This is a genomic window from Streptomyces sp. NPDC002838 (genome assembly GCF_040295365.1).
In the GTDB taxonomy this organism is placed as follows: Bacteria; Actinomycetota; Actinomycetes; order Streptomycetales; family Streptomycetaceae; genus Streptomyces.
In genome coordinates this window covers 57,672-111,960 of sequence record NZ_JBEOVF010000002.1, presented here as the reverse complement: position 1 = coordinate 111,960, position 54,289 = coordinate 57,672, and the positions used below count along the sequence as shown (strand labels likewise).

Below are 54,289 nucleotides of genomic sequence, written 5' to 3'. Positions count from 1 at the left end.
CTACTCCCGTCGGCTCGCTCAGCCCTTCTTGGGGCGGGGGGTCGGCGGCGAAAGCAGCAGCTTGGTGTCGGCGGAGAGGAGCGCCAGCGCGGCGCATTCCCGGCTGTCGCGGTAGACGCCGTCAGGTTCGGCGGGGTCGAGTGCCGCTTCGACGTCGACGCTCCGGATGCCGGTGAGTTCCTCGATCGTCTTGTCCGTGGAAGGCATACGACCATCTCCTCGGGGTTTGCCAACAGCCTTCGACTTCAGATCATCACATCGGCACAGAACGCGCAAACTGCCACATGGATCACAATAGGTAACTTGTTCAACATTCAGGATATTTGCTGCGTGATGCGAGTTCCACAACTCCCGTCTCACTGACATGAATTGCCATCAGTTCTCGCAGTCGCGAGCGCCCGTGCTCGACGCTCAGGAGGAACGCCCCGGACTTAAGGACCGGGGCGTTCCTCTGACTCACTGGATGGGGGAGTCGGGCGGGGGGAGCCGGATGGTGCGCTCCCGGTCGACGGAGTCGACGCCGTCCACCGCCTCCAGGGCCGGTATCCGGTCCTCCGCGACGGTGCCGGAGAGCGTGCCGACGATCGGCTGCTCGCCCGTGACCGTCAGCCCGGCCCGCCGCAAGGCCTCGACCACCTCCGCGAACCGGTCGGGGTCGACCGCGAGGACGACCCCGACCGGCGCGGACCGGGACGGCTCGCTCACGGCGCCTGAAGCAGGCCCGCGCCTACGTCCCTGACGGGCTGCGGCAGCGGGAAGGCACTGGCCTTCAGACTGGCCATGAGATCGGCCGCGGAAGCGTTGGGGTTCGCCTGGGCGAGCAGTGCGAGGACACCCGCGACGTGCGGCGTGGCCATACTGGTGCCGCTCAGGTTCTGGTACCCGCCGCCAGGGGCAGCCGAGCGCACGTCCCTGCCGGGCGCGGCGACGTTGATCTCGCCGCCCTGGCCGTTGATGCCGCCGTTGGAGAAGACCGACGTCGTGATCGCCCTGTCGAGCGCGGCCACCGCGAGGATGGAGGGGCAGTTGGCGGGCCTGCCGACGGGCTCGATGAGCGGGGGCCGGCGGCTGTCGTTGCCCGCCGCAGCGACGATCACCGTGCCGCGCTCGAGCGCGCGCTGGGCCAGAATCTCGTACGTCTGCGGGAAGAGCTCGCCCGGTCGGACCCGCCCGCCGAGCGACATGGAGATCACCCGAGCGCCGCGGGCGACGGCCCAGGCCATGCCCGCCAGGATCTGGCCGTCGCTGCCGACGCCCGCGTTGCTGAGCACCTTCGCCGCGAGGATCCGGGCGTCGCAGGCCACGCCGTAGCGGGGTCCCTGCTGAGGGTTGGCCGGACCGGCGGCGGTGCCGATGCAGTGCGTGCCGTGGCCGTTGCCGTCCTCGACGGTCTCGCCGGGCACGAAGGAGACCGTTGCCTCGATGCGCCCGACCAGGTCCGGGTGGTCGGTGTCCACGCCGGTGTCCAGGACGGCGATCTTCACATCGCGTCCGGTCAGGCTGGACAGGTTGGCCCGGATCGCCTGCAGGCCCCAGGTCCACTTCTGCTCGTCCGCGGCCGGGCCCTGGGCGGCGGCGATCTCGGCCCTGGTGTGGCGGTCGACCACGTCCTCGTCGCTGCGGTAGGCCGGGTAGAACTCGGTCGGCGCCTGCTGGGGGGCGGTGATCGGCGAGGCGTAGACCAGGCGCTCAGGCTCGGCCGCGATGATCGAGTTCTCCGTCTCCGCCGTGGTCACCAGCGAGTGGCGCTGCTCGGGCCGTACCTCCACGATGGCGGCGGCGAGGTCTTCGAAGAGCACCGAGACATCGGGGCGCTCAAGGAGCTCGGAGACGTTCGCGGCCTCGGTTCCGCGGACACGTTCCATGGGCGCGATGTCGGCGGCGGAACGCAGTGCGTTCAGTCCGCTCTCCTGGTTACTCGGGTCGAGCAGCACCACGTACCGACCGGTGTACTCCGTACCCTGGCCTGTTACGGCGCCATTGGGCCGAAAGGGCTGCTCGCCGAAGGCGCGCCTGTCCATGGGTCCGTTCGCCATTGAATTTCCCGCTTTCTTTTGCGCTTTCCCCGGGTGCGTGGACGCGCGTCGATGCATGGCGTGTCAGCCGCCAAGGGTGGTGGGGCGCGGTTCAGCCGTGTATCGACGCGTGGTGCCGCCGCCTGGCAAGGCTGTTCCCTGCCAGGCCGTTCGGCATTGCTCCCTCACTCACCGTCGCACTGGGCCCGGAGGCCCGCAACACAGCGCCGCTACCCGTGGGAGGAGCTCCGACCTCCGCAGGCGGGGAAGACCGCAGTGCCTCTGCGTGCCGGTGACGCTCCGTCACCCGGGCGCCCGCTCCCCGGAGCAGGCTCGCCTGAATGCGGCGGCCGCGGCGATGCCACCGCTGCCGGGCGCGACGCTGGAGGCCGTGTGCGACCTGTGGCGCGTCACCCAGATCCTGTCCCGATGGCCCTCGGCCCCTGCGGACGGCGGCGGCCGAGCGGTGAGTGACGGTTACGCGGCGAACCGGCCCGCGTATGCGGCCAGGCAGTAGTCCCAGCCCCGCGGGGACTCCACACCGCCGCGCACCGCGGGCGCTCCGGCGCCGTGGCGCTCGAAGTGGCGGTGTTCGAGCTCGACACGGGTACGTCCCTCGCCCTCGGCGACGAAGCGCACCTCCACCTCGCTGGCGTGCACCGGGTCCGGGTCGTACTGCCACTCGCCGTCCAGGTGCCAGGCCAGCACGAGACGGTTGGGCGGCTCGTACGCGAGCAGCCGTCCGGTGTCGCACTCGGAGCCGTCGACCCCGACCTCGTACCAGCGTCCGCCGGCCCTGGGCTCGACGACGAAGTCGGCCATGTCGACCTTGCCGATGTGGTACTCCTTCGGCCACCAGCCGCCGAACTGCTCGGTGAACACCTTGAACGCACGCTCCGGCGTGGCGGCGATGGTGATCGTCTTGCGTACCGCGTCCTGCGCCTGTGCGGGCTCGCTCATGATTTCGGTCCTTCCGCCGGCTTTGCCGGTTGTGTCGCGTCCTGCTCCGTATCCGCTTCGGCGTCCTGTTCCACGGCCGCCGCGAATGCGGCCGGCGCGTGGTCCCACATCCGGTCCAGGTACTCGCGCAGCGCGGCGATCGCGGCAGGCTGGACGCGGTACACCCGCCGGGTGCCCTCCGGTTGATCGGCCACCAGCCCGGCCTCCTTGAGCACCTTCAGATGCTGGGAGACCGCCGGGCGGCTGACGGGCAGCAGTTCGGCCAGCTCGCGCACCGGCTTCGGGGCCGCCACGAGGCTCTCGAAGATCGCGCGCCGGGTCCGGTCGCCCAAGGCTTCCAGCGCGCGCCCGCCAACCATTCGGTAAGTCGCCGCTAACGGTAAGCCACCACTTACCAATGCGGCCGTCGCCGGTTCTGACGAGGGATTCCGGCGCGGGGCCCTAGCGGCTCGCCCGATCGATGGCGCGCAGTCGCGCGATCACCGTTTCGAGGCCGGCCTGGATCGCGCCCAACTGAGTGGCGGGCATGTCCCCGAACAGCTCCCTGGCCAGGGTGTCGCGACCGCTGCGGAGCCCGGCGGTCAGCGTGCGGCCCTGATCGGTGAGGGACACCAACGTGGCGCGCCGGTCGGCCGGATGGGCTGCGCGGGCCACCAGGCCGTCGGCCTCCAGGGCGTCCAGCAGACCGGTGACATTGCGCGGGGTGACGCCGAGCTGTGCGGCCAGCGCCCGCTGGGTCATGGGCCCGTCGTGGAACAGCGCCCACAGCAGCCCGGCCCGCGCCCGGGTCAGGCCGTGTTCGGCGACCCCGCGCCGCATCATCGCGCCGAGCACCTCGGCGAGCTCGAAGAGCCGGTCCAGTGAGACGCTGTCGGAAGGGGCCTCCTCGGGCATATCGTGAAGTGACTTCACTGTGTACGACCTCCGCAAAGCATCGTAGCCCTCAGGGACTCGCTGTCGAAGAGGACGGTGACCAGCCATGACCACTCGGACCAGGCCGCCTGTCCGGTCCCATCCGCTCTTCGCCCGCTTCTACACCAAGGTCGCCGGCCCCGCCCTCGACAAGGCCGGCATCACGGAACACCGCAGGCGCCTGCTGTCCGGTCTGACCGGCGAGGTCATCGAGATCGGGGCGGGCAACGGCCTGAACTTTCCGCACTACCCGCCGGAGGTGACGCGGGTGCTGGCCGTCGAACCGGAGCCGCGCCTGCGCGCGCTGGCCGAGCAGGCCGCCGTCACGGCCCCGGTGCCGGTGGAGGTGACCGACGGAGTCGCTGAGCAACTGCCGGTCGAGGACGCCTCGTTCGACGCGGCCGTCGTCTGCCTGACCCTGTGCTCGGTGGCCGACGCACATGCCGCCCTCACCGAGACTCACCGGGTCCTGCGGGCCGGCGGACAGCTCCGCTTCTTCGAGCACGTACGCGCCGACTCACCCGCCATGCGCCGCGTCCAGCGCGCCCTGGACGCCACCGTCTGGCCCCTGCTGATGGGCGGGTGCCACACCGGCCGTGACACCCGATCCGCCATCGCCGCAGCCGGGTTCACCATCACCTCGATGGAGAAGTTCGCCTTCCCCGAGACCCGCCTGCCCTCCCCGGCGGCCACCCACATCCTCGGCACAGCCGAGCGCCGCCACCCGGAGGGCACACGATGACCACTCCCGAGCACGAGGCTGCGACCTCATCTGGGCAGCGCCGCGGCCGAGGCCGCTGCGACCGTGCTGTGTGCATCTCGCAGCGTTGCCGTCGACCGCCCGGCGGCGTCGCGCATCACTCCGTACGGACTATTCCCCGCTCTGCGTCGGCGCGGCCGCGTCCTCTCGCGGCCCGTCGGGGACGGTATAGAACACGGATGTGCCCTGCTTGGTGCGCTGCGCCTGGTTCCTGGCGACCAGCCCTTCAAGGGTGGTGCGCACCACGGTTGTCTTGACGCTGCGTTCGGGATGGGCCTGGCCGAGGGCTGTGGCGATCTCCGCCGCCGAGCGCGGTTCGCTCTGCTCGGTGAGGTGACGGCGGACCAGGTCGACCAGTGTGGGCTGTGCCGGCTTCGCTGCCTCGGCCTTGCCCGTGCCCTTCTCGCCGGCCGACTTCCCGGACGTGGCTCGATGGGGCTGCGAAGCGGTCTTCTTCGTCCGGGTCCGTTTGCCTGTACCGGACTTGGTGGTCGTCTCCTTGCGGGGAGCGGGCACCGCGATGTTGTCCGACGGGGCCGTGGGCCCCGCGGGAGCCGGAGTTGCCTCGATCGCTCGCTGGATGTTGACCAGCACCGTGTGGTCACGCTGGAGGGCCGCCAACTGGTCCTGCAACGCGGCGATTTCCGCACCGAGGCGTTCTTGTTCCTTGGCGTTGCGTTCGAGGTCGGCGTTGACTTGAGCGCTGTACTGCGATGTCAGTTCGGTGGTGGAGATGTTCTCGGACATGGGGCGCACAACCTTTCCTTGGTTGAGGGCGAAGGGTCTGTCACACATGTGTGCTGTCCCGGGTCGATGCCTGTAGGGCAGCAGCAATATCCCATGCACAGTGCCCTGCCACAGCGATAGTACGGACAACCGGAGCAGGTTGTTTCCTCGAGCATGTCCATGGCCCAGGTCATGCCTCAATGGCCGCCGGTCGAGCGGGCGTCCCGGGCTCTGGCACAAAGGGGCAGTCGGTCGGGGTCAATTCGGCGGTACGACGGTGATGACGACGTTGCCGATCTTCTGCCCGGTCTCGACATACCGATAGGCGTCGACGATCCGCTCCAACGGGTACCGTCGGTCGATGACCGGCCTGAACTCCCCTGACTCGATCAGGTCCCGGAAGTACCGCACCATCTCCTGGTCCTGCCTCGGAAAGGGAAACTTCACCTTCCTGCCGCGGAAGAGGGGCGTGACGAGCGGCAGAAGCAGGTTCTGCCACCCGGGGCCCAGCTCCGAGGACAAGTACAGCCCGCCGGGTTTCAACAGCCGCCTGCAGCGCCCGAACGTGCTCTTGCCGACCGTGTCGAACACCGCGTCGTAGCTCTGCTCGTCCCTGGTGAAGTCCTGGGCCGTGTAGTCGACGACCCGGTCCGCGCCCAGACCCTTCACCAGCTCCAGGTGCGCCGTGCCGCACACCGCGGTCACGGTGGCCCCGCAGTGCTTCAGGAGTTGCACGGCCGCCGAGCCGATGGCGCCGGTCGCGCCGTGGACGAGGACGTCCTGCCCCGCCCGGACGCCTGCCTTCCTGACGAACGCCGGAGCGTAGTGCGCGCCTTCGGTACCGGGAGCGGCCTCCTCGAAGGTCACGCCCGTCGGTACGGTCGCGATGGCGCCGTCCTGCGGAACCGACAGGTACTCGGCGTGGGTGCCGAATGCGCCCTCGTTGTACCCGAAGACCCGTTCGCCGACCGTGAAGGACGTGACGCCGCTGCCGACCGCTTCCACCACTCCCGCGTATTCGGTTCCAAGCACGGTACGCCGTGGTCGGGCAAGCCCGGTGAACGTGCGCATGAAGAAGGGTCGGGCCGCCCGGTAGCACAGTCCGTCCGGTTGACCGTCGTCGCGTGCACCTTGACGAGAACGTCGCGGTTCCCGATCGAGGGCTGGTCCACTTCGACGATGTGGACCACGTCCGGAGGTCCGTACCGGTTGCGCACCGTTGCTTTCATGGGCGAAGCCTAGCGGCGGTGTTCACTTCCACTCCGCAGGTGCTTCGGCGGCCGGAAAGCGGCGCTGAACCTGTGAGGATCATGAGAATTTGTGTGATCTCTGCGGTGCCTGGGCAGACGCCGCCGTTATGAGCACCCCCCATCGGAGCACGGTAGACGAGGCCACGGAGCAGCAGAGCCTGGGCGGGCGAGCGGCGCCGCCACTCGCCCCCTCGCAGGCGGAACGGCTCAGAGGCGGCGGGCGGGGCTTTTCGTCGGCACTGCGTGGTGGGCGGGTGGCGGGGCTGGACGGATTGCGGACGGTCGCCGTGGCGTTGGTGATCGTGTATCACGTGGAGCCGGACCTGGTGCCCGGAGGCTCGGTGGCCGTGGACGTCTTCTTCACGCTCAGCGGTTTTGTCATCACCCGGCTGCTGGTCGCCGAGTACGCCCGTACCGGTCGCATCGGCCTGTGGTCGTTCTACCGGCGGCGGTGGCTACGGCTGGTGCCGGCCATGCTGGTGATGTGCGCGGTCACCGCTTTGCTGGCCGTGGCGTTCCCGCTGCCGCTGTTCGACGGGGCGTGGGTGGCGGCGGTGCTGGCCGCGGCATCGGTGGTCAATCTCGTACGGGCTGGGGAGTCCGGACCGTACTCGGATCTCACCGCGCCGCTCAGCCACACATGGTCCTTGGGGGTGGAGGAGCAGTTCTATCTGGCCTGGCCGCTCCTGCTGTTGGTGCTGCTACGGCACGCGACGGCGCGGACGGTGCTGGGCTGGGTCGCCGCGCTGTGCATCCTGCCGATGCTCTGGCGGATGATGCTCTGGGACCCCACGGCGGCGCACCGCATCTACAACGGCCCCGACACCCGCGCCGACCAGCTCCTCATCGGGGCTCTGCTGGCCGTCGTCCTGGCCCGGCTGCGCGCCGACGACCCCCGGCTGGCGCTGCTGCGCCGATGGGCGGGACGGCTCTGCTGGCCCGCGCTCGCGCTGCTGGGACTGATCGCCTGGCAGATCCCGATCACCGAAGCGAGCGGGTGGACTTCTGTGTGGTACACGGTCGGATTCCTGGCCGCCGCCGTTCTGTCGGCCACGGTGGTGGCCGCTTTGGACCTGTGCCCGCAGTCGTGGCCTGCCCGGCTGCTGTCGGTGTCCGCGCTGGCATGGGTGGGACGCAACCTCAGCTACGGGATGTACCTGTGGCACTACCCCGTCATCCGGCTGCTCTCCGACATCGGTGTGGACGGCGGCCGGCTTCTCCCCGCGGGCGTCGCGGCGACGGTCGCGGTGGCCCTCGCCTCGTACGTCCTCGTCGAACGGCCCCTGCTGCGACGCGACCGGTTCCGCGTGCGCCGGCTGGAGCCCGTTGTCGCTGCGGCTCGCTCCCCAGCCCAGTGACCAGCGCCCTCCAGATGGAACTTCCTCAATGCCGGCCCATGGTCGGAGGCCGGTTCCTCGACCTGCGGGTGTCGGGCCGGGCCGACACCGCGGGCGTCGCGGCGACGGTCGCGGCGCCGGCCCAGCGCGCGGCGGCGCATCCGGCACATCATGAACCCCTGCCACTCAGTCAGCCGCCCAGCTCGGACGCGGGCTCGGCTGTGCGGCGCCTCGGGGCGGATATGGGTACTCCCGCTGTCGTACGCGCTCGGGCATGCCCGCTCATACGGTGGGGGGTGACGTCCTTCGATCGCCTGACCGCCTGGCTGCGGGGCCTTTTGTTGAGGTCCGTGGATCTGCTCGGGTGGCCGTGGTCGCGTGGTTCACCGGGCTGGACGCGGCGTCGAACGAACCGGAGTACCGGCAGGCGGACTGGTTCGCCTGGCTGCTGCTGGCGGTCTCGCTGTCGGCGCTCGTGTGGCGGCGGCGGTGGGGCCGATGCCCGTTGCGGTGGTGCGGGGGCGGCGTGCGCGGGCTGGGTGCTGCAGGTGAGGCATGCGCCGACTTGCTGGCGTTGCTGGCGTACGGCGTCAACCTCCGCTCCCGCGCCGGAGCGGACGCACGCGACCTGGACAGAACGGTGACCGCTGCCCTCGCCTCGCTCGGTGGCCCGACGGCACCCTGACGGCTCTCGCCCTTCAGCGCCGGGCCCTGCGCTCTGCCTCCTCCTTGACCGAGGCGAGCGATCCGGCGACGGTCGCCTCCCAGCGGGCGGCCACCTTCTCACCCCACCAGGCTCCGGCCCGCCACAGGTCGGTGCCCAGCTCCCCTTCGTACAACAGGCGGGTTCCAGTGGGCAGTTCGGTCAGGGTGAACGACTCGACGACGTAGGGGACCGGACCGCGCACGAGGCGGAAGTCGACGCGCTCGGGGCGGCTGAACCGTACGGTCTCCACCGTGACCGCCGTCCAGCGCCCGCCTGTTGGCGTGACGTGGGCCGCCAGCACCATGTCGCTGCCGCGCTCCAGAACTCGCACCTTCTCCCGCATGGCCCGGGTGGCGCGCCCCAGGTACGGCTGGGCGATCACGTCGAAGACCATGTCCCGGGGCGCCGCGATGTCCAGGGTCTGCGGCCCGAGCGGTCTGACACGTCGGCCCACGCCCAGGTCGACCGGCAGTGCCCCGCTGACCAGCCCGGCGTATCCGCCGACGGTCATGGCCGCCGCGGTCGCCGTCCATGCTGCCGTCCGGACCAGCCGGCGGCCGCTCACGACGTGCCCTCCGGCTCGCCCTCAACCGTCACGCCCTGCCAGAACGCGACGTGGTTCCTGATCCTGCGGGCGAGCGGGCTCGGGTGCGGGTAGTACCAGGCCGCGTTCCGGTTGGTCCGCCCGTCGACCGTGACGGTGTAGTAGCGGGCGAGCCCCTTCCAGAAGCACAGCGACCGGCTGCGGGTCTCGGTGAAGTACTCGCGGTGCAGCGCTTCGGGCGGGAAATAGTGGTTGCCCTCGACGATCACGGTGCGCGGGGCTTCCGCGATCACGGTGCCGTTCCATACTGCGCGCAGCATTGCCGTGCTCCTCGTCATGCGCGGTGGAGGTCCTCAACGAAACGCCATGCCCGGGCGAAGGCGCGGCTCAGTAATGGCGCTCACTGTGCGTCCCGACCAGGATGCGGCAGATGTGGGCGTCCGTGCACTCGGCCGGGTCGGTTGCGGCCGCCCGTTCGGTAAGCGCGCGCAGCGCGGCGCGGGTCTGGCGCAGTTCGGTCAGGCGCCGGTCGATGTCGGCGAGGTGCTGGTCGATGAGCGCCGTGACGTGTGTGCAGGGGGAGGCTCCGGCGTCGCGCAGCGCCAGGACGGAGCGGATCTCGGCGAGGGTGAGCCCGGCGCCCTGGGCGTCGCGGATGAACGCCAGCCGCCGCGTGGTCCGCTCCGGGTAGTCGCGGTAGCCGCCCGGGGTACGGGGTGGCTCCGGCAGCAGCCCGGCCTGCTCGTAGAAGCGGATGGCCTTCGTGGTCAGCCCACTGGTGGCGGCGAGGTCGCCGATGCGCATACCCCCAGGCTAGCCCTTGACCTTCCAGTGCGCTGGAAGGTCTACGGTCCCCACAAGGAGCCAGGAGGTGTCGCCATGAACGCGAGGGATGCCGGGGTACGGATCACAGTGCTGGCGGTTCCGGACTGCCCGAACGCGCCGGTGGTGCGCGAGCGGATCGCGGCCGCAATCGAAGGCCACGCCGCGTCGGTGGAGTTCGTCGAGGTGTCCGACGAGGCCACAGCCGCATGGTGGCACATGACGGGCTCGCCCACCCTCCTCCTCGGGGGCGTCGATCCGTTCGCCCTCCCGGGCGCCGACCCGAGCCTGTCGTGCCGCCTCTACCGCCACGCCGACGGCACCACGGACGGCGCACCGAGCGTGGCGGACCTGCGCCGGGTGCTGGCGGCGTCCGGCCGTGATCCGTATCTGATCAGTGCCCCGTAGTACCCCTCTGACCAGGTGATTCACGAGAGCGCGGGCGGGGGCGAGTGCGCAGGCGTTGTACCTGCCGGGCACCGCCGGTGTGCTCGGTGGCCGGGCAGCGGCCGAGCTCGAACACTGGCTTGTGCCTTGGTCGTACGACCCTCCGGCCTCGGTCGAGTTCGGCGCCGGGGTGTTGGGCGGGATCGGGGACGCGGCCGGAACCGACGGCTCCCGCTACCTCGAGCTGTACGCGACCGCATCGCAGATCCGGTTCGGCGCGGTTTTCGCCTTCTTCGTGCCCGGGGCTCTGCTTCTGACCGGGAATGGCTGGGGGCGGCTGTTGCCCGGCCGGCGCCGTTGCCGGTGTGGTGGGCCCCCAAGGCGAACCGCCACTGAGCGAGATCATCGAGGACCTCGGCACCTGACGAGACCCTGGATCGCCGATCCCGGCACATTGCGAGAGCTGATGTCCGAGTTACTACTCGTCGAAGACGTGGCCGGCTCCAGTTGGCACGGACACGGTGAGATCGACGGTGCCGTGGGTGATTTGGGCGTCCGGACGAGTTCGCCCTGGCCGACTGGGTGTCCTCCAGGTGGTGCTGGCGGCTCTTCCGCAGTGGTTCCGGGGCCAGCAGGAAGGAACCGCCGCGGCCCACCAGTACGCAGCCGCGACCGTCATCGATCAGGCCGTGGTTCGGTCGGCAGAAACCCCTCCGCCGGCACGGGCGGCCGTTCGCTCATCTCTCGACCTGTACCGGCTACGAGCGGAGCGGATCACTCGGCGGGCTGCAGGGGGCGCGAGGGCCAGTTGAGGAGGCGGGCGCCGAGCGCGGCGGTTTGCAGGATGTAGCGCTGGTCGGGATCGGTGGGGTCGTGACCGGTGAGTTGCCGGATGCGGGTGAGCCGGTAGGTGACCGTGCGCACGCTCACCCCGAGTCGGCGCGCCGTGGTGGTGTTCAGGCAGCCGCTGGCGAAGTACGCGGTCAGGGTGTCCAGGAGGGCCTTGGGCCCGCCGCGTGCCCCTTCGAGGTCGCCGAGGACGGTGGCCACCAGGTCGGTGATGGCTGCGCGGTCCCTGCCGAGGACCTGGAAGACCAGAAGGTCCGAGGCGTGGACGACCGGGGCGGTTCGGCCGAGCAGGGCGGCGAGGTCGAGGGTGCTGCGTGCCTCCTGGTAGGAGCGGACGATGCCGCTGGGACCGGGCCGGGGCCGGCTGACGGCGATCCGGTACGGCTCGTCGACAGCGGTGCCCACCTTGGCGGCGAAGACGTCCGGAACCTCCGGTGCCGCACCGGGCGAAACGCACACGAGCAGGCCGTCCTTGGTGGTGATGAGTACGTCCCGTGTATGGAACCGGGTAGTCAGTGCTTCCTCGACATAGCGGGTGGTGTCATCGCCCGCCTCGAACGCTCTCTCGGCACGGGCGACGGTCACCCGGTGCGGCCCGACCAGCCGCAGCCCGAACCGTTCGGCTCGCTCGGCGAGACGGCCGAGGTCGGTGTGGCCTTCGAGGAGGTCGCCGACGAATTCCCGCCGCGTCGCCTCCTCGCCCCGGATGGCTGCCCGGTGGGCGGTTTCGTAGCCCTCGGTCAGCGCCACCGTCGCGTCACCGATCGCCCTGATCACGGCGGAGGCGACTTCCTTCAGGTCCTGAGGGTCCGTAGTCTGCCGGGAACCCGGCAGGTCGGTCCAGGCGCGGCAGACGGATTCCAGGTATTCGGCGACCAGGAACCGCAGCGCCGTGCCGCGGTCGGCCGCGGCGGCGGCGAGCAGTCGTAGGCCCTCGAGTTCGTCCTTGGGCAGACGCCGTTTACTGAGGGAGATCCCTGCGAGCTGCTCCCAGTGGCGGCTCATGTCCGCCGTTGAGGTTGAGGGCTTGCTCGCGGCGACGGGCGCGGTATTCGGTGCGCGCGCCGTGGGACCTGAGGTCGCCGCATGCGGTTCCTGGCGGTGTTTTCGCGTCGGCATGCCCCCATTTTGCCGAACAGCGGCAAAGCAGGGGGCCCTGAGACGTCCTTGTTCGGTCGAGCTCGGCAGGCGTTCGGCTGAGCCGCAAGGGTAATCCGTGAGTAAAGCGCCTGAGGGAGACCCACGCCAAGGGGGTACTGCGCTGTGCCCCGAAGCCGCCTCACCTGTTTGTTCCAGAGGATTGCCGGGATCCTCCTGGTGACGCTGGGCTGCCTGCTCGCGGTCCCCGCGGTGAGCGCGGCGCAGTCGCCGACCGTGCTCATGGTGCGCATCGACGACACCATCACGCCGGTCGTCGCCGATCACCTTGACGAAGGGCTGCGCACCGCCGAGCGGGAGGGTCATGAGGCGCTCCTGGTCGAGATGGACACTCCGGGCGGGCTGCTGCAGTCGACCAGGGAGATCGTCAAGGATGTCCTTGCCTCCGACGTGCCCGTCGTCGTCTACGTCACCCCTTCCGGTGCACGTGCGGCATCTGCGGGCGCGTACATCGCGCTGTCCGCACACGTGGCCGCCATGGCGCCCGGTACGCATATCGGGGCCGGCACGCCGGTGACCGGGCAGGGCGAGGAGGCAAGCGAGAAGGTCGTCAACGACGCGGTCGCCTTCGCCGTCTCGATCGCCGAGCAGCGAGGGCGAAGCACTGATTTCGCCCGGGACATGGTCCGCGACGGCAGGGCGGTGTCCGACCAGGAAGCCCTGCGGATCAACGTCGTCGATCTCGTGGCGCCGTCCCGAGACGCTCTGCTCACGCAGCTGGATGGCCGCCTTGTCATGGTCGGTCCGGAGGGTGCGGAGCACGAGGTCGTTCTGCAGACGGCCGGAGCACAGGTCGTGGAGCACGAACTCGGCTTCTTCGGCGAGCTGCGGCAGATGCTGGCCAGTCCGGAGCTGGCGTACCTGTTCCTGTCGATCGGCACGCTGGCCGTGATCTATGAGTTGGCCAGCCCTGGCATGGGGGTCGGCGGTGTCCTCGGTGTCGTCCTGCTTGTCCTGGGGTTTGTCGCGCTGAGCGTGCTGCCCTTCAACGTCGGCGGGCTGCTCCTCCTCGCGCTGGCAGCCGCTCTGTTCGTCGCGGAGGTGCTCACGCCGGGGGTCGGGGTCTTCGCCGCCGGGGGAACGGTGTCCCTGCTGTTCGCGGGAGTGCTGATGTTCCGCGGTGAGGTCGGGGTGGATCCGGCGGTGCTGTGGCCGACCGCCCTGGTGGTGGGAGGCGGCTCGGTCCTTGCGGGCCGGCTGGCCTGGCGTGCCCGCAGGGCGCCGGCGACGACCGGGCACCAGGCGCTGCTGGGCCGCGACGCCGTCGTACGGCACGCCGAGGGTGGCACCGGTCAGGTGCTGCTCGAAGGGGCCTGGTGGACCGTCCGCGGCCGCGATGCCCCGGTCGCCGAAGGACAGCACGTCCGTGTGGTCGACCACGACGGCCTGGAGCTGGTCGTCGAACACGCCGAACCCGCACAGGGCCAAGGCACCGAACAGGAGGACGGACCATGAACTCAGCACTGCTCGGCATCATCCTCGGCGCGGCCGTCCTGCTTCTGCTGCTCATGGCCGCCGTGAAGATCGTTCCCGAGTACGAGCGCGGGGTGATCTTCCGCCTCGGCCGGATCATCGGAGCAAAGGGGCCGGGGCTGTTCGTCATCATCCCCGTGGTGGACCGCATGGTCCGCGTCTCGCTGCGCACCATCACGATGGACATCCCACCCCAGGACGTCATCACCAAGGACAACGTCACCGTACGGGTCAACGCCGTCACCTACTTCAACGTCGTCGACCCCAACCGCTCCGTCGTGGCCATCGAGGACCACATCAAAGGCACCTCGCAGATCGCCCAGACGACGCTGCGCAGCATCCTCGGCCAGGTCGACCTGGACGAGCTGCTGATCAACCGGGACGAGATCAACCAGCGCCTCCAGCAGATCATCGACGACGTCACCAACCCGTGGGGAGTCAAGGTCACCCTGGTCGAGGTCAAGGACGTCGAGCTGCCCGAGGCCATGCGACGCGCCATGGCCCGCCAGGCCGAGGCCGAGCGCGACCGGCGGGCCAAGGTCATTCACGCCAAGGGCGAGTTCGAGGCCGCCCAGACCCTGGCGGACGCCGCCGAACGGCTTGAGGGCCACCCCGCGGCCATGCACCTGCGGATTCTCTCGACCATGGCCGAGATCTCCAGCGAGCGGAACTCCACCCTCATCTTCCCCCTCCCGATGGAGGTGCTGCGCCTGGTCGACATGCTTCGGCCGCCCGACGCCACGCAGAGCAGTGCCCGCACCGCATAGCCGAGACCCCGCCGAACGGTCGCGCTCGCGTGGTGTCCGCAGCCCCAATCCGCAGCCCGAAAAGGACCCAGGTGATCGGTATGAACCCCTCGATGGACGACCGGCGCATCCTCGCCGAGATCGAGCGTCGGCTCGCCCGGGACGATCCCGAGCTGGCCTCGCTGTTGGACGCGCTGAACCACCAGTTCCCTCAGGAACCGGACGACGCCGACGACCACGGCGGAGGGCACGGCCTACGCCGGAAGGTCATCGTGGCACTGCTCATCGTCGCGCTGGCGGGCCTGATCCTCACGGCGCTCCTTGCCAAGCCACCCCCGGCCGACGACAACCAGGGACCACCGGCGAAGGGGCTCGCTCCGGCCGTGGCTGTCCACACCCGGCGTCGTGGCCCTCGGTCTCGGACAGGCACCGCGCCGACACCGCCCGCGCAGCGGGCGTCAGCAACCGGACTCGAACTCCCAAGGAGGGGGATTCATGCGTGCACGTGACCTGGCGCAGCCGTATGTCTCGGTCAGCACGGACACCGATGCCGTAGAAGCGGTGAGACTGCTCGTCGAGCAGGGGCTGCCGGGTCTTCTGGTCGTCGGCCGGGCCGGGCAACCGTTCGCGATGCTGCCCGCCAGCGATGTGGTCAGGACGCTGCTCCCCGGCTACATTCAGGAGGACCCGGTGCTCGCCGCCGTGATCGACGAGCCGCATGCCGATCGCCTGTGCCGCGCACTGGCGGGACGCACACTCGCCGACCGTCTCCCGACGGGACGGCCCTTCCTTCCCGCTGCCGCTCCCGATCGCACGGTCATGGAGCTGGCGGAACTGATGGCCCGCACCCGAAGTCCGCTCATCGCCGTCGTCGAGCGGGATGCAGGGGGCTCTCGCCGCCTCCTCGGCGTCGTCACGGCCTCCCACCTGCTGGAACGGCTCCTTCAGGCGTGAGCAGCCCTGTCGGCTCGAAGCACCATGACCCCGTTCCGGGGCACCGAAAGGTCAGCCGCATGCGTGAAGGCAACCGCAAGAACCGCACCTTCCTCGGCCGTCTCCCGCTGCCCGAGCGCACGTTCGTTACGGACGCCCTGCGCACGGAGACCGTCGGTGGCGTGGTGCTGCTCGCGGCGGCCGCCGTGGCGCTGGTGTGGGCCAACACTCCGCTGAGCAGCGCATACGAGTCCGTACGGGACTTGCACTTCGGCATCGATGCGCTGGGGCTGGACCTCTCCGTGGCCCACTGGACAGCCGATGGGCTGCTGGCGATCTTCTTCTTCGTCGCCGGCGCCGAACTCAAACGTGAGCTGGTGGTCGGCGAACTGCGCCACCCCGGAACAGCGGTCCTGCCCGTGGTCGCAGCCGTCTGCGGCATGGTCGTACCGGCCCTGGTCTACGGACTCGTCGCCACGTCCGTGGGAGGAACATGGAACGGCTGGGCCGTCCCCATGGCCACCGACATCGCCTTCGCGCTGGGCGTCCTCGCGGTGATCGACACCCATCTGCCCTCCGCGCTGCGCGCCTTCCTGCTGACGCTCGCGGTCGTCGACGACCTGGGAGCCATCTTCGTCATCGCCCTCTTCTACACCTCGACGATCAACATTGCCGCTCTCATCGGCGCCGTCCTCGGGCTGGGGCTGTTCTTCCACCTGCACGACCGACGGCGCGTGCACGGCTGGTACTGGTACCTGCCGCTCGCCCTGGTGATCTGGGGCCTGACGTACGCCAGCGGCGTCCATGCCACCGTGGCGGGAGTCGCCATGGGACTGCTGCTGCGGGTGGCGCCGGACGGCGAACGAGGCCGACGGCCGGCCGAGCACATCGCGCACCTGGTGCGGCCGGTCTCCGCCGGGGTGGCCGTCCCGCTGTTCGCCCTGTTCGCGGCCGGCGTCAGCGTGTCCGGCGACACGCTGGGGATCGTGGTGAGCAGTCCGGAACCGCTGGGCGTGGCCCTGGGCCTGGCCGCCGGCAAGGTGCTGGGTATCTTCGGCGGCTCCTACCTCGCCGTCCGCTTCACCCGGGCACGCCTCAGCCCGGATCTCGCCTGGGCGGACGTGATCGCCGTGGCGATGCTGGCCGGTATCGGCTTCACCGTCTCACTGCTGATCGGCGAACTCACCTACACCGACCCCACAGAACTCGAGCACATCAAGGCCGCCGTCCTCCTCGGCTCTCTGACCTCTGCCGTCCTGGCCTGCGTGCTGCTGAGACTGCGCAACAACAGATACCGGAGGCTTTATGAGGAGGAGAACCTCGACGAGAACGCCGACGGCGTCCCCGACGTCTATCAGCGCCACGACGCCGACTCGGCCACTCGGAACGAGGACCGCCCCGGTCAGAGCGGAAACTCCGAAACCCCCTCCGCACGCGAAGGCGATCCACCGTGCCCAGGAAAGCTGCGCCCTCTGCCACCCGCTCCCGGCGAGTGAGACTGTCAGTGGGTGGACATCGTGCTGGTCCGGTCCCGTGGATGCCCCGGCCTGTCGGCTTGGGCGCGGGGCCGCCGGCTTCAGTCCGCAGGAGATGGTGATGAACGGCTCGGTACGGATGGGACGAGTTCTCGGGGTGCCGCTGCGCGTCCACTGGACCGTGCCCCTGCTCGTGATGCTCTTCGGGTACAGCCTGGGCAGCCAGACGCTGCCCGCCGCGGTCCCGGACCAGTCGAACGCGACCTACACGGTCGCCGGCCTGGCCGGTGCGCTGCTGCTTCTGGGGAGCCTGCTGGCTCATGAGGTCGCCCACGCGATCACCGCCCGGAGGAAGGGCATCGAGGTCCAGAGCATCACGCTCTGGGCGTTGGGCGGGGTGACAGAGATGGGCAGGCCGGGCGCCGCACGCGCGGTCTTCCTGGTGGCCGTGAGCGGGCCGCTCACCAGCCTGGCCGTCGGTGCGGCGACGTTCGGGGCGGGCATCGGGCTGGACGCGGTGTCCGGCTGGGCGGTGCCCGTAGCCGTCCTGGTGTGGCTCGGATGGGTCAACGTCGTCCTGGGCGTGTTCAATCTGCTGCCGGCCGCGCCGCTCGACGGAGGACGGGTGGTGCAGGCACTGGTCTGGTGGCGTACCGGAGACCGGGACCGGGCCGAACGGGCAGCCGCACGCGGTGGTCAGGTCCTCGGCATCCTGCTGATCGCTCTCGGATGGATCTCCGTCCTGCGCGGCGTCTTCTCCGGTTTGTGGCTGGCGGTCATCGGCTTGTTCCTCGTGATCGTCGCCAGTGCCGAACGCCAGCGCGCACGGCTGGCCCCGGCCCTGCACGGAGTGAAGGCGGCCGACGCCATGTCCAGTCCCGCGGAGACCTGCCCGGACTGGTTCACCGTGGAACGCTGCGTCCAGGACGTGGCCCTGCGCACCCACCACTCGACGCTCGTCCTGACCGACTTCGAAGGACGTCCCAGCGGCCTGCTGCACCTTCCCCAGCTCGTGCGGATCCCCGCCGAGCGGCGGCAGACGCTGCGCGTGCGTGATGTGGCGACTCCACTGTCGCGGAGCACCACCTGCGCGCCGGACGACCTACTGGAAGACGTGCTCGAAAAGCTCTCGCCAGGCCGTGGCCTGCCCATCCTCGTCACCGACGGGCAACATCCAGTGGGCATCATCACCGCCCGGGACGTCTCCCGGATCGTCGAGCGCCACGCACTCCGCGGCACGAGGCACCGGTGATGGCCGGTCCACGCGGGACCGGGCGGACGGCTGGGCGGCACTTCGGCTGCTGGGCATCTAACGGTGGCCCAGACGGGTGTGCCGCAAGCGTCGGCGTACGAGCCTGCGCAGCCATGCCATCGGATGCGCCGGACCGGTGCCTGGGGACGGTGGCTGTCGAGCGACAAGCGGCGCGTAGGGCACGAGTTCGCGGGTGCCGTCGGCTTCCATGACGCAGACGGGCACGTCCCCCGCCTCGTTCGACCGGTCGACGCGGATGGTGAATGGCTGCGGCGGGTCACCGGGAAGCTCTGCGGCCAGCACCGTGAGATCCCTGGGGCGCCCCTGCCGTGAGGCGACGACTTTGCCGTCGACAAGCAACTCGGTGGGGCCCGACGCTGCTGTCTGAACCGTGACCGAATGCCCGTCCCGGTCGAGGTGAAAACGGTGGCTGCGGGCCATGAGGTACCTCCCGAGCCCAGTCACCACATGTACTTCAAGTGTACGAATCGCGGGGCACCGGGGAGGAGGAGCGGGGGGGAGTTCACGTGCGCTCCGAGAGCGAGGTACTGCGCGGGCCCCCAGTCCGGGCAATCGGGCGGTGGCTGCGTGGGACCGGTTACCGTTGGCGTTCGCTTCGTGCGGTGTTGAGGGCATCCACCGCTCCGCGTGGGTCTCCGACCGTCGCGTAGTCGACCGCGATGAAGGTGACTGGGCTTCCGCGCTGCCGCTCGCACGTGTGCACTCTGTCCAGCACCCGTTCCCGGGAGTTGACCCTGCCGGCGTCGAGCCGACTCGAGCCGCCGACCGCGACGAAGTGGTTGAGGAGGAACAACTGCCCGTCAGCGCCTCCCCGGTTCGGTCGGCACGCCATTTCCTGGGGGCTGTTGAAGGCGAAGGGTGTCTCCATGCCGTAGCGGTAGAAGTTGCGGTACCACGGAGCCGGCCCGTCCGCCTTTTCCGCGAAGACGACCAGCCGCCGACCGCTGTCGATCATGTCGCCCAGTTGGGGCCACTGACGGGTGGGGTCCGAGCCGGGTTCGTACAGCAGGTCCGCCAGCCCCGCCTGTTCGAAGGCTCTCTCTGTCTCCTCCGGACTGATGCCGTCCTGCACGATCAGCGTGACGATCTCCGTCGGATGCGTCCTCAGCCAGTCACCGATCTCCCGCAGGGTGGGCACCAGCTCGACCGCGCCGGCTCCGCAGACCGAGTGGCACAGCCACAAGCCCTCCCGAGGCGGGTTCACCTGTTCGAGGGCACGGGTGAGCTGTTCTCGAAGGCGCGGTGGGAAGTCGGAGGTGTTCAGACGGTCGGCGATCTCCTGCGGCTCCTCCCAGTGATGGGTGTCGATCTGCAGCGCACGCACTCCGGCGTTCAGCTGACCGGTGATGTCCGGGTCCTGTGCCGGGCCGATGAACTGTTGCGCCGTCGTGGCCATCGCGTTGTGCGAGGTGAGGTGGGCGACCGCGTCGTACGGCATCTCGCAGAGACGGGGGCTGCCCTGGCAGATGCGCGGGGCCGACTGAGGAACCGTCCGTGCGGCCGGGACAACGCTGACCGTTACCGCCGCGGCCACTGCGGCCAGCAGTACCTGGCGGTGGCGGGGCCCGGCGAAGGAGGGAAGGACAGGCCGTGTCTGCCGGGCCCAGCTCACGATGACGACCAGGGCGCCCACGGCCAGCAGGAGTGTGGCGACCGATGTGGCCGTGGTCAGCACCCGTTCGAATGCCGTGCTCTGCACGTCGTCGATGAGGCGGGCCGCCGCCGGTGGCCAGGACGATGGGGTGTCGGCCGGCGACCCGCTCGCCGTGAAGCCGACGAGGGCCGCCGCCAGTGCGCTCAACAGTCCGGCCATGGCGAAGGCCCAGCCCAGCGCCATCGACCGGCGCGCGACGCCCGGCGGGCCGGAGAACCACACCAGGGCCAGAGCCGCGAGACCCACTCCGGCGGCGAGCGGCTCCACCACTTCCTGCAGGAGGCGGGTGGCGTGCCGCGTGCGGTCGAGCGGTGCCAGGACGTCGTCCGACGCTTGGAGATCGGTGGTGATGACCCAGGTACTGCCGCCGGCTTCCCGCAGCACGGCGGCGGCAGCGGCGCGAGTGCGCTGGGAGACGGCGGCCGGGGCGATGACGGCCAGCGCCGAGGCCACGTCTCCGCTTGCCAGCGCGGTTCGGACCTCGGGCTCGAGTTCTTGCCGGTCGGCCGTCGGTACCAGGCTCAGGAGCATGGTGGCGGCCCGCTCCGCCTGCCCGGGGGAGAGCGCCAGCGAGGGCAGCCCTTCGGGTCGTTCTCCGGCGACCAGCCGGGCCGCCGTCTGCTCAAGGCGGTCGGCGAACGCCTGGAAGTCGGGCTCGGACCGTTGCTGTATCGAGGCGATCGCGTCACCGAAGTAGGTCTGGGCGAGTCTGCCGACGTTCTCGGCGAGTGGCCTGACGTCCACCGTCAGACGCAGGGAGTCCCGATCGCCTTCGAGGTAGGCGATCACCTCGGCGATCTGCTGGTTCGCCATGGCCCGCAGCGTCTCCGGGGGAAGCACGATCCTCAGATTGGAAGTCACCGCTGGTTCGGGGACGGCCAGGCGGGCCAGCAGGTCGCGGGTGAGGGCCGCGCTCTGCGGGGCGACCAGCACTTCGTCGTAGAAGCGCTCGTAAACCCGTTCCTCCTCGAGAACCTTGCCGTAGAAGCCGGCATTGAGCACGGTACTGCGCACGGTGGCGGCGGCAGCCAGGACGGCCAAACACAGCACCGCCACCACCCAGGCCGTCGGATGCAGCCACCTCGCACCGCACCACAGCCCTCGCATCCCCCCATGGTGGATCACGCCCCCTGGGCTCGGCCACCCGCAGTCGGCGACCATCGTGCGGAAGCATCGACCGCATGCCCCGAGGGGCTCAGCACGCCCAACACGACCGCAGACTGGTTGGTCGGTGGTGTCATGGCTTCCCTGTCAGCGCGTCGTCGGGGCATGGGCGCGGGCCGACCTCCTGGACGCTGTGCACGTGTCGCTCGTCATGGTGGGCGCCGGGCCGTCGGACGCTCGTGCGCCCAGCCGCTGCGGTACCGGAGGGCCAGTCACCCAGCGCGGGACAGGGGCGCTCGCTTCGCCGGAGTGCTGGTGGGTTGGGCAGCCGTGCATCCGGCCGGTCACGGCCACTGCCTGCCCTTTGTCGTCACTGGGGTGCGGTGGTGACGACCGCGTAACTGCCGACTCCGAGGAGTTGGTCGCCGGGGATCTGTTCCTCAGCGGTCAGCAGGTGACTGACGCGTCCTGACTGCTCGTCGAATTCGATGTCGATCACCGTGCCCTTGTTGAGACCCGCTTCAGTCAGTACCGCCTTCCCGATGGGGTCGTGCGTCGCGTGGGCGTGGTTGCCGGGTTCGATGTCCTTCTCGTCGCGGATGCGACCGGCCTCTTCGACGGCGACTGCGTCGGGGCCGAACGACTGGACGTCGCTCCAGTCGAGGGTGTGGTTTCCGCGACCTCGGGTTTTGAGGCGCAGCCCGGCGATACGCGCCGGTGACGGTGCGACGGTGCACGCGGCGATCGTCCCCACTGTCTCGGCCGTCGTGAGGTCCATGACCGCCCTGCCGTGGGCTTTGGTGAACAACACTGCGTCAATCCTCCTGCGGGGCGTGCTGGAGGCGGTCGCGCAGGCTCTCCGCTGCGGCGCCGAACCCTCCCAGGTCACCTGCGCTGTGCTGTGCGGTGGCGTCCGGAACGAGCACCCGTTCGGCGGAGACGGTGACGGGGCCGGCCACCGGCAGAAGTGCGAGGCGGTGCTCGGCGGTTTCGATCTCGTACCCTGCGACCACCGGTGCCCTGCCTGTCGCGACGACGGCGTCGGTGACGATGCCGAGCCGCGCCCCGCTGCGGGTCGTCACCGCGAGACCCAGCACATTGCCCCCGCCCGGCCCTCTGGCATCCGACCGGGCAGCCGTGTCATCCTCCTCCAGCGCGCTCTCATCGCGCACCATGACCGCGTGCGGCCCCAGAGCATGGACGTTCCTCCACAGCAGAGCACGGTGGAGTGGGCCCGCGAGCAGGCCGCGGCCGGCGAGTGTGAAACACCGGATGCTGCCCGTCGAGGCGTCGAAGACGAGGTCCTTGACCCGCCCGATGTCTTCCCCCGCCAGAGTGACCACAGGTTTCTTGGCGATCTCGCTGGCTCGCATGTAGACGGTCACGGCTTGCGTCCTCCTCCCCTCCGGGGTCGGCCGCCCTGGGCTATCACGCCGCCGGAGCGGCGCCGCACCTGCAGCGACACGAGGGAGGCGGCGCCCACCAGGACGATCGCGAGAGCGACGATGAGCCAGGTCCACCATTCCATCTCCGCACCCCTTCGCTTGCGGCATCGCCTTGTGCCCCCGTTCCAGGGTCGGCCCGCCGATGCTCGGGTGTCGACCGCAACGTGTGAGGAGTGGCCTCGGGCCTCTTCGCCGGTATGCCGACCGGACGGGCCGATGCCCCGCAAGGCAGGCACCAGCCCTCATGAGGCGGGGATCTTGAGGACGCCGTCGTCGTAGTCCACGGTGATCGAGCCGAAGTCGCTGAGCACGTCCGAGCCGAGCAGGCCCTGAATACCACCGCCTCCCCTGGGAGGTTCCAGGTCGATGACCGTGACCTCACCCGGGTCCAGACGTACGTCACCGACCTTCCACCGGTCCACCACGGCAACGGGAACCTGCCCGGTGCCGAGGATCCCGCTCACTGAGCGGCGCTCGCCGGTGCGTTCCAGACCGACCCGGTCGGCGACGTCTTCGTCGACGACGCTTGCGGAGGCACCGGTGTCCAGAGCGAACATGAAGGGCCCCTCGCCTTCGATGCTCACCGGGACGAACGCCAGCGTCTGACCGTCCCGCTCCACGACCTCCAGGGGGACTTCGCCCACCGCTCCTGGAGAGGTCTGCGGCGCGTCCGGGGTGTCGCGATCTTCGTACAGGACGCAGCCGACGAGAAGCCATGCGGTAAGAGGCGCCGCAACGAGTCGGCCCGCCCGCCGATGCCTCGCGCCGGGCGCTCTGTCGTCCCGCATGTTCATGCGGCCGAAGTGCCCACCCAATCACCGCGCAAACACCCGTTCGCCACTGTGCAACGCCCCGAGAGTGGACAGAACGGCGCGCACCGCGTCGGCGTCCTCTCCTGCTCCCGGAGGAACAGAGTCATGGCCAGGGGGCCTGGGCGTGGTCCTCCGTGGGAGGCCGGAGGCGAAGGCGCGTGGAGAGGACCTCGCGCATCGGACCGCGGTCGCCATGCGGTAGGCATCCAGAGCACCCCGTGCCGCCCAGACGATCGGAGCCCCAGGACGCCTCGGCGCTCGGAGCGACCGGCCGACGGACCGCAGCGGCTCCAGCCGCCGCCGCACACATCACCGTCTGGAACACCGGCCACCATGCGTGAACGAGCGCCTGGGCTGACCGGCCGCTCACCCATCCGGACCACTGAGTCAGGGCGTGGGCGGCGAGCGGCCGCCAGGATGGAGAGTGCTGTCCCACGTACGAGGGAGAGATATGACCGAGACCGAGACCGACTCCGACAGGGCCGGGAGCGGTCAGCTCTCAGGGCACCCAGATCCCGGTTCCGCCATGGTCGACCTTCGGCGCGTCGGGGCGAACCCCGATTTCTGGTACCCGCTCGCGCTGTCCGGGAGCGTGCGCGGCAGGCGGGTGATCGCGACCGCGTTCGCCGGTGAGCGCATCGCGCTCTACCGCGGGGAGACCGGCGCCGTCTACGCGCTGGAGGACCGGTGCGCCCACCGGCAGGTGCCGCTGAGCCTGGGCGTCGTGGAGGGCGAGACACTCCGCTGCTGCTATCACGCGTGGGCCTATCGCGGAGACGGCCGCATCTCGCAGATTCCGTACCTGTCCAAAGGCGATGGCCGGCCGCCGCGCGGCGTGCGCGGTTACCCCGCCCGCGAGGCGTACGGCCTGGTGTTCGTCTTCCCGGGCGACCCGGACAAAGCAGCGGTCACCGCGCTGCCCGAGCTGCCTGCCTTCGGCTCACCGAAGTACAAGACCATGACTTTCTCCCGGACCGTACGCTGCCACTACTCCTTCATGCACGAGAACCTGCTCGACATGAACCACCAGTTCCTCCACCGGGGCGTCGTCGGCAGGCTCCACCCCGAGCTGCTGGAATACCGGACCGGCCCGCGGTCGGTGGAGGCCAGGTACCTGTTCACCCACGCAGGGGGGAAGCGGAACCGCGGCGCCGGCCTGCTGGCCGGCGAGGGCATCGGCGGCGGGGACTCCGCCGACGTCATGACCATCCGCACCGATTATCCGTACCAGACACTTGACCTGGTCCCGGAGAACGCCGAGCGTCCGGCCTTCCGCCTCTGGGCCGCGTACGTGCCCGAGGACGCCGAGCAGCGCACGTGTCACGCCTACGGCCTGCTCATGATCGAGAAGCCCCGGATTCCAGGCGCCCTTCATCTGGCCCGGCCGCTCATCCGGCGCTTCGCCGAGCGCGTGTTCGCCGAGGACCGCACGGCCGTCGAAGCCGAACAGCGAGCGTGGGAGGAACAGGGAGAGGACCGCAATCACGAGGTCTTCCCCCTCATCCTGGACGTCCGCGAGGTGCTGCGCGCCAACGGCGTCCCTCTCCGCTCCCAGGCAGCCACGTGCGGCACCGCCCCGGCGGACGGCCCGGCGCCGGGGCTCGACCACCACGCCGCAGGACCAGGCGCCCCGGCCGGCCCGGAGTCCCCCGCTGCGCCGCCGGGCGGGTGACCGCAGGGGAACGCCGATCGACGGGGAAACCGCCGGCCTTGGGCCCTCGGCGGACGTGTGGTTCCGGCCCTCCCCAGTGCCACCCTGGCGCGTTCACGAAAACGGTGACGCCCAATCAGGGCGTGGAACTCCGTAGCAGCCGGACGGTGTCTCGCTCGGTCACTGCCGCCCAGACGTCCTCGGTCATGCCCGGTCGACCCTCCCTTCCCCGTCCACCGCTTTGTGCGCTTGCGGGAGAGGCCGGGAGCCCGCGTCGGTCTCCGGGCGCTCGGAGACCGCGGGTGCGGGCTTGCGCAGTCGGTCCGCCAGGCGCAGGGCCACGGGCTCCGTCCAGCGGGCGGTGAGCGGGCCCAGGATCACCAGGACCAGTACATAGGCTGTGGCCAGTGGTCCGAGGGAGGGTTCGATGCCGGCGGTGACGGCGAGTCCGGCGATGACGATGGAGAACTCGCCGCGCGCCACCAGGCTGCCGCCCGCCCGCCAGCGTCCCTTGGCGGAGACCCCCGCTCGCTTGGCGGCCCAGTAGCCGGTGGCGATCTTCGTCAGCGCGGTGACGACGGCCAGCGCGAGGGCGGGAAGCAGCACCGGCGGGATGCTGGCCGGGTCCGTGTGCAGGCCGAAGAAGACGAAGAAGACCGCCGCGAACAGATCGCGCAGCGGTGCCAGCAGGTTGTGGGCGCCCTCGGCGACTTCGCCGGACAGGGCGATGCCCACGAGGAACGCGCCCACCGCGGCGGAGACCTGTAGCTGCTGGGCGAGGCCGGCGACGAGGAGGGTGAGGCCGAGGACGACCAGCAGCAGCTTCTCCGGGTCGTCGCTGGAGACGAAGCGGGAGATGTGCCGCCCGTAGCGCACCGCTATCAGAAGGACCAGCCCGGCGGCGCCGAGCGCGATGGCCAGCGTGACGCTGCCCGCCGCCAGCCCGGACCCGGCCAGCAGGGCCGTGATGATTGGCAGATAGACCGCCATGGACAGGTCCTCGAGCACCAGAATGCTCAGGATCACGGGTGTCTCGCGATTGCCGAGCCGCCCGAGGTCGCCGAGGACCTTTGCGATGACGCCGGAGGAGGAGATCCAGGTGACGCCGGCCAGGACCACGGCGGCGACCGGGCCCCAGCCGAGCAGCAGGGCCATCGCGGCGCCGGGCAGTGCGTTCAGCGCGGCGTCGACGAGGCCGGCCGGGTACTGGGTCTTGAGGTTGGAGACCAGGTCGCTGGCGGTGTACTCCAGGCCGAGCATGAGCAGCAGCAGGATCACGCCGATCTCGGCGCCGATCGCGACGAACTCCTCGCTGGTGCCCAGCGGCAGCAGCCCGCCCTCGCCGAAGGCGAGCCCGGCCAGCAGATACAACGGGATCGGTGAGAACTGGAAGCGCCCGGCGAACCGTCCCAGCAGCCCCAGACCGAGGATGATCGCGCCGAACTCGATCAGGAAGACCGCGGAGGAGTGCATGACGGGTCACTCCCGTCCCAGTATCGCGGCGGCTGCCTCCACGCCCTCGCGGGTGCCGATCACGATGAGGGTGTCGCCGCCGGCCAGCCGGAAGTCCGGGGTGGGCGAGGGGATCGCCTCGGCGCGGCGCAGCACCGCCACGATGGACACACCGGTCTCGGTGCGCATCCGCGTCTCGCCCAGCAGCCGCCCGTTCCAGTGCGAGGTGGCGGACAGTTCGATCCGCTCGGCCACCAGTCCCAGGTCGGTCGTGGAGAGCAGGTTCGGGCTGTGGTGCGTCGGTATGAGGGCGTCGATGAGGGTCGCCGCCTCTCCGGAGGTCAGCCGCACCGACAGGTCGCAGGCATCGGGATCGTCCTTGCGGTACGCGCTCAGGGTCCGTGATCCGTCGCGGTGGGCGACGACCGAAAGGCGGCGCTGTTCCCGCGTCGTCAGGTCATAGCGCACGCCGATCCCCGGCAACGGTGTACTGCTCAGGCGTGGAGCACCCACGACTGCCCCCTGTCTGGTTTGGGTGTTATCTAGGACGTGGCTGTTGATGCCACCCTAACCAGAGTTTGGAATGGGCCACGGAAGCGGTGGCCGAGGTCCGGATGGGACAATCCGCGTCCAGGGTCCGCGGGCTACGGCCATGGGGCACGGCCGTTGTACCTCTCTCCGCCGGCACCCGGAAGGACCGGAAGGACCGGAAGGAAACGTCAGCATGATCGAGTGGGTGTCTCTCAGCACCGGGGCACGTCCTGTCCCCCGGCCGGTCGCCACCTCGCTGGTGTGGGCCGCGGCCTTCGGCGGTGCCCTGGTGCTCGTGGCGCTGCTCAACACCCTCGTGGGCACCGACAAGCCCGGACTCGCCCTGGTGGCGCTGTCCCTGCTGGCCGCCCTGCTGGGCCTGTGTGCGCGCTTCACCGCCGCTCCCGGCACGGCGGTGCTGTGCTGGCTGTTCCTCAACGGCTTCGCCATCCCGCCCGCGGGCACCCTCACCTGGGCCGGACACCGCGACACGTTCTGGCTCTCCTGTCTGCTCGCCGCGGCTCTCGTCGGTACGGCGCTGGCCCGCCTGGTCCACGCTCGCGCCGCCTACCGCCGTATCACCGAGGGAGTTGTGGCGGCAGAGCCGGGCGATGGGCCGCGCTACTTCTGACCGGCGCCGGGGGACCCGCGAAGAGGCTGCCTCAGCTGAAGGGTCCTTCGTCGGCCGCGAGGGTCAGCACGCACCGCTGCCGGCCGACATCACGGGTGGGTGAGTCGTTGCATGCCGGATGACGGACCGGCCGACCCGACCGCGGATCGGCGACCGAACTGGCGTCCAGGAGATTCGGCGGCTCCGCGTCACTGAACCCCACGCGGGGCCACCTGGCATACCTGCCGGTGAACAAGGGTTGCATCCGGTACTCAGGTACAGGCTTACCGTCGATTCAGGCCGCCTCAGCAGGATGCGGCCCATACCGACAGGGGGTTGCGCGATGGTGCCGTGGGTGCCGGATGCATGCACACTGCCGACCGCTGAGCAGCCGCTGCGCGTGGCGGAATTCGACGCGCTGTTCGCCGACGCCCTGCTCGGCGTCGACCGGCCGCAGCCCGGTCACGTGCGACTGGTGCTGAACGAGGCAGCGGAGGAGCGGGCCCGCGAGCTCGCACAACGGGAGACCAACTGCTGCTCCTTTCTCACCTTCGCCTTCCACAGTGATGGGCAGGGGCGGCTGCTGATGGACATCAGCGCACCCGCCCGGCACACGGCGGTCGTAGAAGCGCTGGCGGTGCGGGCCGAGGCCGCGAAGGCGGCGCCATGACGACGCAGACGCTGCGCAGCGGACAGGTCGCCGAGGCAGCCGGGGTGAACCCGCAGACGCTGCGCTACTACGAGCGGCGCGGCCTGTTGCCCGAGCCGGAGCGGTCCAACGGCGGGCACCGCATGTATCCGCCGCATGCCGTGACCGTGCTGCGGGTGATCAAGGCCGCGCAGCGCCTGGGCTTCACCCTGGATGAGGTCGCCGAGCTGCTGGAAGCCGGCACATACCGGCACGGCCGCGGCGACGCCGGGCTCCAGCAGCGGGCCCGACGGAAGATCGCCGAGATCGACGCGAAGATGGCCGACCTGAACGTGATCCGCGCCAGTCTCACCGAAGCGGTCGCGGCGGGCTGCGACGACCTGACCGTGTGCGCGAGCAGTCCAGCCTGCCCCCTGCCGTTCGCCGATCTCATCGAGGAGGGCCGCCACGGCGGACCGTGCTGCTGATCCTCAGGGCGCCGGCCGGGCGCCCGGCGTGCTCGGCACTCCGGCCGGGCTCGCCTGCCTGGCGTGCTGCCTGCTGCCTGCTGCCTGTAGGCATCACGGCCGGCGTACTCGGCGGCGAAGCAGCCGCGGTCGCCGGATGACTACCCGCCCTCGCCCTCACGCCGGCAGTGGCCGCCGTCGGAACGTGGTGGCCGAGCCGGCGCCACCACCCGGCCGGATGCTCCCACTCACGTTCGGCCACCAGCCCTGCCTGCGGATGCGGCGGCAAAACCGCCCCGGCGCCAGCCGGGCGCTGGTGACCTGCCTAGAGTTTCGCCCATGACCGTCGCACGCTCCGTTGCCCTGTTCCTTGTCGCCGCCCTGTTCGAGATCGGCGGGGCGTGGCTGGTGTGGCAAGGCGTGCGGGAGAACAGGGGCTGGATGTGGGCCGGGGCCGGCGTCATCGCGCTCGGCCTGTACGGCTTCGTCGCCACCTTGCAGCACGACGCCAACTTCGGGCGCGTGCTGGCCGCCTACGGCGGCGTCTTCGTCGCCGGATCGATCGCCTGGGGCATGATCGCCGACGGCTACCGCCCCGACCGCTACGACGTCACCGGCGCTCTCATCTGCCTGGCCGGCATGGCCGTCCTGATGTACGCGCCTCGCGGCAACTGACCACCTCTGCCCGAGCGGAGGAGGCCGCCCGGCGGCCCCTCGGCGCCGTCGCGGTCAGGCTGCGGCCGGCGCGATGGTCAGCAGCCTGCCCATCGCGGCCAGTACGGACGGCTCGACCCGGTAGTAGACCCAGGTGCCGCGCCGCTCGGAGGTGAGCAGCCCGGCCTCCTTGAGCTTCTTCAGGTGGTGGGAGACGGTCGGCTGGGAGACGCCGACGTCGGAGATGTCGCACACGCACGCCTCGCCGCCCTCGTGCGAGGCCACGGCGGAGAACAGCCGCAGCCGCACCGGATCACCCAGGGCCTTGAACATCCGCGCGGCCGTCTCGGCCTCCTCCGCGGTGAACGGGCGCTCCGTGAGCGGCGGGCAGCACGGCGCCACGGCCTTGGGGGCGGGTTCCAACAGCGGCAGCACCTTCGTATTCGACATGCATCTATGTTGACATGCGTCGAACCAATGGTGTGAGATCCGGACGCTCTCAGGTGCCGGAGGGGTGGCGGCGATGCGCCACGCGACCCGGGAAGCGTCCCGACCCACCCCGCGCAAGGAGTTCGACGACGGGCTGCGCTGCCACTCCAGGCCGACTGAGGCCTGTCCAGTCCCGGCAGGTCAGAGCGGTACGGGCGTCCGAAGGTGCCGGATGCCGCGGTCGCGGCCCGCGCTGCCGGCTGCCCGTCGCCCTCCAGACTGAGCGTGAACGTGCCGTCCCCGGAATGGACTTCGCGCACTGTCGTCCGGATGCGGATGCGGATGTCGGCGTCCAGTCGGTCGGCGTAGCGCAGCAGACAGGCGACGACCTCGTCTCGGTGCGGGTAGCGGTCCGGGGCGCCGCCGAACGGCAGCCCGGGCAGGGAGCTGTACCCGGCCGGGGAGAACGGGGTGGCGCTGTCGTGGTAGTGCGGCCACGACCCCGCCGCCTGCTCCGACGCCTCCAGTACCACCGGCTCGAGCCCCTCCCGGGGAAGGGCGTGCGCTGCGGCCGGCCCGGACTGACCGTCGCCGATCACCGCGACATCGACGTGCTCCACAGGAGGTTTCAGATTCGATGAACGTCTATGTTGACGTTCATCGAAGCAGCTGCCATGCTGGCAGTGCAAGCCATCGACGAACGTCGAAGCAAAGGGGAGTTCTCGTGAGCGCGTCCACCACCGACCAGCTGCCCGTCGTGGTCATCGGAGCCGGCCCGATCGGCCTGGCCACTGCCGCCCGCCTCGTCGAGCGCGGCCTCGACCCGCTGGTCCTGGAAGCCGGACCGTCGGCCGGCACCGCCGTACGCGGCTGGGCGCATGTCCGGCTGTTCTCGCCCTGGACAGAAGTCACCGACCCGGCCGCCGAGAAGCTCCTCGCGCCGACCGGCTGGACCCGCCCGGACGGCGCGACCTACCCCACCGGTGGCGACTGGGCCGAGCGGTACCTGCAGCCGCTCGCCGACGTTCTCGGCGACAAAGTCCGTTACGGCGCCACGGTGACGGGCGTGGCCCGTGCCGGACGCGACCGCATCGTCGACTCAGGGCGTGAAGAGCAGCCCTTCAGCGTGCACGTCTTGCTGGCCGACGGTGGGGAGGAGCGGATCACCGCCCGGGCCGTCATCGACGCCTCCGGCACCTGGTCCGCCCCCGGCCCGCTGGGCGCCAACGGCCTGCCCGCTCTCGGCGAGAAGACGGCCGCCGACCGCATCGCCTACCGCGTCCCCGACCTCAACGACCCTGCCGTACGCGCTCGTTACGCGGGCAGGCGCACCGCGGTCGTCGGCTCCGGCGCCTCCGCCTTCACCGCCCTCGCCCACCTCGCCGACCTGGCCAAGGAAGAGCCGGGCACGCACGCGGTGTGGATCCTGCGCCGTGGTATCACCGGATCCACCTTCGGCGGCGGCGAGGCCGACCAGCTGCCCGCCCGCGGCGCCCTGGGCCTGCGCGCCAAGGCCGCCGTCGAGGCCGGCCACGCGAGCGCGGCCACCGGCTTTCGTACGCAGACCGTCGAACGACTCGGCGACCAGCTGGTGCTGGTCGCCGAGGACGGCCGCCGTCTGGACCCGGTCGACGAGGTGATCGTCCTGACCGGCTTCCGTCCGGACCTGTCCTTCCTCTCCGAGATCCGCCTCGGCCTGGACGAGCGGCTGCAGGCCCCGGCCGCGCTGGCCCCGCTGATCGACCCGAACGTGCACTCCTGCGGCACGGTCTACCCGCACGGTGTGAACGAGCTCTCCCACCCTGAGCAGGGCATCTACCTGGTCGGCATGAAGTCCTACGGCCGCGCCCCCACGTTCCTGGCGATGACGGGCTACGAGCAGGCTCGCTCCATCACCGCCGCCCTCGCCGGTGATCGCGAGGCCGCCGAGCGTGTCGAGCTGACCCTGCCGGAGACCGGCGTGTGCGGCGGCGCGGGCCTGTTCGACGAGCCCGACGGCGTCCAAGGCGGCGAGTCCGGCGGCTGCTGCGCCGCTCCCACCACCCTCCAGATCGGCATCGGCGCCCCGGTCTCCTCCGGCGGCTGCTGAACCCCACACCACTCAAGGAGGCTCGCCATGGCCCGCGTACAGCTCGCCCTCCGCGTCCCCGACCTCGACGCGTCCGTGGCCTTCTACACAAAGCTCTTCGGCACCGAGCCCGCCAAACTCCGCGACGGCTACGCCAACTTCGCCATCGCCGAGCCCCCGCTCAAGCTCGTCCTGATCGAAGGCACCGCGGGCGAGAACACCCGCATGGACCACCTCGGCGTCGAGGTCGAGACCACCGAGGCCGTCCACGCCGCTACCGCCCGCCTGACCGAGTCAGGCCTGGCCACCGACGTGGAGAACGACACCGCCTGTTGTTACGCCCTCCAGGACAAGGTCTGGGTCCACGGCCCCGGCCAGGAACCCTGGGAGGTGTACGTCGTCAAGGCCGACGCCGACACCCTGGCCAAGCAGCAGGGCAGCACCTGCTGCGCCGCCCCGGCCGACGCGGCCACGCAGGAGCAGGCCGCAGCGGGCGGCTGCTGTTGATCCGCCGATGACCAACCTCGACACCAGCGAGGCCGTGACCGGGGCGGAGGACCGGTCACGGCCTCGCGCCGCCCTGCCCGCCCTGTGCGTCACCCAGATGACCAGCTGGGGAATCGTCTACTACGCCTTCCCGGTCCTGAACCCCCGGATCACCGCCGACACCGGCTGGTCCACCACAGCCACGACCGGCGCCTTCTCGGCGGCCCTGATCGTCTCCGCGCTCGCCGGAATTCGCGTCGGCCGCATCCTCGACCGCCGCGGCCCGCGCGCCGTGATGACCACCGGCTCGCTCCTGGGCGTGACCGCGGTGCTCGCCGTAGCACAGGCGTCCAACTTGGCGGTCTTCACCGCGGCCTGGCTGCTGGCGGGGCTGTCCATGGCCGCCACCTTCTACCAGCCGGCCTTCGCGGCCCTCACCCGCTGGTGGGGACCGGACCGCGTCCGCGCCCTGACGATCGTCACGCTCGCCGGCGGCCTGGCCTCCACCGCCTTCGCACCCCTGACCGCCGCGCTCGCCGAGCACCTGAGCTGGCGCACCACCTACACGGTCCTGGCACTGATCCTTGCCGTCGTGACCGTTCCCGCCCACGCCTTCGCGCTGCGGGCCCCATGGCCACCGGCGCCGGCGCACCCCACCCAACCGGCCTACGACTGCAGGTCAGTTGCCCGCAGCCGGCCCTTCATCCTGCTTGCCGCCGCACTGACCCTCAACGGCTTCGCGATGTACGCCGTCGTCATCGCCCTTGTCCCGCTGCTGACAGAACGCGGCGCGAGTCCCACCGCGGCGGCCTGGGCCCTCGGTCTCGGCGGCGCGGGCCAGACCCTCGGCCGCACCCTCTACACCACCCTCGCCCGCCACACGAGCGTCACCGCCCGCACGGTCACGCTGACCGCTGCAGGCGGAGCCACCACGATGGCACTCGCCGTTGTCCCCGGCCCTTACACGCTCCTGCTCCTGCTGGCCGTCATCGCGGGCATGGTCCGCGGCAACCTCACCCTCCTGCAGGCCACCGCGGTCACCGACCGCTGGGGTACGACCCACTACGGCGGCCTCTCCGGCATCCTTGCCGCTCCCGTAACCATGGCCGGCGCCATCGCCCCCTTCGCCGGCGCGGTCCTGGCGGGCGAACTGGGCGGCTACCCGCACCTGTTCGGCGTACTTGCAGGCGTGTCCCTCGTGGCCGCCATCCTGGCTGCGGCAACGGGGACCCGAACGCGGTGAGGCTCGCGCTTCGGGAGCTGGGGTGTCTTGACCTCAGGCAGCCCAGTGCTACCGCGTGCCAGGGCTGTCATCGGGCAGTCAGGGGAACCGTAACGGCGATGCCGTGCTGCTGGTGGTGTCAGAGCTGGTCGCCAATCGAGGAATGCCGTAGCGCGGCCAGCCGCTCGGGCACGCGGCGTCAGCCCGAGGCGGCGAGTTGGCTGAGCAACTGCATGATGAGGGCGTCGCCGCCCCATTTGCCTTTCTGCTGGGCGTCGTTGAGACGCCGGCCGAGGTCGCGGGCCTTCTCGGCGGCCTTGCCGGTCTCTCCCGCTGGATCTCTTTCTCGATCTCGGCGGCGTCCGGGTGCCTTCCTGCGCTGGTCGGGCAGGGCGATCAGGGGCAGGTCCATCCGTCACGCCGCTCGCCCGCCCGCAGCAGTGGCTCGATCACATACCGCGTGGGTCGGCCCGGCCGGTGTTCGGCCGTCAGGAGCCGCCCGACGCCGCCCGGGTCGAACTCGTCCGAGGTGATCGGCGCGAACACCATGACCAGGTCCCCGCTCGTGGGTGGTCCGTGCGATCGCGTAGCCGGGTCACCACCGGGGCCGGGTTGCCGAGGTGGGTGGCTGCCCACAATGCCGGCTCACCTGGGCGATGTGCTCCACCAACTCCTCGGCGGTGGGTATGTCCGGCGGTGTTGTACTCACGCCTGTCCTCCCGTGCGGAGTTGCCCGTCGGTGCGGCCGCTCGCGTGCGCAGGGTGTCCACCGACGCGCTTCTCCCGCCCCGTGCACCGCCGATGCCTTGTCGCACGATGGCTTGCCCTTGGCCAATGGCCCAGGTGTGACATCTGCAGCGCCCGGCGCGCTGTAGCAGGTGGGCCGCCTGGGCGGCTCCGTGAGGCCCGCTTTCCCCCCGTGAGCGGGTACTCGTTGCCGGGGCAGGCAGGCGCGATCCCCCGTCGCCTGCCTGCCCCGCGCGCAGTCCGCGTGACCCCGGCCGCTCCCCGGCCGGCCCCGCGGTCGGACCCGGTCCCATGGCCGGGCCGACCGGGGCCGAATGCCGGCACTTCTGTACGCTGGTGCACGCAACGGCGTAATTGTGTTCATAACGCATGATCCGGGCGTAGAGCTATGCGGTGCCCGCGGGGGAAGGACGGGTGTGCACGTGCTGGTGGCGGATCGGTACCAGCTCGACGAACCGCTGGGCCGCGGCGCGATGGGCGAGGTCTGGCGCGCCACCGACCAGATCCTGCACCGGCCGGTCGCGGTGAAGCTCCTGCACACCGACCAGCCGGAGCAGGTAGCGGCGACCGACGCCGAACGCTTCCGCCTGGAGGCCCGGACCGCCGCCCGCCTCAACCACCCCCACCTGGTCGCCGTCTACGACTTCGGCTCCCACGACGGCCGGCTCTACCTGGTCATGGAGCTCGTCGACGGCTGGACCCTGGCCCAGGAGCGGTCCCTGCGAGGAACCCTGCCCCCGCAGGAAGCCGCCGGCTTCGCGGCGCAGATGGCGGCCGGTCTGGCCGCCGCGCATCGCCAGGGCGTGATCCACCGGGACATCAAGCCCGCCAACGTGATGCTCACCGCCGACCGCACTGTGAAGATCACCGACTTCGGGATCGCCCGCTTCACCGACGAGGCCGCCGGCACCCTGACCGCAGCCGGAAAGATCGTCGGCAGTGCCGCCTACCTGGCGCCCGAGCGTGCCCTGGGCCGCCCCGCCCAGCCCGCCTCGGACGTGTACTCCCTGGGCTGCGTCCTGTACGAACTGCTCACCGGCCGCCCGCCGTTCACCGGCGCAACCAGCCTGGCCGTGGTCCAGCGGCACGTCGACGCCGCCCCCGTGCCGCCCACCCGGCAGCGCCCGGACATCCCCGGCCCGCTCGCCGAGCATGTGCTGCGGCTGCTGGCCAAGGATCCCGCGCAGCGCCCCACCGCCGACCAGCCGGCCGCCTGGCTGTCCAACACGGCGGAACCGGCCGGCCCGCCGGCACCGCAGATGGCTCCGGCCGGCTCGCCCCCGCTGCCGCCGTCTGCGCACCTGCCCCGGACGGAGGGGCTCCCAGCGGTGATCCGGCCGCGGGCCGTCCGGCGCGCTGGTATGTCCCCGAAAGCCCTGCTCGCCCTCGGCGGCATCGTCGTGTTCGCCGTGTCGGCAGCCGTCGGGATGGCACTGACATCGGACGACGGCTCCTCGCCGAATCCCGCGAGCACGCCACCTCCCGCTTCCTCGCCGGCCACCGAGAAGTCCACCACGGCGCCCCTGCCGTCGATGTCCTCCGCACCGGTGGCGGACGACGGCAACGACGACGAAGAGGCGAAGGAGGAGCGCAAGGCCGCCGAGGAGGAACAGAAGCGACAAGAGGAAGAACACAAGAAGCAGGAAGAGGAGAGGAAGAAAGCCGCGGAAGAAGCGCGCAAGGACGACGGCTGACCCGACACCGAGGCGAGCTGGACGGCCGAATCACCCCGTATGCGGCGGTCTCGCGCCATCAGGTCCCTGCGCGCAGTGTGCCCGCCGGGGCGTTGAGCGGGTCGCTGAACGGCTGCCCACTGTGCCCACCAGGATTCCGGGCTTCCGAGCGTGAATGCCTGGCGTGGTTTCTGTGATCTCTAGGGACAGAACAGTGCACAGAGCCCTCGCCGGTGCTTTCCGGCACACGTGCGACGAGGCGATCGAGAGCAGTGCGGCATCGGCATTCGGCGACAGCGAGGCTCCGCGCAGGCTGAGGGGCCTGTTCCGCCTGCCGTCCCCCGCGTGCCCGGAAGGCGGACCAGGCCTCGTCCTGATCACGCCGTGGCGCGTCAACTGAAGGCGCTTCGGCGGGAATCCACGGCTCCGATGCCCAGAGTTCGCGTAGCGGATTGGTCAAAGCCGCTCGAACCTGAACGGCGCCAGGACTTCGCCCAGGTCCTCGCCGAGCGCCTCGGCCGCGACCAGGTCGCCGGCGTGCACACTCAGGGTCGCACCGCTGTGCGAGACGGCGAAATGGAGGTTCGGCAGCTCGACGGCCCGTCCCAGGACCGGTAGGCCGTCGCCGGGGATGGGCCGTTCACCCACCCGAACGCTTTCCACGGTCGCGGCTCGGATCCCGGGGTACAGCGCACGGGCCGCCTCAAGCACTCTGGTCACTGCCGATCGCTCAACGCTGACCTCACCGGTGTCGGACACGTACGCCGCACCGTCGGCCTCAGGGGTGTGCAGAAGGAGTCGTCCGGCGCCGTCCGGGCGTAGGTGGACGTGCGGGGCGTGGATGACACGCGACACCGAGACCGCGACCGGCGACGTGTAGATGAGCACACCGCGGGTGTTGCGCATCGGCAGAACCAGGCCGGCGAGCTCGGCGATCCTGGCAGCCTGCGGCCCCGCACAGTTGACGACCGCGTCGGCGTCGAGCCGCCGCCCCGAGGCGAGCCGGACAGCGCGCACCAGACCGGCGGTCGACTCAAGGCCGGTGACAGGGTCGTCGCAGACCAGCTCGGCACCACGGGAGACCGCGCTGGAGAGCAGGTGGCCGATGAGGCGGGTCGGTTCGATCCAGCCCTCGCGTGGGAAGTAGGCGATCCCGTCCGCCGGCAGTCCGGCGGGGTCGATGTCCGGTTCGAGGCGCAGCGCCTCCGCCCGGCTGAGCCAACGCGCCTCGTATCCGTAGTCCAGGACACCGGCGACCTTCTTGCGCAGCTCCTCGTGCTCGGTGTCGTCGGCGGCCCACTCCAGGTTGCCGCCTTCGTGGTACCAGTCGCTGTCAGGTATTTCGGCCGCCAGCTGCCGGTGGGCTTGCATGCCGGCGACACTGAGATCGTGGTACGGCCGTGGCTCCTTACCGCAGGAGTTGGTCCACGAGAACGTCGCACCGGAGGTGCCGCCCGCCGGCGCACCGGCGTCCACGACGGTGACGCGAGCACCCCGCCGCGTCAGCGAGGCAGTCACCGCCGCGCCGTAGACGCCGGCGCCGATGACGACTACGTGCTCAACCACCCTGATCCGCCTCCGTTTTTAGGTGTCGGTGCGCAGAGCGATTTCTCGTGTCGGCCACCCCTTTCGGGAAGTAGCTGGTTACAAGCCGAGCATGCGCGGTCGCATGCAGTCAACGGTCCGGGCCATACCCGGCGCAGTGGCTGTGACCCACATCACTCTCCCGTTTTCGGCTGCGACGACGGATTTTCCTCCGGTGGCTGGTCTTGATGCGGACCGAACCCGACCACCACTTCGGAGAGTCCGATGTCTGATCCCCTCCAGAGCGCCGTCGTCACCGGTGCCGGCCGCGGCTTCGGGCACGCGATCGCCGCCGCGCTCGTCACGGTGGGCACCGGCGTCGTCGGCATCGCCCGCGACGAGCAGGAGTTGCGCGCCGTACGCGACGAACTCGGCGAGCGCTTCACACCCCTCGCCGCCGATGCCACCGACGAAGCGCTCGCGCGGGACGTGATCCGCGAACGCCGTCCGGGCCTGCTTGTCCTCAACGCCGGAGCCACACCGCACATGGCGCCCGTGCATGAGCAGACCTGGGAAACCTTCAGCCGCAACTGGCACGCCGACACCCGGCACGTCTTTGCCTGGACTCGGGCGGCACTCCGGGGGCCGCTGGCGCCGGGCAGCGTGGTCGTCGGGATGTCCAGCGGAGCCGTCCTGGGCGGATCCGTGCTCAGCGGCGGATACGCCGGCGCCAAGGCCGCCATTCGGTACGTACTCGGGTACGCGGCCGACGAGTCGAAGCGGGCCGGGCTGGACATCCGGTTCGTCACCCTGCTGCCGCGGCTGACCCCCGCCACCGGCGTCGGCTCGGTCGCGATCGAGGGCTACGCCGCCCGCCAGGGCGTCGACCGTGACACCTTCGTCGAAGGGCTGCGGCCGATCCTCACCCCGGACCAGGTCGCCAAGGCCGTCCTGGAAGTCGCCAGGGACCCCGCAAGCGCCCCCGAGTACCTGGTCAGCGGCGCTGGACTGCGCCCGGTCGGCTGAGCCGCCGCCTACAGTGAATCTCACCGGACCTTCAGGAGAAGCCGCGATGGCGTCGGACGCCGAGTTCGCCACCCTGGCCGAGCCGTTCCGCCCGGAGCTGCTCGCGCACTGCTACCGGCTCCTCGGCTCGATCCATGACGCCGAGGACCTGGTGCAGGAGACGTACCTGCGGGCGTGGCGAGCGTTCGGCGCGTTCGAGGGCCGCTCGTCGCTGCGGCGCTGGCTTTACAAGATCGCCACCATGGCCTGCCTGACGGCGTTGGAAACTCGCTCCCGCAGGCCGCTTCCGTCGGGACTGGGCGCGCCTTCGGACGATCACCGGGTGGCCGTGGCTCCCCGAGAGCCGTCGGTGGCGTGGCTCCAGCCGGCGCCCGACACGCTGCTCGGCGCCTACGACCCCGCGGCGATCGTGGCCGGGAGGAGTGGAGTGCGGCTCGCCTTCATCGCCGCGCTCCAGTTCCTGCCCGCGCGGCAGCGGGCCGTACTGACGTTGCGCGACGTGCTGGCGTTCCCGACGGCCGAGGTCGCCGAGATGCTGGATACGACGACCGCGGCCGTCGACAGCGCGCTCCGCCGTGCCCGGGCCCGCCTGGCCGAGGCCAGGCCGGTGGAGGACGACCTGGCCGAGCCGGACGAGGAAACCCGGCGAGCCCTCCTCGACGGCTATGTCGACGCGTTCACCCGGGCCGACCCCGACGCGCTGGTGAACCTGCTGCGGGCGGATGTCGAGCTGGAGATGCCGCCGATCCCGACCTGGTTCACCGGCCGACCCGCGGTCCTCGGCTTCCTGGCCAGCCGGGTACTGCGCAGGGACCTGTGGCGGATGGTGCCCACCCGTGCCAACGGCCAGCCCGCCGTCGTCGCCTACGCGCGTGTGGCCGACGGCCGGTACGAGGCGCACGGCGTCGAGGTCCTGACCCTGATGGGGTCCCGGATCGCCCGCATCACGGCGTTCCATGACCGGGGCCTGGTGCCGACGTTCGGACTCGCGCCCGCGCTCGCGACCTGAACCGGACAGCCACTGCCGTACGCAGGCCCACCGCCCCGGCAGACGGGTGATCTCGGTGATCGCCAGGGCGAGGGCGCGCATCGACTCCATGACACAACAAGGAAGGCGCACATGAGTACGCAGCAGGCGGCGCCGAGCCCGGGCAGGACGAACCTCGCCTTGGCCGCGCTGTTCTTGGGAATGTTCGTGCTGGGCAGTGCCGAACTGCTCGTGGTCGGCGTGCTGAACCTGATCGCCGCCGACCTCCAGGTCTCCATCCCCGCGGCCGGCCAACTGGTGACCGCGTACGCGTTGGGCCTCGCCATCGGCGGTCCGCTCCTCGCCGCGCTGACGATCAGGCTGGACAAGCGGACCATCCTTGTCGGCACACTCCTTCTGTTCATCCTGGGCAACCTGGTCGCGGTGCTGACCTCCAGCTACGGCCTGTTCGTCGCGGCGCGTGTCTGCACCGGAGCTCTCCAAGGCCTCTTCATCGCCGCCGCGTTCGCGGCGGGCATATCGGTCGTCCCGCCGGAGCGGATGGGCCGGGCGATCTCCGCGGTCGTCTCCGGTGTAGCCGTGTCGGCCGCGCTGGGCGTTCCCTTGGGCACGCTGGTCGGCCAGGCGCTGGGCTGGCGCGGCTCGTTCACCGCGATCGTGGTGCTCAGTGTGATCGCGCTGATCGCCACGATGGTGCTGGTCCCGTCCGTGCCCAGTGCCGGCGGCGGCGCGGGCAGCCAGGCCAGGTACGCGTTCGCCCCACGGGTGCTCGCCGTGCTGTTCCTGAACTTCCTGGTGTTCGCGACGCTGTACGCGGCGCTGACCTACATCGTGCCGTTCCTGGAGAGCGTCACGGGCATCTCCGGTGCGTTGATCAGCGTGTTCCTCCTGGCCTACGGCGTGGCCACGGCGGTGGGCTCGTTCGCGGGCGGCCGGTTCGCCGACAAGAACGCCGCCCGCACCCTGATCGTCGCGACCATCGGCGTCGCGGGCTGTCTGCTGGCGCTCCACCTCGTCGGCGCGATCGCGTTCCTCGTGGTGCTGGTACTGCTGGTCTGGGGCGTGTTCAGCTTCGGCATGGTGCCCTCCCTCCAGTACCGCGTGGTCAGCCTGGCCGGCCCCGGCGGTGCCCTGGCACAGTCGCTGCCCGCCTCCGCGGCCAATGTGGGCATCGCGTTCGGCTCGGTTGCCGGTGGCGTGGCGATCGGCAGCTTCAATGCCTCTTCCGTGGTGATCACCGGCCTGATCATCGCTGTGATCACCATTCCGGTCGCCTGGGCCACCAGCTTCCTCGAGCCACCGGTCGTCGAGGAAGCGGTGGAGCACACTCGCGAGGCCGCGTAACACGCCCTCGGTCGATCGCCTGCTCCGCGGGGTGGTACTCCCGGCACCGGTGCGCGGCCGCCGAGACGACGGCCCTCGGGCACAGCGGGAACCGGGAGGAACCTCCTTGACGTTGAGTAGTAGGCGAAGAAAGTCAGGGGGTTCTGATGGCGTACGGACCGCACGGCGTGACCCGCCCCGCACCAGCACCGCGTCGTGAGCGGGCCAAAGACGCGGCTGTCCTGGTCGCGGGCTGGGTTGCCCTGCTGTGGGCGCTCGAGGCCCTCGACACCATAAGCGGCCACTCCCTGGACACCTTCGGTATCACCCCGCGCGAGCCCGGCGAACTGCGTGACATCGTGCCCGCCGCCTTCATGCACTTCGGCTTCGACCATCTCGCAGCGAACAGCGTGCCGTTGCTGGTCCTCGGCTTCCTCACCGCGCTGTCCGGCATTCGCCGCTGCCTCGCTGTCGTCACCATGATCATCGTCGTCAGCGGCCTGGGCGTCTGGCTCACGGCACCCGAACACTCCGTGACCGCGGGCGCGTCCGGCGTCGTCTTCGGCCTCTTCGGCTACCTGCTGATCCGCGGCTTTGTCGACCGCCGCGCCGGTGACGTACTCGTAGGTCTCCTCGTCGGCGCGGTCTACGGCTCGATCCTGTGGGGCGTACTGCCCACGACGGCCGGAGTCAGCTGGCAGGGGCATCTCTTCGGCCTGATCGGCGGAGTGGCCGCCGCCTTCGCGTTCCGGCGGCCTCGCGGCGTTTGAGCGAGGCCGGCGTGGAGGGAGCCTCGGCCCCGCCGCACCACCGGACATGTCGTGGCGGCCACGCCCGGCGAACAGGTCCCGTCCAGGCGCTGTGAAGTACGGGTCTTCGATCTCCCGCCCGACGGTCGTACCCGAGCACGCGGGTCTGCTACTTTTGGTGATCAAATGATTTCGGAGAGTGACTGTCGCCTGGGAGAACACCACTCATGGACAACGTACTGCTCGATCGGTATGAGGGCGCCCTGCGGCCTGCCCGGGAACGCCTGGCCGGGAATCGGGCCATGCGGGCGGTGCTCGACACCGACACCGACCCGCGAACCGTGGAGTTGATGCTCACCGCGTACGCCGTCAACGGCGTGGCGATGGTGGAGCCCGTGGAAGGCTGGATTCGACGCGCAGCGGAACGCTGCCTAGAGCTGGGATACCAGGAGCTGGGTGACGCGCTGCTGCGGCACGCCAAATCCGAGGCGGGCCATCACCGCATGATGCTCAGCGATCTGCGTCTCCTGACGGACAGCTGGAACGGACGGGGACTTCCGCCGCTCGACCCCGACGAGCTCCTCGCTCGCCCTCCCCGGCCTGCGGTCCGCCAGTACATCGACCTCCACGAGGACGCCATCGCGGGCCCGACCCCGTTCGTGCAGATCGCCATCGAATACGAGATCGAGAACCTGTCCGCCCAGTACGGCTCGATCATCGTCGAAGGATGCAAGGCCAGGCTCGGCGACGGCGTCCACGGCGCGCTGAGCTTTCTCGTCGAGCACGCCAAGGCCGACGTGGGGCACACCCTGTTCAACCGCCGTCAGATGGCCGGGTTCCTCGAGCGGAACCCGGCCGCTCTCGACGATCTGGTCGCAGCGGGAACGCGGGCGCTCGACGTCTACGGCCGATGCCTCGACGAGTGTCTGCAGTTCGCCACCGATTTTCAGGCCGAGTACATGCCGGTGCCGTAGCACGCACAGATGCGCGTGGCCGGGATGCGGGACTCACCGCACCGCCTCCCGGCCGAGTAGGGGTCGGACGTGCCGTACGAGCAACTGCCGGCTCAGTTCGCGAAGTCGCGTACTTCCGTCCTGGGAGGGATCCGCCAAGCCGATGCGTACCTCGTCGTCGAAGTGCGGGACAGGGATGTCTCCCATTTCGGGCAGCCACCGGTAGCCGGCGATCCTGGCGAGGGCCCGTGCCTGTCCGTCCCGAGTCCCCGCCGCGCTGAACACCGCACTGACGCCCAGGTGTTGCGCCAACGCGCAGGCGTACGCGGTCAGCGTGAACGCCACACTCGTCCTGCGGTGCTCCGGTGCGACGGACCAGCCACCACACTCGGCGGCCGAGGACCGACGGAGTCCGGCCCGGGAGAGAGCATCGGCCAGGCCCGCGGAGCCGAGGAGCCGCTCGCAGACGCCCAGGCTCAGCTGGTCCAGCATTCCCAGACGGACACAACCGACGATTCGGCCCTCGGTCTCAGCCATCACATGGAACGACTGCAGATCCGCCGGGTCGGGGTCATGGAAACGGCCGCTCGGGGTCTGGAAGCCGGGACGGCGACCGCGATCGTGCAGCACCCGCCCCCGGAAAGCCCGGATCTCCTCGAGCCAGTCCGGGACGGCCTCTCCCGACGGCGGTGTCTGAATCGACCACCGCAGCGAGGGATCCGGTTCGCCCGCCCGGCTCATGCCGCCCGCCGGGGCGTACACCGGAGCCCAGGGCGATCCTGGAGGAAGCCTTCAGGGCGGAGCCGGTGGCAGGAATCGGAAGTAAGGGGCGAAATTCGCATACGCGATCAACGATGACCTGTCCGGCCGGTCACGAGCGACAGTCGGCCCGTCCGGTTACCGTGCGTGAGAGATCTTACGAACCGTGACTCATGTCCCTGATGCCCGTATCCTCGTCAATGCCAGGTAATTCCGAAGTGTGGATTATCTCCGGGGTTAGTGAGGCGAAGCGTGGCTCGGTCCGGCGCAGAACCGATACCGGCGGGGCGTGCGACAGGCGGCACGGGGCCCGCCCGTTTGCGTGAGCGCTTCCTGCAGGGTGAGTCGGTCGAGGCGGGTGTGCGAACGTCGATCCTGCATTCCTGGCGGCGCAGCCAGTCCCTGGGGCTGTCGCCGGACCAGTCCGACCTTCCCTTCCGGGGGGATTTCGATCCGGACGAGCGGATCATCCGCGCAGCCGTGCCCGTGCTCGACCGGCTGCAGTCCCGGTTCGCCGGCAGCGCGATGAACATCTCCGTCGCCGATGCGAGCGGGACAGTTCTCCTGCGTCGTTTCGGAGAGGCATCGCTGGCCAGAAGTCTCCCGGCGATCCAGAGCGTCCCGGGATTCGTGTTCGCCGAGCAGGTCGCCGGTACCAACGGCATCGGTCTCGCGCTGGCGGAGCGGCAGCTCATCAGGGTCTACGGTGCCGAGCACTTCGCCGAGCGTTCCCAGGGCAGCGCCTGCCGCGCGCTTCCCCTCCGGGACCTGCTCAGCGGCCGCATCGAGGGCGTCCTGTGCTTCGGCTATCCGCGCAGCGCCGAGGACGAGGTGCTGGACACCGTGATACGCAAGGCCGCCGAGGCCATCGAGCGGCGACTGCTGGGGCAGAGTTCCGCGCGGGAGCGCGCGCTGCTGCGGTCGTACCTGGACACCGGAGCCGAAGCCGCCGCGGGCCTGCACCACAGAGTCGGGGTGGACGAACTGGCCTTCGAACTGCGCCCCCGTGACCGGGCGATCCTCATGGAGCAGGCCGCAGAGCTGATCTCCCACGCACAGCGGGCCGCCGTCGACGTGTCCCTGCCCGACGGCCGGCGGGTCACGCTCCTGAGCCGTCCGATGACGAGTGGCTCCGGAGTGGAAGGCTTCGCCGTCGAGGCCGTCCTCCCCGGCCCCTCACCGCGCGATCCCTTCGCCATCCCGCACCAGGTCGACGAGCCGCCGGGCCGCCCCGCCGAACTCGCCGTCCTGCCTGCCACCCCGCCATCCGGGCACCTTCCCGGCGCCGCGCCCGGCCCGGCCGCCGTGGGCATCACGACCGCCGGCGTCGACGGCGCGACGGACGACCAGCTCGGCTCCCCGGTCGCGGCCAGGGGCCTCGTGCTGGTGGGGGAGCCGCACGTGGGGACGTACGCCCTGGCCGCGCGCCGCCGCCTGGAGCTGCTGTCCGAGGCCGGCGCCCGCATAGGCACCACCCTGGATGTGCGCCGCACTGCCCAGGAACTCGCCGAGGCCGCGGTGCCCCGACTGGCCGACTTCGTCACCATCGACCTGCCCGAGGCCGTACTGCGCGGCGAGGAGTCCGCCGATCCCCGCACCGACCTGCGCCGTACGGTGGTCCACGGCATCCGCGACGACTGTCCCTTCAGCCCGGTCGGCAAGCAGGTCGAGTACGGCCCGGCCACGCCCCAACTGCGTTGCCTGGCCGACGGGCAGGCAGTACTGGAGCCGGACCTGAAGGCCGCCGCGGGCTGGTTCGCGCAGGACCCCGAGCACTCCGAACAGCTGCTGAGCCACGTCCACTCCCTCATCGCGGTGCCCCTGGTAGCGCGCGGTGTCGTGCTGGGCGTCGCCGGCTTCTACCGCGCGCAGGACCCCGCCCCCTTCGGAGACGACGACCGCTCGCTGGCCCAGGAACTCGCCACCCGTGCCGCACTGTCCATCGACAACGCCCGGCGCTACACGCGCGAACGCACCATGGTCCTGGCCCTGCAGCGCAGCCTGCTCCCGCACGGTCTGCCCGACCAGGACGCCGTCGAGGTCGCCCATCGCTACCTGCCCGCCGAATCCGACGTCGGCGGAGACTGGTACGACGTCATCCCGCTGTCCGGCACCCGCATCGGCCTCTTCGTCGGCGACGTCGTCGGCCACGGGATGCTCTCCGCCGCCACGATGGGCCGGCTGCGCACCGCCGCACGCAGCTTCGCGGAACTCGACTTCCCCCCGGACGAAGTGCTCACCCACCTCGACAACCTCGTGGCGCGTCTGGACCGGGAGGACCCGGTCTCCGACGGCGGCGGCATCATCGGCGCGACGTGTCTGTACGCCGTCTACGACCCGACCTCGCAGCGGTGCACCATGGCCCGTGCCGCCCACCCCCCGCCCGCGCTGGTCCACCCCGACGGCAACGTCTCGTTCCCCGACCTGCCCGCCGGGCCGCCTCTCGGACTCGGGGGCCTGCCCTTCGAAGCCGCCGAGATCCCCCTCCCCGAAGGCAGCCAACTGGTCCTCTACACCGACGGACTCATCGAGGACCGCCACCGCGACGTCGACGTGGTCCTGGACCAGCTGCGCGGCGCCCTGGCCCACCCGGAACGCAGCCCCGAAGAGACCTGCCAGGCGGTCCTGGACACCGTGGCGCCCGCCCATCCCGGCGACGACATCGCCCTGCTCGTCGCCCGCACCCACGCCCTCGACCCCCATCAGATCGCCACCTGGGACCTGCCCGCAGACCCGGCACGCGTCAGCGAAGTCCGCGCCGGCGCCATGCGACAGCTGTCCGACTGGGGACTCGACGAGGCCGCGTTCGCCGCGGAACTGATGCTCAGCGAGCTGGTCACCAACGCCATCCGCCACGGTGCCGGGCCCATCCGGGTACGGCTGCTCCACGACCGCACCCTGATCTGCGAGGTCTCCGACACCAGCAACACCGCCCCGCACCTGCGCCGGGCGGCCACCACCGACGAGGGCGGCCGCGGCCTGTTCCTCGTCGCGCAGCTGGCACAGAGCTGGGGCACCCGCTACACCCCGGAGGGCAAGGTCATCTGGGCCGAATGCGGGCTCGACGGCGTGTGAGGGCCCGAGCGCGGCGCTGAGGCAGGCGTGACCGTCCGGACACGGGCGGGGGAGTGGGCCGGCTGAGTCAGTCGGCGGCCGCTGACCCGTTGGGGTCACGAGAGACGACAAATGTCTGAGATATGGCTATATGACCAGCTAGTATCGCTCATGACAGTCGGGAAGTACGCGCCAGGCCGATCACCGGAGATGTCCGTGGAACCTCTTGTCCGCGTCCGCGGGCTCACCAAGCGGTTCGGCGGGACCCTCGCGCTGGCCGGGGTCGACCTGGACGTCCACACCGGCAGCGTTCTCGCGCTTCTCGGTCCCAACGGTGCCGGAAAGTCCACGCTCATCAAGGTGCTCGCCGGTGTCCACCATGCCGACGCAGGACAGATCACGGTGGACGGGCACCCGCTCGGCAGTCATGCCGCTTCCCGCAGTATGTCCTTCATCCACCAGGATCTCGGTCTGGTGGAGTGGATGACGGTCGCCGAGAACATCGCCCTGAGCACCGGATATCCGCGGCGCGCCGGACTGATCTCCTGGCGGCGGGCCCGAGAGCGCTGCACCGACGCCCTGCGGATCGTGGCCGGACACCTCGATCCCGACGCAACCGTAGCCCAACTCGCCCCGGCCGAGCGTTCCTTGGTCGCCATCGCCCGAGCCCTGGCGGCACGGGCGAAGCTCATCGTCCTCGACGAGCCGACCGCCCGCCTCCCCGCCGCGGACTGCGCCCGGCTGTTCCGCGTCCTGCACACCCTGCGCGACCGGGGGCACAGCATCCTCTACGTCAGCCACCGTCTGGACGAGGTCTACGAGGTCGCCGACTCCTTCGCCGTCCTGCGCGACGGCCACCTCGTCAGCCACGGTGCGCTGGCGGGCCACAGCCCAGCCCGCCTGGTGCGCGACATCATCGGCGAGGAACTGACCTACCACCGCCCCGCCCTGTCCCCGTTCGGCGGACCCGCCGTCCTCACCCTCGACGGCGTACGGACCGCCGGCGTCGGACCGGTCAGCCTGGAGCTCAGAGCCGGGGAAGCCCTGGGCCTGGTCGGCCTCTCGGGCGCCGGACACAGGGACCTGGGCCGGGCCCTCGCGGGTGCCCGGCCCCTCCTCGGCGGACGGGCCCTTCTCCGCGGCCGCCCGTACAGGCCCCGTACGGTCGCCGACGCCGTGAGACTCGGTGTCGCCTTCGTGCCCGGCGACAGAGAGCAGGAGGGCTGCCTCGCCGAGCTGACCGTACGGGAGAACCTTCTGGCCAACCCCCGCACGGGAGACCTGCCGGCACCGCACTGGATCAGCCCCCGCCGTGAACGCGCCGAGGCCGCCACCCTGATCGAACGGTTCTCGGTGCGCCCCCGCGACAGTGAGGCCCTCATCGCCACCCTGTCCGGCGGAAACCAGCAGAAGGTCATGATCGGCCGATGGCTCCGGGCGGGCCTGCGCCTGCTGATCCTCGAGGAGCCGACCGCGAGTGTGGACGTCGGCGCCAAGACCGCGGTCTACCGACTGCTCGACGAGGCACTGGCCGCCGGCCTCGCGGTCCTGCTCATCTCCACCGACTTCGAAGAGGTCGTGGACGTGTGCCGACGCGCCCTGGTCTTCGTCCGCGGGTCCGTGACGGTCGAGCTGAATGGTCCGGCCCTCACCGTCGCCGGACTCACCCGGGCGGCATCGGCCATGCCCCACTCCGAAACCGCAACGGGCCCGTGACCGCCTCGCCCCCGCCCTCCTCTCCCCGGCCGCGACCACCTCGGCTGGGCCGGCTGAGCCGACTCGGCCGACGAGGCGGGCCGAGCCTCCCGGCCCGACTGCGCGGCCCGGGCGGGCACCTCATCGGCGCCTACGGCCTTCTGGCCCTCACCGCCCTGCTCTTCCTGATCTTCTCTCTCACCCTGCCGCGCACCTTTCCCACCCTGGACACCGTCGACTCGATCCTGTCCAACCAGTCGATTCCGGCCGTCCTCGCGCTCGCCGCCATGGTCCCCATCGTGACCGGCGCGTTCGACCTCTCCATCGGCTACGGCCTCGGCCTGGCGCACGTCATGGTGGTGCAGATCGTCGTCAACAACGGGTGGCCCTGGCCGCTCGCCTGCCTCGCGGTGCTCGTCGGAGGGCTGGTCGTGGGCATCCTCAACGGCGTCATCGTCGCGTTCGGCCGGATCGACTCCTTCATCGCCACTCTCGGGACCGGCAGCATGCTGTACGCCGTGACCGGCTGGGTCACCGACGGCGGCCGGATCGTCCCCGGCCCGCAGGGACTCCCGGCCGCGTTCACCGAGATCTACGACTCCACGTTCCTCGGCCTTCCGGTCCCCGCCTTCTACGTGCTCGCGCTCGCCGTCGCCCTCTGGCTGGCGCTGGAGCGGTTGCCGCTCGGCCGGTACCTGTACGTCGTCGGGTCGAACCCGCGCGCCGCCGACCTCGTCGGCATCCCGATCCGCAGGTACACCGTCTACGCCTTCGCCGCATCGGGTCTGATCGTCGGCTTCGCCGGAGTGCTGCTCGCGGCCCAGCAGCAGATCGGCAATCCGAGTGTCGGCCTCGACTATCTGCTGCCCGCGTTCGTCGGCGCCCTCCTCGGATCCACCGCGATCAAACCCGGCCGCCCCAACGCGATGGGCACCCTCGTCGCCGTCGCCGTCCTCGCCGTCGGCCTCACCGGCATCGGCCAGATGGGCGCCGATTTCTGGACGGTCCCGTTGTTCCATGGCGGCACCCTGCTCCTCGCCGTCGGCCTGGCCGGCTACTCCGCGCGCCGCCTGCGCACCGGCGCCGTCGCGGCCCGCGATTCGCCTGCCGTACCACCGGAGCCGCCGTCCTCCCCGACGCAGGACGGTGGCGCAGCGGGCACCTCTCCATGATCCACGCCACGGGCGTCACCTCGGTGCCCCCCGGCCGCGTCATCCCGCTCATCTCCGCGAGGAGCTCTCGTGCACTGCAACCGCAAAGCCGCCCCCGGTGTCCGCAGGGCTCGGTCCGCCGCCATCGCTCTGCTGGCTGCGGCTACCGTCCTCGCCGGCTGCGAACGCGGTACGTCGAGCGGCCCGGAGGACTCCACCACAGGCCCGAGCGGCTGCCCCGCGGTCACCGCCAGGGCCCACGCCGCCGTCAGACAGGCGGAGAAGACGGACGTCCCCTGGAACGGACCGACCAGCGGCCCGCGGGCGGTGTCCGGCAAGACCATCGTCTACGTCGCCCAGACCATGACCAATCCCGGAGTGGCGGGCGCCGCCAGAGGCGTGAGGGAAGCCGCGCGGGTCATCGGCTGGGACGTCCGGGTGATCGACGGTGGCGGTACCCCCGCCGGCATCCAGGCGGCGATGAGCGAGGCCGTGGCCCTCAGGCCCTCGGGCATCGTCATCGGCGGATTCGACCCCAACTCGACCTCGCGACAGGTCGCGCGGGCCAACGCGGCACGCATCCCGCTCATCGGCTGGCATGCGGTCGCGTCCCCCGGCCCCAGTCGGCGGCCCGAGCTCTTCACCAACGTCACCACCAAAGTCGAGGACGTGGCCGGAGTCAGCGCGCAGTGGGTCATCTCCAACTCCAACGGCAATGCCGGGGTCGTGGTCTTCACCGACGCTTCGATCCCCTTCGCCAAGAACAAGTCCGAGCTGATCAGAAAGGAGCTTGCCACCTGCTCGGGCGTGAAGCTGCTGGCGTACGTGAACATCCCGGTTCCGGACGCGAGCAGCCGTACGCCCCGGGAGGTGTCCTCGCTCCTGTCCCGCTTCCAGGACGGATGGACCCACTCCGTCGCCATCAATGACCTGTACTTCGCCGATGCCGCCCCGGCCTTCCGCGCGGCGGGCAAGGAGGGCTCCGGCCCGCCCTTCAACATCGGCGCGGGAGACGGCGACCCCTCCGCGTTCCAGCGCATCAACAGCAGGCAGTACCAGGCGGCCACCGTGCCCGAGCCGCTGTCCCTGCAGGGCTGGCAGATCGTCGACGAGTTCAACCGCGCCTTCTCCGGCCGTCCCGCCAGCGGATATGTGGCCCCCGTCCACATCAGCACGGCCGACAACAGCGACGGTGCGACGTCCTGGGACCCGGCGGGCTACCGGGAGGCGTACCGGAAGATCTGGGGCCCGTGACAGCGGCGTCGGAGCCGGTCAGCGGGATCCACGCGGCGCGCGTGCTTTATGGCGACGGGCCGGACCCGGCGCGTGTGGACGGTGCCTCACGTAGCCATCCGCGGTGGCGGAGCGTACTCGGTGAGCAGCAGTGCGATGTCGTCCGCCCTGTCGGGGGACCGGCAGGCATCCCGCAGCAGCCCGTCGGCCAGATCCTCCAAGCGACCCCTGCCCATGCGGGACAGTGAGGCCCGTAGCCGGTCGATGCCGGAACCGATGTCCGAGTCGCGCCTCTCGATCAGCCCGTCGGTGTACAGGGTGAGGACCGACCCGGGCGCGAGGTGCAGCTCCGACTCCGGATAGTCGGGCCTTGCCTCGACGCCGAGCAGCGGACCACCCGGCACATCCAGGATTTCGGTGTGTCCGTCGGGCAGGCGCAGCAGCGGCGGGCAGTGGCCCGCGCGGACGATGCGCACGACCCCCGAGAGGGGATGGAAGCGGGCGTAGCAGCAGCTGGCGAGCAGCGTGGGGTCGAGGTCCAGATGCAGCCGGTTGGTGCCGGCGACGACGTCGGTCGGCCGGTGGCCGGCGGTGACGAAGGCGCGCATCGCACTGCGCAGCTGGCCCATGGCGGCCGCGGCGGCGACGTTGTGTCCCTCGACGTCCCCGACGATCAGCGCGACCTCGTCGCCGACGGGGATGACGTCGTACCAGTCGCCGCCGATGTCCATCCCCCTGGTGCCCGGTAGGTAGCGTCCGGTGACATGGAGGCCAGGCAGCGTGGGCAGCCGGTGCGGCAGCAGTGCGTTCTGCAGGCCGCGAGCGAGGGCGAATTCGGCGTCGTAGAGCCTGGCGCGCTCCAGGGCCTGGGCGATCAGGCCGCCCAGCGCGGTGAGGACGCCGCGCTCCTCGTCGGGGAACCGGTGGACGTCGTCGAAGCCGAGCATGCAGGCGCCGACCGGACGGTTGGAGGCGATCAACGGCAGGAACGCCCAGGAGTTGGAGTGGCCGACCAGGGTTCCGGGGTACGTCTTGAGGAGCTCTTCCCGGGACTCGATGAACAGGGGTGCGCCGGAGGCCAGCGCATCCGTCACGGGCAGCCGGGCATGCAGTGGGGTGCCTTCGAACCGGGCGAGAAAGCGCTTCGAGTAGCCGCGCTGCGCGAGCAGGCGCAGGCGCCGCTCCTCCACGACGGCGATCGCCAGCTTCTGGCCACCGAAAGCGGGCAGCAGTTGCTCGGCGACGGCATCGAACACCTCGTGCGCGGTGACCGCCTCGGTGAGGGCGCTGCCCAGCTGGAGCACCCGGTACAGAGCCCCGAGGCGCGGGGCCGCGGGCGGAGGCGACAAGGATACGGGCGGACCTTCCTCCGGGACGGGCTCCCCGGGCCCGGTCCCGGCCGGTACCGGCTGCCTCACGGGCGCCGCCCAGCCCGTCATGCCCTGCCCACCAGGGTGCAGGGAGAAGACGAGCCACTCGTCGGGCGGGCGGCGTACCAGGAAGGAGACCGGCTGCTGGGAGACCACGGCGGCCCGGTAGCGGTCCTCGTACACCGGATCGGCCAGCCAGGGCAGCACGTCCCAGGGGCGCCTGCCGAGCAGCTCGTCCTGGCGGACCCGGAGCAGACTCTCCAGACTGTGGTTGGCGTAGGTGACACGCCCGTCCAGGGAGAGCGCGAAGAAACCGTCCGCGAGCCGTTCGAGCGCCGCCACGGCAGCCATGCCGCTCCCGGAGTCGAGCACGGCGCCGACCAGATGGGAGGGCGCCCGCGGGTCGTGCGGGTGCTCGGGCACCCGGCCCCACAGCTCGACGGTGCGGAGCCCTGCTCCGCCGTCCCGGATGCGCACGCAGTGCGCGAGCACGTGCCCCTCCTCGACCGCGGCGCGGGCCGCGGACCGGAAGCCGGGCAGATCCGCGGGCTCGATCCTGGCCGCCAGGGTGGCCGCCCGTCCGTCGAACTCGTTGGGCGGGATGCCGAAGATCGCGCACAGCTCGTCGTCGGCCGTCAGGACTCCTGTGTCGAGGACCCAGTCGAACAGGCCCACCCGTATCACCGGAGCGGACGGCACCGGGGCCACCACCGGGGCCGTCCGTTCGTCCCACTCGGCGAGCAGCCTACGGGCGCTCAGCCCGGCGAGGGCGGTGCCCAGACGGTCGGCCGCGGAGCGCAGCCGCCGACGCTGCGCCCGCGACAGCCCCGTCCGGTCTGGCCCGGGCGTCCACAGCACGGCCATCGTCCCGAAGGTCCGCCCGCCCGCTCTGACGGGCACCGAGGCAGAGCCGAACGGGTAGGGCACGGCGACCGAGAGCTGAGGGAAGCGCCGCATCGTCTCCTCCGCGTCGGCCAGATGGACCATGCGCCCCGAACGGTACGCCTCCGCCACCGGGATGCGGCTGTGCACCGGGATCCGACGCCACCCGCCCAGCAGGGAGGGCGGTGTCCCGCACGCGGCGGCCAGTACGAGCGACTGATGGTCACCGGAGAGCAGGAACACGCTTCCGGCATGCGAGCCGGTCACCTCCACGGCACTGACCACGGCGCTGACCAGCGCGTCGTCACGCTCAGGCGCTTCGCCGACACTCACGGCGCCGAAGGGGTACGAGCTCGATGCCACACCGTTGGCCGACACGTTGCCCTCGATCATCCATGGAGGATTTGTTCCAGTTTAGGTTGCCTTGCGGCTCCCTGTGGGCGGGTGTGGGGCCGGAAGCAGGGGACGGTGATCCGAGACCGGGCTCGACCAGGCGTCTGTGTGGCGCGCCAGCCAGCGGCGGCCGCACCGTTGCGCCGACCGCCACGCCCGCTGGTCCGGCCTGGCCGCGGGCGCCGTGGCCGCACGGCAGTTCGGCTGGGCGGGCAAGTCGCGTCGTGGGCACCGTCTGTGTGCGTGTGTGAGCCAGACCACATGTCGGGGGTGCATAGCGGGGTGGGGGCCAGTGTCTTTATTGGAGGTGTAGGGGCGTGCGGGGGTAAGGAGCGACGCGGATGGGGCAGTTGCGGGCCGATGCGTTCGACCGGTTCGTGGCGGCTCGGTGGTCGGCGTTGCTTCACCTGGCGCGGCTGCTCACCGGCGGAGACCGGCACCGGGCCGAGGATCTGCTGCAGGAAGCACTTGTCAAGCTGTGGTTCGCCTGGCCGAAGGTGGCAGAGCAGGCCCCCGAGGCATATGTGCGCAGGGTCCTGGCCCGTGCCGCGGCTCGCTCGGCACGGCGTCGCTGGTGGGGCGAGCACCCCGTGGACCAGCTGTCCGACCCGCCCGAGGTGGGAGACGAGACCGCCGCCGTGGACGAACGGACCCGGTTGGAGACCATGCTGGCGTTGCTGCCGGCGCGGCAGCGGGCCGCGGTGGGATTTCTTCCGTCTCCGACGTGACGTTGCACCGTGGCGCACACGGGTCGGACGGGACAGGACCGTCCCACCGGCGAGGAGTGGCCGTTCGTCCTTCATCGGCATCAGATGAGTTCATCGGCGACATCCGCGACTCCGTCGTCGGTCGTGAGCCCCGGTTCGAGCTAGCCGGTCTACGGCCAGGGGCTGACGCAGACGGAGTGGCAGTTCGCGCTCATGGAGCCATGACATCGCCGAGGCTGCCTTCACCGGCAACGTGTGTCGAGCCGCTTTTCAGGGCGAAGACCGGTCGCCGCAGTGGCCGTGCCGCGCATGCGGGCAACTGCCTACCGCGGCTTGGTCGCGATCTGGATCAGGTTGCCGCAGGTGTCGTCGAAGACGGCGGTGGTGACGGGGCCCATCTCCAGGGGCTCCTGGGTGAAGCGGACGCCGAGGTCGCGCAGGCGCTGGTACTCCGCCTTCACGTCGTCGACGGCGAACTGGGCGAGTGGGATGCCGTCCTCGACGAGCCTGTCGCGGTACGTCT

The 54,289-nt window shown here is 70.8% G+C and carries 55 protein-coding genes and 3 pseudogenes (1 of these 58 running past the window's edge); 30 read left to right on the top strand and 28 right to left on the bottom strand.

Annotation, left to right across the window (positions count from 1 at the left end; translation table 11 throughout):
• Positions 1–18: 18 nt before the first annotated feature.
• The 3 genes from ABT063_RS03175 to ABT063_RS03165 form a co-directional block, all read right to left on the bottom strand.
• Positions 19–207: a hypothetical protein gene (locus ABT063_RS03175; protein ID WP_351055343.1), complete on the bottom strand. Its 189-nt coding sequence runs from the start codon at positions 205–207 to the stop codon at positions 19–21.
• Between the two features lie 249 nt (positions 208–456).
• Positions 457–705, bottom strand: coding sequence for a hypothetical protein (locus ABT063_RS03170; RefSeq protein ID WP_351055342.1), 249 nt, complete (start codon positions 703–705; stop codon positions 457–459).
• On the bottom strand, positions 702–2,036 hold the full coding sequence (locus ABT063_RS03165) for a S8 family peptidase (protein WP_351055341.1): 1,335 nt from the start codon (positions 2,034–2,036) through the stop codon (positions 702–704). Before ABT063_RS03165 ends, ABT063_RS03170 begins: the two co-directional genes overlap by 4 nt.
• Before the next feature lie 271 nt (positions 2,037–2,307).
• On the opposite strand from ABT063_RS03165, the pseudogene ABT063_RS03160 reads away from it, so the two are divergent.
• A pseudogene (locus tag ABT063_RS03160) lies at positions 2,308–2,448 on the top strand (aldo/keto reductase); the annotation flags it as partial.
• Between the two features lie 44 nt (positions 2,449–2,492).
• Here the strand turns inward: ABT063_RS03160 and ABT063_RS03155 are convergent.
• The 3 genes from ABT063_RS03155 to ABT063_RS03145 form a co-directional block, all read right to left on the bottom strand.
• The gene (locus ABT063_RS03155; protein WP_351055340.1) at positions 2,493–2,975 is read right to left on the bottom strand and encodes an SRPBCC family protein; all 483 of its coding nucleotides are present in this window, start codon (positions 2,973–2,975) and stop codon (positions 2,493–2,495) included.
• Complete coding sequence (locus ABT063_RS03150) at positions 2,972–3,334, bottom strand: ArsR/SmtB family transcription factor (protein WP_351055339.1); 363 nt, start codon at positions 3,332–3,334, stop codon at positions 2,972–2,974. The genes ABT063_RS03155 and ABT063_RS03150 overlap by 4 nt, the downstream gene beginning before the upstream one ends.
• An 82-nt stretch (positions 3,335–3,416) precedes the next feature.
• On the bottom strand, positions 3,417–3,869 hold the full coding sequence (locus ABT063_RS03145) for a MarR family winged helix-turn-helix transcriptional regulator (RefSeq protein WP_351055338.1): 453 nt from the start codon (positions 3,867–3,869) through the stop codon (positions 3,417–3,419).
• A gap of 85 nt (positions 3,870–3,954) precedes the next feature.
• On the opposite strand from ABT063_RS03145, the gene ABT063_RS03140 reads away from it, so the two are divergent.
• Complete coding sequence (locus tag ABT063_RS03140) at positions 3,955–4,629, top strand: class I SAM-dependent methyltransferase (protein ID WP_351055337.1); 675 nt, start codon at positions 3,955–3,957, stop codon at positions 4,627–4,629.
• Between the two features lie 129 nt (positions 4,630–4,758).
• On the opposite strand, the gene ABT063_RS03135 is transcribed toward ABT063_RS03140, so the two are convergent.
• Complete coding sequence (locus ABT063_RS03135) at positions 4,759–5,394, bottom strand: hypothetical protein (RefSeq protein ID WP_351055336.1); 636 nt, start codon at positions 5,392–5,394, stop codon at positions 4,759–4,761.
• Positions 5,395–5,631: 237 nt separating this feature from the next.
• The gene (locus ABT063_RS03130; protein WP_502990740.1) at positions 5,632–6,444 is read right to left on the bottom strand and encodes an NAD(P)-dependent alcohol dehydrogenase; all 813 of its coding nucleotides are present in this window, start codon (positions 6,442–6,444) and stop codon (positions 5,632–5,634) included.
• 286 nt (positions 6,445–6,730) lie between these two features.
• On the opposite strand from ABT063_RS03130, the gene ABT063_RS03125 reads away from it, so the two are divergent.
• Both ABT063_RS03125 and ABT063_RS03120 read left to right on the top strand, forming a co-directional pair.
• Positions 6,731–7,981, top strand: a complete 1,251-nt coding sequence (locus ABT063_RS03125) for an acyltransferase family protein (RefSeq protein ID WP_351055334.1) — start codon at positions 6,731–6,733, stop codon at positions 7,979–7,981.
• Between the two features lie 343 nt (positions 7,982–8,324).
• A complete protein-coding gene (locus ABT063_RS03120; protein WP_351055333.1) occupies positions 8,325–8,645 on the top strand; it encodes a hypothetical protein in 321 nt (106 codons plus the stop codon).
• Between the two features lie 13 nt (positions 8,646–8,658).
• On the opposite strand, the gene ABT063_RS03115 is transcribed toward ABT063_RS03120, so the two are convergent.
• From ABT063_RS03115 to ABT063_RS03105, 3 genes are read right to left on the bottom strand one after another with little or no spacing between them, the layout of a single operon-like run.
• Positions 8,659–9,231, bottom strand: coding sequence for an SRPBCC family protein (locus tag ABT063_RS03115; protein ID WP_351055332.1), 573 nt, complete (start codon positions 9,229–9,231; stop codon positions 8,659–8,661).
• Positions 9,228–9,548, bottom strand: a complete 321-nt coding sequence (locus tag ABT063_RS03110; RefSeq protein ID WP_502990739.1) for a DUF427 domain-containing protein — start codon at positions 9,546–9,548, stop codon at positions 9,228–9,230. Before ABT063_RS03110 ends, ABT063_RS03115 begins: the two co-directional genes overlap by 4 nt.
• 49 nt (positions 9,549–9,597) lie before the next feature.
• A complete protein-coding gene (locus ABT063_RS03105) occupies positions 9,598–10,014 on the bottom strand; it encodes a heavy metal-responsive transcriptional regulator (protein ID WP_351055330.1) in 417 nt (138 codons plus the stop codon).
• Between the two features lie 75 nt (positions 10,015–10,089).
• On the opposite strand from ABT063_RS03105, the gene ABT063_RS03100 reads away from it, so the two are divergent.
• Complete coding sequence (locus ABT063_RS03100; RefSeq protein ID WP_351055329.1) at positions 10,090–10,440, top strand: hypothetical protein; 351 nt, start codon at positions 10,090–10,092, stop codon at positions 10,438–10,440.
• Between the two features lie 753 nt (positions 10,441–11,193).
• On the opposite strand, the gene ABT063_RS03095 is transcribed toward ABT063_RS03100, so the two are convergent.
• Positions 11,194–12,273: a PucR family transcriptional regulator gene (locus tag ABT063_RS03095; protein ID WP_351055328.1), complete on the bottom strand. Its 1,080-nt coding sequence runs from the start codon at positions 12,271–12,273 to the stop codon at positions 11,194–11,196.
• 282 nt (positions 12,274–12,555) lie between these two features.
• On the opposite strand from ABT063_RS03095, the gene ABT063_RS03090 reads away from it, so the two are divergent.
• From ABT063_RS03090 to ABT063_RS03065, 6 genes are all read left to right on the top strand, one after another.
• Positions 12,556–13,881, top strand: coding sequence for an NfeD family protein (locus ABT063_RS03090; RefSeq protein ID WP_351055327.1), 1,326 nt, complete (start codon positions 12,556–12,558; stop codon positions 13,879–13,881).
• Entirely contained in the window at positions 13,878–14,666 is a 789-nt protein-coding gene (locus tag ABT063_RS03085) for a slipin family protein (RefSeq protein ID WP_351055326.1), read from the top strand. The genes ABT063_RS03090 and ABT063_RS03085 overlap by 4 nt, the downstream gene beginning before the upstream one ends.
• An 80-nt stretch (positions 14,667–14,746) precedes the next feature.
• Positions 14,747–15,154 (top strand): DUF3040 domain-containing protein, encoded by a 408-nt coding sequence (locus tag ABT063_RS03080; protein ID WP_351055325.1) that lies wholly within the window; start codon positions 14,747–14,749, stop codon positions 15,152–15,154.
• Positions 15,141–15,599 (top strand): CBS domain-containing protein, encoded by a 459-nt coding sequence (locus ABT063_RS03075; protein WP_351055324.1) that lies wholly within the window; start codon positions 15,141–15,143, stop codon positions 15,597–15,599. The genes ABT063_RS03080 and ABT063_RS03075 overlap by 14 nt, the downstream gene beginning before the upstream one ends.
• Before the next feature lie 59 nt (positions 15,600–15,658).
• On the top strand, positions 15,659–17,074 hold the full coding sequence (gene nhaA / locus ABT063_RS03070) for a Na+/H+ antiporter NhaA (RefSeq protein ID WP_351055323.1): 1,416 nt from the start codon (positions 15,659–15,661) through the stop codon (positions 17,072–17,074).
• A 100-nt stretch (positions 17,075–17,174) separates the two neighbouring features.
• Positions 17,175–18,305, top strand: coding sequence for a site-2 protease family protein (locus tag ABT063_RS03065; RefSeq protein ID WP_351055322.1), 1,131 nt, complete (start codon positions 17,175–17,177; stop codon positions 18,303–18,305).
• 57 nt (positions 18,306–18,362) lie between these two features.
• Here ABT063_RS03065 and ABT063_RS03060 read toward each other — a convergent pair whose 3' ends face one another.
• From ABT063_RS03060 to ABT063_RS03035, 6 genes are all read right to left on the bottom strand, one after another.
• Positions 18,363–18,746, bottom strand: coding sequence for a hypothetical protein (locus ABT063_RS03060; RefSeq protein WP_351055321.1), 384 nt, complete (start codon positions 18,744–18,746; stop codon positions 18,363–18,365).
• Between the two features lie 157 nt (positions 18,747–18,903).
• On the bottom strand, positions 18,904–21,087 hold the full coding sequence (locus tag ABT063_RS03055; RefSeq protein ID WP_351055320.1) for a PI-PLC domain-containing protein: 2,184 nt from the start codon (positions 21,085–21,087) through the stop codon (positions 18,904–18,906).
• Positions 21,088–21,454: 367 nt separating this feature from the next.
• On the bottom strand, positions 21,455–21,895 hold the full coding sequence (locus ABT063_RS03050) for a PRC-barrel domain-containing protein (protein ID WP_351055319.1): 441 nt from the start codon (positions 21,893–21,895) through the stop codon (positions 21,455–21,457).
• A gap of 4 nt (positions 21,896–21,899) precedes the next feature.
• A complete protein-coding gene (locus tag ABT063_RS03045; RefSeq protein WP_351055318.1) occupies positions 21,900–22,469 on the bottom strand; it encodes a PRC-barrel domain-containing protein in 570 nt (189 codons plus the stop codon).
• On the bottom strand, positions 22,466–22,612 hold the full coding sequence (locus ABT063_RS03040; RefSeq protein ID WP_351055317.1) for a hypothetical protein: 147 nt from the start codon (positions 22,610–22,612) through the stop codon (positions 22,466–22,468). Before ABT063_RS03040 ends, ABT063_RS03045 begins: the two co-directional genes overlap by 4 nt.
• Positions 22,613–22,771: 159 nt before the next feature.
• Positions 22,772–23,173, bottom strand: coding sequence for a retropepsin-like aspartic protease (locus ABT063_RS03035; RefSeq protein WP_351055316.1), 402 nt, complete (start codon positions 23,171–23,173; stop codon positions 22,772–22,774).
• 619 nt (positions 23,174–23,792) lie between these two features.
• Between ABT063_RS03035 and ABT063_RS03030 the strand changes: the two genes are divergently transcribed.
• A complete protein-coding gene (locus tag ABT063_RS03030) occupies positions 23,793–25,013 on the top strand; it encodes a Rieske 2Fe-2S domain-containing protein (protein WP_351055315.1) in 1,221 nt (406 codons plus the stop codon).
• A gap of 183 nt (positions 25,014–25,196) precedes the next feature.
• Here the strand turns inward: ABT063_RS03030 and ABT063_RS03025 are convergent, their stop codons facing one another.
• Together ABT063_RS03025 and ABT063_RS03020 are read right to left on the bottom strand one after the other, a co-directional pair.
• A complete protein-coding gene (locus ABT063_RS03025; protein WP_351055314.1) occupies positions 25,197–26,465 on the bottom strand; it encodes a cation:proton antiporter in 1,269 nt (422 codons plus the stop codon).
• 6 nt (positions 26,466–26,471) lie between these two features.
• Positions 26,472–26,957 carry a cation:proton antiporter regulatory subunit gene (locus ABT063_RS03020; protein WP_351055313.1) on the bottom strand — a complete coding sequence of 162 codons (486 nt, stop codon included), beginning with the start codon at positions 26,955–26,957 and terminating at the stop codon, positions 26,472–26,474.
• Positions 26,958–27,168: 211 nt separating this feature from the next.
• On the opposite strand from ABT063_RS03020, the gene ABT063_RS03015 reads away from it, so the two are divergent.
• From ABT063_RS03015 to ABT063_RS03000, 4 genes are all read left to right on the top strand, one after another.
• Positions 27,169–27,606: a hypothetical protein gene (locus tag ABT063_RS03015; RefSeq protein ID WP_351055312.1), complete on the top strand. Its 438-nt coding sequence runs from the start codon at positions 27,169–27,171 to the stop codon at positions 27,604–27,606.
• A gap of 334 nt (positions 27,607–27,940) precedes the next feature.
• The gene (locus ABT063_RS03010; RefSeq protein ID WP_351055311.1) at positions 27,941–28,255 is read left to right on the top strand and encodes a hypothetical protein; all 315 of its coding nucleotides are present in this window, start codon (positions 27,941–27,943) and stop codon (positions 28,253–28,255) included.
• The gene (locus tag ABT063_RS03005) at positions 28,252–28,701 is read left to right on the top strand and encodes a MerR family transcriptional regulator (protein WP_351055310.1); all 450 of its coding nucleotides are present in this window, start codon (positions 28,252–28,254) and stop codon (positions 28,699–28,701) included. Before ABT063_RS03010 ends, ABT063_RS03005 begins: the two co-directional genes overlap by 4 nt.
• Before the next feature lie 318 nt (positions 28,702–29,019).
• Positions 29,020–29,355, top strand: coding sequence for a YnfA family protein (locus ABT063_RS03000; RefSeq protein ID WP_351055309.1), 336 nt, complete (start codon positions 29,020–29,022; stop codon positions 29,353–29,355).
• Between the two features lie 54 nt (positions 29,356–29,409).
• Here ABT063_RS03000 and ABT063_RS02995 read toward each other — a convergent pair whose 3' ends face one another.
• Together ABT063_RS02995 and ABT063_RS02990 are read right to left on the bottom strand one after the other, a co-directional pair.
• Entirely contained in the window at positions 29,410–29,784 is a 375-nt protein-coding gene (locus tag ABT063_RS02995; RefSeq protein ID WP_351055308.1) for an ArsR/SmtB family transcription factor, read from the bottom strand.
• A 224-nt stretch (positions 29,785–30,008) separates the two neighbouring features.
• A pseudogene (locus ABT063_RS02990) lies at positions 30,009–30,362 on the bottom strand (FAD-dependent oxidoreductase); the annotation flags it as partial.
• A gap of 125 nt (positions 30,363–30,487) precedes the next feature.
• On the opposite strand from ABT063_RS02990, the gene ABT063_RS02985 reads away from it, so the two are divergent.
• The 3 genes from ABT063_RS02985 to ABT063_RS02975 are packed head-to-tail and all read left to right on the top strand — an operon-like array spanning position 30,488 to position 33,560.
• Entirely contained in the window at positions 30,488–31,852 is a 1,365-nt protein-coding gene (locus ABT063_RS02985) for an FAD-dependent oxidoreductase (protein ID WP_351055307.1), read from the top strand.
• Between the two features lie 27 nt (positions 31,853–31,879).
• On the top strand, positions 31,880–32,338 hold the full coding sequence (locus ABT063_RS02980) for an ArsI/CadI family heavy metal resistance metalloenzyme (RefSeq protein WP_351055306.1): 459 nt from the start codon (positions 31,880–31,882) through the stop codon (positions 32,336–32,338).
• A gap of 7 nt (positions 32,339–32,345) precedes the next feature.
• Positions 32,346–33,560 (top strand): MFS transporter, encoded by a 1,215-nt coding sequence (locus ABT063_RS02975; protein ID WP_351055305.1) that lies wholly within the window; start codon positions 32,346–32,348, stop codon positions 33,558–33,560.
• 178 nt (positions 33,561–33,738) lie between these two features.
• On the opposite strand, the gene ABT063_RS02970 is transcribed toward ABT063_RS02975, so the two are convergent.
• Positions 33,739–33,951, bottom strand: a complete 213-nt coding sequence (locus tag ABT063_RS02970; protein ID WP_351055304.1) for a hypothetical protein — start codon at positions 33,949–33,951, stop codon at positions 33,739–33,741.
• A complete protein-coding gene (locus tag ABT063_RS02965; RefSeq protein WP_351055303.1) occupies positions 33,936–34,088 on the bottom strand; it encodes a hypothetical protein in 153 nt (50 codons plus the stop codon). Before ABT063_RS02965 ends, ABT063_RS02970 begins: the two co-directional genes overlap by 16 nt.
• A 620-nt stretch (positions 34,089–34,708) precedes the next feature.
• On the opposite strand from ABT063_RS02965, the gene ABT063_RS02960 reads away from it, so the two are divergent.
• A complete protein-coding gene (locus ABT063_RS02960) occupies positions 34,709–35,980 on the top strand; it encodes a serine/threonine-protein kinase (protein ID WP_351055302.1) in 1,272 nt (423 codons plus the stop codon).
• Positions 35,981–36,415: 435 nt separating this feature from the next.
• Here ABT063_RS02960 and ABT063_RS02955 read toward each other — a convergent pair whose 3' ends face one another.
• Positions 36,416–37,525, bottom strand: a complete 1,110-nt coding sequence (locus ABT063_RS02955) for an NAD(P)/FAD-dependent oxidoreductase (protein WP_351055301.1) — start codon at positions 37,523–37,525, stop codon at positions 36,416–36,418.
• 243 nt (positions 37,526–37,768) lie between these two features.
• Between ABT063_RS02955 and ABT063_RS02950 the strand changes: the two genes are divergently transcribed.
• From ABT063_RS02950 to ABT063_RS02930, 5 genes are all read left to right on the top strand, one after another.
• Positions 37,769–38,509 carry an SDR family oxidoreductase gene (locus tag ABT063_RS02950; protein ID WP_351055300.1) on the top strand — a complete coding sequence of 247 codons (741 nt, stop codon included), beginning with the start codon at positions 37,769–37,771 and terminating at the stop codon, positions 38,507–38,509.
• Positions 38,510–38,522: 13 nt separating this feature from the next.
• Positions 38,523–39,518 (top strand): RNA polymerase subunit sigma-70, encoded by a 996-nt coding sequence (locus tag ABT063_RS02945; protein WP_351055299.1) that lies wholly within the window; start codon positions 38,523–38,525, stop codon positions 39,516–39,518.
• 111 nt (positions 39,519–39,629) lie between these two features.
• A complete protein-coding gene (locus ABT063_RS02940) occupies positions 39,630–40,841 on the top strand; it encodes an MFS transporter (protein ID WP_351055298.1) in 1,212 nt (403 codons plus the stop codon).
• A gap of 146 nt (positions 40,842–40,987) precedes the next feature.
• Positions 40,988–41,590, top strand: a complete 603-nt coding sequence (locus ABT063_RS02935; RefSeq protein WP_351055297.1) for a rhomboid family intramembrane serine protease — start codon at positions 40,988–40,990, stop codon at positions 41,588–41,590.
• 206 nt (positions 41,591–41,796) lie between these two features.
• Complete coding sequence (locus tag ABT063_RS02930) at positions 41,797–42,543, top strand: heme oxygenase-like domain-containing protein (protein WP_351055296.1); 747 nt, start codon at positions 41,797–41,799, stop codon at positions 42,541–42,543.
• Positions 42,544–42,576: 33 nt separating this feature from the next.
• Here the strand turns inward: ABT063_RS02930 and ABT063_RS02925 are convergent, their stop codons facing one another.
• Positions 42,577–43,284: a GNAT family N-acetyltransferase gene (locus tag ABT063_RS02925; protein ID WP_351055295.1), complete on the bottom strand. Its 708-nt coding sequence runs from the start codon at positions 43,282–43,284 to the stop codon at positions 42,577–42,579.
• A 249-nt stretch (positions 43,285–43,533) separates the two neighbouring features.
• Here ABT063_RS02925 and ABT063_RS02920 point away from each other — a divergent pair, with 249 nt between their 5' ends.
• The 4 genes from ABT063_RS02920 (at position 43,534) to ABT063_RS02905 (ending at position 50,435) form a co-directional block, all read left to right on the top strand.
• On the top strand, positions 43,534–46,356 hold the full coding sequence (locus ABT063_RS02920; RefSeq protein ID WP_351055294.1) for a SpoIIE family protein phosphatase: 2,823 nt from the start codon (positions 43,534–43,536) through the stop codon (positions 46,354–46,356).
• Positions 46,357–46,545: 189 nt separating this feature from the next.
• The gene (locus ABT063_RS02915) at positions 46,546–48,051 is read left to right on the top strand and encodes a sugar ABC transporter ATP-binding protein (RefSeq protein WP_502990737.1); all 1,506 of its coding nucleotides are present in this window, start codon (positions 46,546–46,548) and stop codon (positions 48,049–48,051) included.
• Positions 48,048–49,202, top strand: a complete 1,155-nt coding sequence (locus ABT063_RS02910; RefSeq protein ID WP_351055292.1) for an ABC transporter permease — start codon at positions 48,048–48,050, stop codon at positions 49,200–49,202. The genes ABT063_RS02915 and ABT063_RS02910 overlap by 4 nt, the downstream gene beginning before the upstream one ends.
• A gap of 69 nt (positions 49,203–49,271) precedes the next feature.
• Positions 49,272–50,435 carry a substrate-binding domain-containing protein gene (locus tag ABT063_RS02905; RefSeq protein ID WP_351055291.1) on the top strand — a complete coding sequence of 388 codons (1,164 nt, stop codon included), beginning with the start codon at positions 49,272–49,274 and terminating at the stop codon, positions 50,433–50,435.
• An 86-nt stretch (positions 50,436–50,521) separates the two neighbouring features.
• On the opposite strand, the gene ABT063_RS02900 is transcribed toward ABT063_RS02905, so the two are convergent.
• Positions 50,522–53,059, bottom strand: a complete 2,538-nt coding sequence (locus ABT063_RS02900; protein ID WP_351055290.1) for a SpoIIE family protein phosphatase — start codon at positions 53,057–53,059, stop codon at positions 50,522–50,524.
• A gap of 341 nt (positions 53,060–53,400) precedes the next feature.
• Here ABT063_RS02900 and ABT063_RS02895 point away from each other — a divergent pair.
• Positions 53,401–53,763, top strand: a pseudogene (locus tag ABT063_RS02895) (sigma factor); the annotation flags it as partial.
• A gap of 326 nt (positions 53,764–54,089) precedes the next feature.
• Here the strand turns inward: ABT063_RS02895 and ABT063_RS02890 are convergent.
• On the bottom strand, positions 54,090–54,289 hold the 3' portion of the coding sequence (locus ABT063_RS02890; RefSeq protein ID WP_351055289.1) for a VOC family protein. 193 nt of this gene lie beyond the right edge of the window; 200 of the gene's 393 nt are visible here — the last part of the coding sequence; its start codon lies off the right edge, out of view; its stop codon occupies positions 54,090–54,092.

What these genes read in the sequence shown, in the direction of transcription:
- ABT063_RS03175 (WP_351055343.1), bottom strand. Translation starts at nt 207, where the DNA reads ATGCCTTCCACGGACAAGACGATCGAGGAACTCACCGGCATCCGGAGC.
- ABT063_RS03165 (WP_351055341.1), bottom strand. Translation starts at nt 2,036, where the DNA reads ATGGCGAACGGACCCATGGACAGGCGCGCCTTCGGCGAGCAGCCCTTT.
- ABT063_RS03155 (WP_351055340.1), bottom strand. Translation starts at nt 2,975, where the DNA reads ATGAGCGAGCCCGCACAGGCGCAGGACGCGGTACGCAAGACGATCACC.
- ABT063_RS03150 (WP_351055339.1), bottom strand. Translation starts at nt 3,334, where the DNA reads ATGGTTGGCGGGCGCGCGCTGGAAGCCTTGGGCGACCGGACCCGGCGC.
- ABT063_RS03145 (WP_351055338.1), bottom strand. Translation starts at nt 3,869, where the DNA reads ATGCCCGAGGAGGCCCCTTCCGACAGCGTCTCACTGGACCGGCTCTTC.
- ABT063_RS03140 (WP_351055337.1), top strand. Translation starts at nt 3,955, where the DNA reads ATGACCACTCGGACCAGGCCGCCTGTCCGGTCCCATCCGCTCTTCGCC.
- ABT063_RS03135 (WP_351055336.1), bottom strand. Translation starts at nt 5,394, where the DNA reads ATGTCCGAGAACATCTCCACCACCGAACTGACATCGCAGTACAGCGCT.
- ABT063_RS03130 (WP_502990740.1), bottom strand. Translation starts at nt 6,444, where the DNA reads ATGCGCACGTTCACCGGGCTTGCCCGACCACGGCGTACCGTGCTTGGA.
- ABT063_RS03125 (WP_351055334.1), top strand. Translation starts at nt 6,731, where the DNA reads ATGAGCACCCCCCATCGGAGCACGGTAGACGAGGCCACGGAGCAGCAG.
- ABT063_RS03110 (WP_502990739.1), bottom strand. Translation starts at nt 9,548, where the DNA reads ATGACGAGGAGCACGGCAATGCTGCGCGCAGTATGGAACGGCACCGTG.
- ABT063_RS03105 (WP_351055330.1), bottom strand. Translation starts at nt 10,014, where the DNA reads ATGCGCATCGGCGACCTCGCCGCCACCAGTGGGCTGACCACGAAGGCC.
- ABT063_RS03100 (WP_351055329.1), top strand. Translation starts at nt 10,090, where the DNA reads ATGAACGCGAGGGATGCCGGGGTACGGATCACAGTGCTGGCGGTTCCG.
- ABT063_RS03095 (WP_351055328.1), bottom strand. Translation starts at nt 12,273, where the DNA reads ATGAGCCGCCACTGGGAGCAGCTCGCAGGGATCTCCCTCAGTAAACGG.
- ABT063_RS03085 (WP_351055326.1), top strand. Translation starts at nt 13,878, where the DNA reads ATGAACTCAGCACTGCTCGGCATCATCCTCGGCGCGGCCGTCCTGCTT.
- ABT063_RS03080 (WP_351055325.1), top strand. Translation starts at nt 14,747, where the DNA reads ATGAACCCCTCGATGGACGACCGGCGCATCCTCGCCGAGATCGAGCGT.
- ABT063_RS03075 (WP_351055324.1), top strand. Translation starts at nt 15,141, where the DNA reads ATGCGTGCACGTGACCTGGCGCAGCCGTATGTCTCGGTCAGCACGGAC.
- nhaA (WP_351055323.1), top strand. Translation starts at nt 15,659, where the DNA reads ATGCGTGAAGGCAACCGCAAGAACCGCACCTTCCTCGGCCGTCTCCCG.
- ABT063_RS03065 (WP_351055322.1), top strand. Translation starts at nt 17,175, where the DNA reads ATGAACGGCTCGGTACGGATGGGACGAGTTCTCGGGGTGCCGCTGCGC.
- ABT063_RS03060 (WP_351055321.1), bottom strand. Translation starts at nt 18,746, where the DNA reads ATGGCCCGCAGCCACCGTTTTCACCTCGACCGGGACGGGCATTCGGTC.
- ABT063_RS03055 (WP_351055320.1), bottom strand. Translation starts at nt 21,087, where the DNA reads ATGCGAGGGCTGTGGTGCGGTGCGAGGTGGCTGCATCCGACGGCCTGG.
- ABT063_RS03040 (WP_351055317.1), bottom strand. Translation starts at nt 22,612, where the DNA reads ATGGAATGGTGGACCTGGCTCATCGTCGCTCTCGCGATCGTCCTGGTG.
- ABT063_RS03030 (WP_351055315.1), top strand. Translation starts at nt 23,793, where the DNA reads ATGACCGAGACCGAGACCGACTCCGACAGGGCCGGGAGCGGTCAGCTC.
- ABT063_RS03025 (WP_351055314.1), bottom strand. Translation starts at nt 26,465, where the DNA reads ATGCACTCCTCCGCGGTCTTCCTGATCGAGTTCGGCGCGATCATCCTC.
- ABT063_RS03015 (WP_351055312.1), top strand. Translation starts at nt 27,169, where the DNA reads ATGATCGAGTGGGTGTCTCTCAGCACCGGGGCACGTCCTGTCCCCCGG.
- ABT063_RS03005 (WP_351055310.1), top strand. Translation starts at nt 28,252, where the DNA reads ATGACGACGCAGACGCTGCGCAGCGGACAGGTCGCCGAGGCAGCCGGG.
- ABT063_RS03000 (WP_351055309.1), top strand. Translation starts at nt 29,020, where the DNA reads ATGACCGTCGCACGCTCCGTTGCCCTGTTCCTTGTCGCCGCCCTGTTC.
- ABT063_RS02995 (WP_351055308.1), bottom strand. Translation starts at nt 29,784, where the DNA reads ATGTCGAATACGAAGGTGCTGCCGCTGTTGGAACCCGCCCCCAAGGCC.
- ABT063_RS02980 (WP_351055306.1), top strand. Translation starts at nt 31,880, where the DNA reads ATGGCCCGCGTACAGCTCGCCCTCCGCGTCCCCGACCTCGACGCGTCC.
- ABT063_RS02975 (WP_351055305.1), top strand. Translation starts at nt 32,346, where the DNA reads ATGACCAACCTCGACACCAGCGAGGCCGTGACCGGGGCGGAGGACCGG.
- ABT063_RS02970 (WP_351055304.1), bottom strand. Translation starts at nt 33,951, where the DNA reads ATGGACCTGCCCCTGATCGCCCTGCCCGACCAGCGCAGGAAGGCACCC.
- ABT063_RS02965 (WP_351055303.1), bottom strand. Translation starts at nt 34,088, where the DNA reads ATGGTGTTCGCGCCGATCACCTCGGACGAGTTCGACCCGGGCGGCGTC.
- ABT063_RS02950 (WP_351055300.1), top strand. Translation starts at nt 37,769, where the DNA reads ATGTCTGATCCCCTCCAGAGCGCCGTCGTCACCGGTGCCGGCCGCGGC.
- ABT063_RS02940 (WP_351055298.1), top strand. Translation starts at nt 39,630, where the DNA reads ATGAGTACGCAGCAGGCGGCGCCGAGCCCGGGCAGGACGAACCTCGCC.
- ABT063_RS02935 (WP_351055297.1), top strand. Translation starts at nt 40,988, where the DNA reads ATGGCGTACGGACCGCACGGCGTGACCCGCCCCGCACCAGCACCGCGT.
- ABT063_RS02930 (WP_351055296.1), top strand. Translation starts at nt 41,797, where the DNA reads ATGGACAACGTACTGCTCGATCGGTATGAGGGCGCCCTGCGGCCTGCC.
- ABT063_RS02915 (WP_502990737.1), top strand. Translation starts at nt 46,546, where the DNA reads ATGTCCGTGGAACCTCTTGTCCGCGTCCGCGGGCTCACCAAGCGGTTC.
- ABT063_RS02900 (WP_351055290.1), bottom strand. Translation starts at nt 53,059, where the DNA reads ATGATCGAGGGCAACGTGTCGGCCAACGGTGTGGCATCGAGCTCGTAC.